Here is a 57671-nt window from a genome sequence, read left to right as displayed (position 1 = left end):
TCGGGTTCATGACCACCGTGCCGCCGGACATCCGGACGTGCACCTCGGGGCTCGCGCCGACCAGCGTCCGGTCCCCGGTGTGCACGACGAACGTCCAGTACGCGCCCCGCTCGCCCTCCAGGAGCCGCCGGAACAGGGCCAGCGCGTCGGCGCGCCCGAAGCCCGGGATCTCGCCCTCGTACGTCCGCCGGATCACGAAGTTCGCGCCCTCGCCGCGGCCGATCTCCTCACGCAGCACGCGGCCGACGATCTGCGCGTACGCGTCGTCTTCGACGTCGAAGGCGCCGGACTCGACGCGGACTTCGTGGGAGGGGAGGGTCGCGAGGGCCTCGTCCAGTGGAATGTGACATACCACTGTCGGGGTGAGCACCAGCAGCGGCGTCCCGTCGTCCCGGACGTCGAACCCCCGCTCCCGGATCTGCCGGTACGGAACGAGGGCGAGCCCCTCCTCGGGCAGGTCGGCGAGCCGGTCGTGGGCGGTGACCGGGCCGAGCAGGAGCTCCACCGTGCTCTCGTCGTGGCCGGGGGTGCGGCGGCGGAGCAGGGCGAAGGGGCGGTCGTCGTGGAGCAGCCGGTTCAGGTCCATGGTTCCTCTGCGGTCCTTTGTCAGGTGAGACAGGTGAGAGAGGAACGACCCCGGGAACGCCGAAGGCCGCCCCTCCGGGCGGCCTTCGCGAAGTCTTGCGTACGCGCAGTCAGTGGGCCGCCGGAGAAGCGGTCCACCACCAGTTCTGGATCGAATGCGCGAACATGCGGAAAACACTACCGCACCCCGCCCTCTGTCCACAGGACAATCGCTCTGTCTCACCAGTCGAGCCGGAGGAAAACATGGCGACACGACCCCGTAATGTTTACGAGGTGACCGTGAACGCTAAGACCAGCCTTGGCGCTGGCAACACCTGGCGAAACCTGCCCGCGGCGCAGCAGCCCGAGTACCCCGACCCCGAGGCTCTGCGCGCAGTCGTTGCGGAGCTGGAGTCGTATCCGCCGCTCGTCTTCGCGGGCGAGTGCGACCAGCTGCGCGCCCGGATGGCGGCCGTCGCCAAGGGAGAGGCGTTCCTCCTCCAGGGCGGAGACTGCGCCGAGGCCTTCGACGCGGTGTCGGCCGACCATATCCGCAACAAGCTCAAGACCCTCCTCCAGATGGGTGCCGTACTGACGTACGCGGCGTCGGTGCCCGTGGTGAAGGTGGGCCGGATCGCCGGCCAGTACAGCAAGCCGCGCTCCAAGGGGACCGAGACCCGTGACGGCGTGACCCTGCCGACGTACCGCGGCGACTCGGTCAACGGCTTCGACTTCGACGAGAAGGCCCGCATCCCGGACCCCGAGCGGCTGAAGCGGATGTACAACGCGTCCGCTTCGACGCTGAACCTGGTGCGTGCCTTCACCACCGGCGGTTACGCGGACCTGCGCCAGGTGCACGCCTGGAACCAGGACTTCGTGAAGTCCTCCCCGTCGGGCCAGCGCTACGAGCAGCTCGCCCGCGAGATCGACAACGCGCTGAACTTCATGCGGGCCTGCGGCGCGGAGCCGGAGGAGTTCAAGACGGTCGAGTTCTTCTCCTCGCACGAGGCGCTGCTGCTGGACTACGAGTCCGCCCTGACCAGGGTCGACTCGCGCACCGGCAAGCTGTACGACGTCTCGGCGCACATGGTGTGGATCGGTGAGCGCACCCGGCAGCTGGACGGGGCGCACATCGAGTTCGCCTCGAAGATCCGCAACCCGATCGGTCTCAAGCTCGGCCCGACGACGACGGCCGAGGAGGCGCTGAGGTACATCGACCGCCTCGACCCGGACCGCGAGCCGGGCCGGCTGACCTTCGTCGTCCGGATGGGCGCGGACAAGGTCCGCGACAAGCTCCCCGAGCTCGTCGAGAAGGTCACCGCCTCGGGCGCCACCGTGGCCTGGGTCACCGACCCGATGCACGGCAACACCTTCGAGGCGGCCTCGGGCCACAAGACCCGCCGCTTCGACGACGTGCTCGACGAGGTCAAGGGCTTCTTCGAGGTGCACAAGACGCTCGGCACCCACCCGGGCGGCATCCATGTGGAGCTCACCGGTGACGACGTCACCGAGTGCGTGGGCGGCGGCGACGAGATCTTCGTCGACGACCTGCACCAGCGTTACGAGACGGCCTGCGACCCGCGGCTGAACCGCAGCCAGTCCCTGGACCTGGCGTTCCTCGTCGCGGAGATGTACCGCGACCAGTAGGCGGCCTCGCGGGGAGTCCCGCGGGAAGTGGGGCGCGGATCACATGCGATCCGCGCCCCACTCCACTTTTGCGCTCCCCGGGTGACGGGTAAGGTTAGGTAAGCCTCACCGATCAATCGGGGCGGCACCACTGATCGATCCCGGCGGGAGGTGAATCCGCGTGTACGTCTGCAGCTGTTTCGGGGTGACCGAGGCGCAGGTCAAGCAGCACGCGGAGAACGGTGCCTGCACCCCTCGCCAGATAGCGTCCGCCTGCAAGGCGGGCACGGACTGCGGTTCGTGCGTCCGTCGCATCCAGGCGATTCTCGGCCGGGGCGCCTGCCCCCGCCGCGAGCTGGCCGACCAGGGTAAGCCTGTCCTGACAGCGCTGCCCGGTGAGCGCCCCGAAGGGGCGCGGGGAACTGCGCGATCGGCCGCGACGGGCCGGCAGGCGACCGACGGCCTGCCTCGGCCCTTCCCGCGGAGCGCCTAGCTGCTCTCGGGCTGCTCGATGATCTGCGAGATGTAGAGCGCCTCGCCGAGCTTCTCCACCAGCTCCAGCTGGGTGTCGAGGTAGTCGATGTGGTGCTCCTCGTCCTCCAGGATCTCCTCGAAGATGTTCGCGGACGTGATGTCGCCCTTCTCGCGCATCACCTTGATCCCGCGCTTGAGGCGGTCGATCGCCTCCACCTCGATCTGCCGGTCGGCCTCGAACATCTCCTTCACGGTCTGCCCCACGCGGACGTGGAACAGCCGCTGGTAGTTGGGCAGCCCGTCCAGGAACAGGATCCGGTCGGTGAGCACCTCGGCGTGCTTCATCTCGTCGAACGACTCGTGCCGGGTGTACTTCGCGAGCTTGTACCAGCCGAAGTTCTCCTGCATCTTCGCGTGCAGGAAGTACTGGTTGATCGCGGTGAGCTCACCGGTGAGCTGTTCGTTGAGGAATTCGATGACCTCGGGGTCGCCCTGCATCGCAGAGGCTCCTTCCGCATGGGTTCCGTACCGGACAGATGGGACGTTTGCGGCGCATGATTGCACCGGCGCGGAAGATCGTCCAGTAAGTGCGTACTTAGTAAGTAAGTCCATGCCTGGTGCTAGTTGAGCGATTTGCTGATCTTTGAGTGGTCTGCCTGGTCAGGTGCACCGCCCGTGGTCTGTCAGGATGGAAGGTATGGGTCATCCGGTGGAGCACGCGTCTCGGGAAGCCGCGGGAGCCGAGCTTCCGCCGGGGCAGCGACTGCAGCGCGGCTGGCCGGTCACGCACTACGGCCCGGTGCCCAAGTTCCGGCCCGAGCGCTGGGAGTTCCGGGTCTTCGGCGCCACCGCCGACTCGGGCGCGCACGTCTGGAACCACGAGCAGTTCACGGCCCTGCCGTACGCCACCGTGGTCGCCGATCTGCACTGCGTGACGAAGTTCAGCATGCTCGGCGCGGAGTGGGGCGGGGTCCCGGCGCGGACCGTCCTGGAGCTCGCGCCGCCCGCCCCCGATGTCACCCATGTGATGGTCTGGGCGGAGTACGGCTTCAGCTCCAACCTGCGCCTCGCGGACTTCGCCGCCGAGCACACCCTCTTCGCCACCCACAAGGACGGCGAACTCCTCACCGCCGAGCACGGTTTCCCGGTCCGCCTGGTCGTCCCGCACCTGTATGCCTGGAAGGGCCCCAAGTGGGTCCGCGGCATCGAGTACATGACCGCCGACCGCCGCGGCTTCTGGGAGGAGCGCGGCTACCACAACATCGGCGACCCCTGGAAGGAGCAGCGCTACTCCTACCAGGAGGGGCCGGGAGACGGTCCGGAGCTCTGAGGTCCCGCCGCTCAGTGGTGGTACCGGTGCACCACCGCGTGCCCCCGGCCCCGCCCGATCGTCCACTTGTTGACCGGCGTGGTCACCACGAACGCGAGCACGAGCGAGAGGGCCAGCGAGATCCAGAACAGGGCGTCGCCCAGCTGGGCGTCCATCGCGGCCGGCCAGACCAGGATCGTGCCGTTGTCGATCAGCTCCATCACGGCGATGGAGAGGGTGTCCGCGGCCAGCGCCACCCGCAGGGCGGTGCGGAGGTCGACGCCCGCCTTCAGGACCCCGCGCATGGTGAGCGCGTAGCCGAAGAAGAACGCCAGCACGATCGCCAGCAGTGTGGTCGGCAGGTTCCCCCAGCCGAACGCCGTGCCGACGACCATGCCGAGCACCTCGCCGATGGCGCAGCCGGTGAGGCAGTGCAGGGTGGCCTGGGCGGCCATGGCCCAGGAGGCGCCGGTGCCGCCGTGTGCCTCGTGGGATGTGTGCGGTGCGTGAGTGTGTTCGGTGTGCTCGTGGACGGCGTGCTCGTGGTCCATGGCTGACCCCCGGTGTCAGGTGCGGATCCTTCTGTGACGCCAACATGTATACCCCCCTGGGGTATTCCGGGGAAGGGTCCGGGCTCGTTCCGGTAACGGCACGCACATTCCGTGCCCAGAGCGCTACGCTGAGATTCTTGCCTGGCGGGAGACGCGCCGGGCGGAGACGGATCCGGGGGGCCCTTGGGGTTCCGCTTGCGATCCGGTTCGGGGGCGAGCGGTCGGGGGACGACGGTGGGGCTGTTCGGAGAGCGGCATACCTTCATGGGGAGCCTCGGTCCGGGGGACCGGGAGGCACTGGCGGGACTCGGCACCCGGCACGAGTACCCGCCGTACGACACGGTCGTCGCGGAAGGCGACCGCACCACCTTCGCGGTGGTCCTGCTCAGCGGCTGGTGCACGGTGTGGACGCCGACCGAGCGCGGCGGCCGGCTGATCCTGGCGCTGCGCCGGGCCGGCGAGGTCGTCGGCGACATGGCGGCGCTCGACGGCCGCCCGCGCAGCGCCTCGGTGAGCACCCTCGGCCAGGTGACCGGGCTGGTCGTACCCGGGGAGCGGTTCCGGCGGTTCCTGGCCTCCCGGCCGCACGCCAACGCGCTGATGATGAACCAGCTCACCGAGCGGCTGCGCAGCGCGGACCACGAGCGCCGGGCCCTGGCCTCCATGACCGTGCTGCAACGGCTCGCCCAGCGCCTGGTCGAACTCGCCGACCGCACCGGCCGGCCGGAGAACGAGGCCGTGACCATACGGCTGCCCCTCGCGCAGCACGAACTGGCCGCGTCCGTGGGCTCCACCCGCGAGGCCGTCGCCAAGGCCCTGCGCCTGTTACGGGAACAGGGCCTGGTCCGCACCGGCCCCGGCACCCTGGCCGTGGCCGACCTGGACCCGCTCCGCCTGCTCGCCGCCGGACAACCACACAGCACGGAGACCTGACAAGCACACGTCCCGCGCTGTGTAAACGGCTACAGCGGCGACCGTCCGGCTCCGCGACCATCAGCCGAGGGGCCGACGGTCCGGCGGGACGGCAGGAAGGGGAGAACGATGGAGGGGGAAGCCGCGTACGGCTTCATCGTCAACGTGGACGCGCAGGGCTCGGGCCTGCTGTCCGACACCGAGAAACCCGAGATGCGGCGCAGACTCTACGACGTCACGGGCACCGCCTTCGAACAGGCCGGCATCCGCCCGCCGCGCCTCTACCAGGAGGACCGCGGCGACGGCATCCTCAGCGTGCTGGCGCCCGACGTGCCGCCCGCCCGGGTCGTGGGGGAGTGGGTTCAGCAGCTCCACCAGAACCTCCGGGAGAGCAACCGGGACCTCAGGAAACCGCTGCGGCTGCGCGTGGGACTGCACATCGGCCGGGTCACGGCCGACGCCTACGGCCGCTCCGGGCGCGCCGTCGACCTGGCCTGCCGGCTGTGCGACTGCGGCACCGCGAAGGCGATCCTCAAGGCCGCGGACGGCGCGCCCCTGGTGGTGATCGCCTCCGACCGCGTGCACGAGGACTTCGTCCTGCCCGGCGGACGCTGGGTGGACCCCGAGCACTACCGCCGGCACGACGTGGAGCTCAAGGAGGGCCGCACCACCGCCTGGTTCATGGTCCCCGGCCGGTCCGAACCGCCGGAGCCGCCCGAGCCGCGCGAGGCGACCGTGCCGTCCGCGGAGCCGGTGCCCGACTCCGCCGCCGGACCGGACGGGACGCCGGGGCCGACCGGTACGAACGGCACGAAGGCGAGCACCCCGCCGCGACCGCCCGCCGCCACGGACACCGGGGACCGCTTCGTCCAGAACATCCACCAGCACGGCGACGGAGAGATCATCGCCGCCAAACGGATCGAGACCCTCAACAGCGACCGCCGCGGCGGTGGCCGGTGAACGCCCAGAACCCTCCGCCGCCCCAGGGCGGCCCGAAACCGTCGCCGCAGCCGCAGCCGCAGCAGAAGGCCGAGCCGGACAAGCCGCAGGGCGGCGAGTCCGGCGGCGCCCCCGAGCCGGAGAAAGCCGACGTCATCGGCGGCTCCGCCGCCGACCCGCTCGGCGAGGAGGCGCTGCCCGGCGCGGCGGCCGCCGCCTCCCGGATCTACCGCTCGACCGTGAGCCAGCACGGCACCGGCACCCTCATCAGCTCCGGATCCGTCGGCACCATGAACTTCTACAGCCGGCAGGCGGCCGAACGCGTCCTCGCCGGCCCGCTCCCGGAGGACCAGCTGCGCAGACTGCGCCAGGTCTTCCAGGAACCGGCGGACTACGCCGAACACCGCGAGCAACTGCGCGACGGACGCCTCCTGGTGCTGTACGGCCAGCCCGGCACCGGCCGCGCCTACACCGCCCTGTCCCTGCTGGACGGCCTGACCGGCGGCCGGGTCTCCCGGCTCGACCCGCGCACCGACCTGGACAGACTCGACGACGACCAGATCAGCGACGGCCACGGCTACGCCCTGGAGCCGAGCGCCACCGGGCTACCGGACGAGACCGGCCTCGACCGGCTCTGCCAACTACTCGGCGAGAAGGACGCGTACGCGGTCCTGCTGGCCACCCCCGAACCCGGTGACGTGCTCTCCCGCAGCGGCCGCTACTACCGCGCCCACACCCCGGCCGCCCAGACCGCCGTGCTCGAAGGCCACCTCGCCCTCGAACTGGCGGACAAGGCGCCCGAGCTGTACGAGCGGGCCCGGGCGACCGCCCTGGACCCCGACGTCCTGGAGGCACGCGGACTCGACGAACTGCGGCCCGCGGAGGCCGCCCACTACGCGCGGCTCCTCGCCCGGCACACCAGGGACGAGCTCACCCACGACGAACTCCTCGCCGAATGCCGGAAGTTCGCCGAGAACCAGGCCGCCGAATGGTTCGCCGGCGGGGTCCGCTCCGAGACCCCGGAGCGGCTGCGGGACGCGGCCTACCGGATCGCCGTCGCCGTCCTCGACGGGGCCTCGCTCAGCGCCGTCGCCGAGGCCGCCGAGGTGCTCGCCTGGGAACTGGCCGTCACCGTCGACCCCGAGGCCACGCCCGGCCGCCCGCTGTTCAGCGACGGCGTCGACGCCCGGCTGGTCTCCGCCCGCGCGGTCGCCGAACTCGGTACCGAGGAGGTCGGCACCGAGGAAGTCCCGGTGCGCACCGTGCGGTTCGGCGGCGAGGCCCTCGCCCCGGCCGTCCTCGGCCACCTCTGGCAGCACCGGCACAACGCGCGCGGACCCGTGCTGCGCTGGCTGGCCGGGCTCTGCGAGGACGACCGGCCCCAGGTCTGGGTGCGGGCCGCCGTGGCGGCGGGTCAGCTGTGCCGCCTCGACCTCTCGCACACCGTGCACGAACTGGTCCAGCCCATGGCCCAGGCCGAGCGGGCCCGCCGCCGGCTGTTCGCCGCGACCGTCCTCGACGTGGCCGTCCGCTCCCCGGAGGTCGGCGGCGCGATCCGCGCCCTGGTCGGCTCCTGGGCCCGCTACGGCGACGAACACCTGCGCTGGACGGCAGGGGCCGTGCTCGGCCGGGGCCGGGCCACCGACACCGTCCGCGAGAGCCTCGACCTGCTCGGCGGGATCGGCGTCTGGGACGAGGGCAGGCTGCGGTCCGGCGCGGCCGTCCAGGTCGCCCACTTCGCCGGCGCCCACCCCGAGCCCCAGACCCTGCGCCGGATCCGTGCCTGGCTCTCCGACGAGCGCCGGCCCCAGCAGGACCTCGGCCTGCAGTCCACGGTCTACCTGGCCTCCGTCCCCGTCACCGACCTCTGGAACCAGCACGAGGACCTGGAGGGCTACGGCGACTGGCCGCTGATGCTGGCCCTGGCCGCCGTCCGGCCCGCCCTCGCCCCGGAACTCGCCGGGCTCCTGTGGACCGCGCTGCAGACCCCACGGTCCTACGAGGCGGCGATCGAGACCCTGTCCGACTGGCTGCGCGGCTCGGCCGACCAGCCCTGGGCCGACCGCCTGGAGCGGTTCCTGCCGCTGCTCGTGCACAGCCACGACGACCGCAACCGGCTGCTGAACCTCATCAAGGAACTCACCGAAGACCCCGACCAACCACTGAACGAACAGCAGGTCCGCCGCCTGTGGGGGGCGGTCCAGGGAGCGAGTACACCATGACGCACAACCAGTGGCAGCCTTGGCCGCCCCAGGACGAGGAGTTCGTCCTGCCGCACGACCTCAGAGGCCCCTTCGTCCGCGAGTTCGCCCCGCAGGCCGCCTACCGGCACCGCAACAGCCAGGTGGCGTCGGTGCTCTACTACAAGAACGGCGGGCACAGCATCCTCACCGTCCGCGGCGCGGAGCACTTCAACAAGCCGCTGATGGGCAGGCCCACCTCGGTGTGCTGGATCGCCCGCGGCAGGCACCAGGTCTCCTTCCAGCTGGCACTGCCCACCCTCGGCGACCGGGCCCAGTTCAGGGCGGGAGCGGACGTCAACTGGGAGGTCCGCGACTTCTACACCGCCGCCGAGAAGCGCGTGGTCGACGTGGAGCGGATGCTCCGCCCGTCGCTGGAGGCCCGGTTACGCGGACTCAGCCGCCGCTACAGCCTGGATTCGGCCCAGCAGGTAGACGAGGCGATCCAGGACGAGCTGGCCAGCGGCCGGTGGGGCGACTTCGGTGCCGAACTGGGCCTCGCCACCCAGGTGTTCGTCCGCATCGACCTCGGGCAGGCCGCCGCCGACCACCAGGCCCAGATGGTCGCGGTGGAGAAGGGCGGCGTGGTCCAGGAGGCCATCGACAACGTCACCAAGGCGCGTATCGCGGCCAACATGGACGACGCCCAGAAGCTGATCACGGCCGGCGAGACCGTCCAGTACGCCCACCTGCTCGCCTCGGATCCGGGCCGGGCGGCCGAGATCCTCGGCGTGCTCCAGCAGCAGGCCCGTGACCAGCGCCAGGGCGCCCTGGACTACCTGACCAACCTGATCAACCAGGGCGTGGTCCAGCGCCACCAGATCGACGACCAGGTCCAGGCCCTCATCGACTACAGCCGCACGGTCTCCAACGGCGTCTTCCCGCACGGCCTGCCGCAGGCCCCGACCTCGCTGCCGGTGCCGCCCATGCCCCCGATGCCGCCCGCACCCCCGCTGCTCCCGGCCGACGCGCCCCCGCCGGTTCCGCCGGCGCCACCGGCGGACGCCATCCCCGGGCAGGGGACGGGGGTGGAGGACGACTCCAGCCCCGAGGCGCGCCGATGACCCCGGGCGAGCCCGACGCCGCCGCGTACTACGTCGCCGAACGGCTGCTGGCGACCGTGCGCGAGGACCTGGGCAGGGCGGACGTGAAGGCGTCCGTCCTGCTCTCGGGCGCCGTCGCGGTACCGGCGCTGGTGCTCGGCAGGGGGGCGCCGTCCGGCGCGTCGGGTGTCGCCCTGGCCTTCCTCACGGCGGGCGGGGCGCTCTGGGCGGCCGGCACCCTGCTGCTGCTCGCGGTGATCGTGCCCCGCACCCGCACGGTCCGCTCGGCACCCGGCCCGACCTTCTACGCCGACGCCCTGCACGGCATCGACCCGGAGGCGCTGCGCCGCGCCGCCGTCGACGCCGGGGCGGACCAGGTGGGCTGGCTGCTCACCCAGCTCCAGGACGTCAGCGTGATCCTGTCGGCGAAGTACTGCTGGCTGCGCCGGTCGATGGCACTGCTCGGCGCGGGGCTGCTGCTGGCGGCGGTGCCGCTGGCGATGGGGTGAGCCGTCCGGCGAGGGGTGTCAGCCGTCCCGGAGCCGCTTGAGGCGCTCGACGTCGGCGGCGTGCCCCTCCTTGCCACCGGGCGTCTCGATGATCAGCGGTACGCCCGCGGTCGCCGGGTGGGTCATCAGCGCCCGGAACGGGTCCTCGCCGATGTGACCGGAGCCGATGTTCTCGTGCCGGTCCTTGTGCGCGCCGACGACGTCCTTGGAGTCGTTGGCGTGGATCAGCTTCAGCCGCCCCTCGCCGACGGTGTCCACCAGCAGGTCCAGCGTCTGGTGCATCCCGCTCGGCCCGGTCAGGTCGTGCCCGGCGGCGAAGATGTGACAGGTGTCCAGGCAGACGCCCAGCTTCGGATGGGCGTCCAGCGCCTCGAAGTACGGCCCGAAGTCCCAGGTCCGCGAGCAGAGCGAGGCGCCCTGCCCGGCGGTGGACTCCAGGAGCAGGAACGGATCGTCGTCGTGGGTCAGCTCGTCGAGGAGCGGCAGCAGATGCGTGCGTACCTGCTTCAGCGCCACGTCCCGGGCCCGCCCGCCGGTCGCGCTCCCGGTGTGCACGACCACCCCGAGCGCCCCGATCTCCCGGCCGCGGCGCAGCGAGTGCCGCAGCGACTCCACCGACTTCTCCACGGTGGCCTCGGTGTGCGAGCCGAAGTTGATCAGGTAGGGGGCGTGCACATACGCCGGGACGGATCCCTCCGCGCAGGCCGCGCGGAACGCCTCGTCCTGCTTCGGGCTGCCCGCCGGGGTGGCCCAGCCGCGCGGGTTGGCGACGAAGACCTGCACGGTCTCGGCCTTCAGCTCACGGGCGTACGACAGCCCGACGGAGTGCAGGCCGCCGGCCACCGGGACATGGCCGCCGACGGGGTTGCGGGCGGGACCTGACTGCTGACTCTTCACCCGTCCAGGGTGTCACGGCGCGGCCCGCACCCGGTCAGCGGATGGTGATGGTGATCGTCGACCCCTTGGGCGCCTGTTCCCCGGCGTCCACCGACTGCTTCTTCACGGTGTCGCCGAACAGGCCGAGCAGCCCGCGGTTCTCCTTGACCTGGAAACCGGACTGCTCCAGCAGCTTGGTCGCGTCGTCCACGGTGGCCCCGACCACGTTCGGCACCTCGACCAGCTCCGGTCCCTTGGACAGCGTCAGCGTCACGGTGTCGCCCTCGGCGGCCTGCGCGTCGCCCGCCGGGGTCTGCTGGGCGACCTGCCCCTGGTCGTACTCGGAGTTGATCTCGGTGGCGGACACCGTCACCTTCAGCCCGGCCTCCTGCAGCTCCTGCCGGGCGTCGTCCAGGTCGTCGCCGGTGACGTCCGGGACGTCGACCGGGGCGCCCTTGCTGACGACGAGCGCGATCGCGGTCCCCGCGTGCCGCTTGGTCCCGGTCCCCGGATCCGTCGAGATGACCGAACCCTTGGGGACGTCCTCGCTGAACTCCCGGGTCACCATGCCCGGTGCGAGCCCGTCGGCGGTCAGCAGCAGCTTGGCTTTGGCCAGCGTCCGCCCCTGCACGTCCGGCACGTTCACCGTCTCGGGGCCGTCCGAGACGGTGAGCTTCACCGAGTCGTTGCTGCGGATCCGCCGGCCGGCCGCCGGGTCGGTGCTGATCACCGTGCCCCGCTTCACCGTGTCGCTGTAGGCGTGCTCGACCGACCCGACGTCGAGCCCGGCCTCCTTCAGCCGCGCGGTGGCCTGGGCCTCGGTCTTCGACAGCAGGGGCGGGACCTTGGTGAACTGCCCGGAGTTGATGTACCAGACGCCGGCGCCCGCGCCGAAGACGATCAGTACGGCGACCACCAGCGTCAGCAGCCCGCGCCGGGACCGACGGCCCCCGCGCCGCCGGTCCGGGACAGGCGGCGCCTCGAACCGGCTGGTCCGCAGCACCCCCTCGTCCTCCTCGTTGACGGGCAGGGGGCGGGATGGGGGTCCCCCCGCGCGAGCGAAGCCGAGCGTGGGGGAGGTCAGCGACCGGGGTATGACACTGGTCCGGTCCTCGGCGATGTCATGCGCCTCCGTCAGCGCCTGCGGCGGCACGGCGTCCAGCTGCTCGGCGCCGAGCACGCTCCGCGTCTGCCGCAGCAGGGCGAGCAGCGCGACGGCGTCGTACGGCCGGACCTCGGGATTGCGGGCGGTGCCGAGGGCGACCAGCTCGTCCAGCTCGTAGGCGAGCCCCGGCACGACGGCGGAGGGTGCCGGCACGTTCTCGTGCAGATGCTTGTACAGGATGACCGCGGGCGAGTCCCCGTCGTGCGGCTTCTCCCCGGTGAGCATCTCGTACAGCACGACACCGCATGCGTACACGTCGACGCGTGGATCGGCGGCACCGCTCTCGACCTGCTCGGGCGCGAGATAGGCCACGGTCCCGAGCACGGCCCCCGTCGTACTGGTGACGGTGTCCACGGACCGCACCAGCCCGAAGTCCGCGACCTTGACCCGCCCGTCGTCCCCTATCAACACGTTCTCGGGCTTCATGTCCCGGTGCACGAACCCGGCGCGGTGCGCGGCGCCCAGCGCGGCCAGCACCGGCTCCAGGATGTCCAGCGCGGCCCGCGGCTGCAGCGCGCCGCGCTCGCGCAGCACGTCACGCAGGGTGCAGCCGGCGATGTACTCCATGGCCAGATACACGTACGACCGGTCGGCCCCCTGGTCGTAGACCTGGACGACGTTCGGGTGGGCCAGCCGGGCGACCGACTTGGCCTCCCGGATGAACCTCTCCACGAAGGACCCGTCGGCGGCGAGCGCCGGGTGCATCACCTTCAGCGCGAGCACGCGGTCCAGCCGGATGTCCAGGGCCCGGTACACCGTGGCCATCCCGCCGACGGCGATCCGCGCGTCGACGCGATAACGGCCGTCTAGCACCTGCCCGACGAGGGGGTCCTGAAGGGTCGTATCCACCCAGCGAGTGTACGAGCACCGACTGACAGCCCCACAGGTGAGACCGCTTTCCCCGGGGGACTGCAGCGCACCTGTGACGCTTCGCACCTGGCTGGAATATGCCGCAGCCGCCGACGGTGATCGGCCCCCACGGGAGAGTCCCGCTTCTCAGCAGACAGTTTCGGGTGGTGCGCGGGTGGGAGACGAGGCGGGAGCGGGCCGGCGCTCAGAACGCAGGGCGCTCGGGGTCCAGCACGGCCCGGCCCTCCGCAGGAGACGACGCCTCCGCGAGGTACCGACGGGGAATCCGCCCCGCCAGCCGGGCCAGCCGCCCCGCCTCCACCCCGGCCCGCATGGCGGACGCCATCCGCTCGGGATCCCGCGCCCGCGTCACCGCCGACGCCAGCATCACCCCCGCACACCCCAGCTCCATCGCCAGCGCCACGTCCGACGCCGTACCGGCTCCCGCGTCCAGGATCACCGGCACGCGCGCGTGCTCGACGATCAGCTGGAAGTTGTGCGGGTTGCGGATCCCGAGCCCGGACCCGATCGGCGACCCGAGCGGCATCACCGCGGCGCACCCCACGTCCTCCAGCTTCCGGGCCAGCACCGGATCGTCGTTCGTGTACGGCAGCACCGTGAACCCGTCGTCCACCAGCGTCTCCGCCGCGTCAAGGAGCTCGACCGGGTCGGGGAGCAAGGTCCGCTCGTCGGCGATGACCTCCAGCTTGACCAGCGAGGTCCCCAGCGCCTCCCGCGCCAGCCGGGCCGTCAGCACGGCCTCCCCGGCGGTGTAGCACCCCGCCGTGTTCGGCAGCACCCGGATCCCCAGCCGGTCGAGGACCGACAGCACGGATCCCCGTACCCCCGGGTCCACCCGCCGCATCGCGACCGTCGTCAGCTCGGTCCCGGACGCGACGAGCGCCCGCTCCAGCACCTCCAGGCTGGGCGCACCCCCGGTCCCCATGATCAGCCGGGAGGAGAAGGTGGTACCCCCGAGGACGAACGGGTCGTCGGCCATGGCTCAGCCTCCCTGTACGGCGGTGAGGACTTCCACGCGGTCGCCTTCGGCGAGCCCGGTCGACGCCCACTGCCCGCGCGGTACGACGGTCTCGTTGACGGCCGCGGCCACCCCGGCGGGTGCGGCGGTGAGAGACCGCACGAGCGTGTCGAGAGCGGTGCCCGGGGCGATCTCCCGGCGCTCCCCGTTGACGGAGATGGTGACGGGGATGTTCGTGACGGGGGTGTTCATGCGGTCTGCTCCACGAGTACGTCGCCGAATCGCCTCGGCGTGAACGGACGGGCCTCCGCCGGCAGCTCGCCGCCGGCCAGCAGCTCCGCCATCACGTCCCCCGTGACCGGCGTGAGCAGCACCCCGTTGCGGTAGTGCCCGGTGGCCAGCAGCAGCCCGTCGAGGCGGGTCGGCCCGAGCAGCGGCGCGTTGTCGGGGGAGCCGGGGCGCAGTCCGGCCCGGGTCTCGGTCAGGGGCAGTTCGGTGATCCCGGGCACCAGTTCGTGCGCGTCGCGCAGCAGCTCGTACACGCCGCCCGCCGTGACCGTCGTGTCCCAGCCGAGCTCCTCGCTGGTCGCTCCGACGACCAGTTCGCCGTTCTCCCGGGGCACCAGGTAGACGTTCCCGCCACGCACCACGGCCCGTACGGTCCGGCTGAGGAACGGCGCGTACCGCGCGGGCACGGCCAGCCGCAGCACCTGCCCCTTCACCGGCCGTACCGGCGGCAGCACGTCGTCAGGAACGCCCGCCAGCCGCCCGCTCAGGCTCCCGCCGGCGAGCACCACCTGCCCGGCGCCCAACGTGTCACCCGCGCGGGTGACGACACCGGCGGCCCGCCCCCGCACCACCTCCAGGCGCTCGGCCCAGTCGCGGTGGAAGACCACCCCGGCTCGCTCGCACGCGGCCACCAGCGCGGCCGCCAGCCGGCGTGGGTCGATCTGGTGGTCGCCGTCGACCCGCAGCCCGCCGCGCACACCCGGCGCGAGCATCGGCTCCAGGCGCCGGCACTCCCGCCCGGACAGCCACTCGGACTCCAGGCCCGACTGCTGCTGGAGCGTGTGCAGCTCGCGCAGATGGGCGCGGTCGTCGGCGTCCAGCGCGACCGCGAGCGTGCCGCAGCGCCGGTAGCCGAGGTCGTGGCCGGTGAGCTCGGTCAGCTCGGTGACGAAGCCGGGATAGCGGCGCGCGGAGGCCAGGTTGAGCCCCAGCAGGGTCTGCTCGCCGTAGTGCAGTTCGGTGACCGCGGCCAGCATCCCGGCCGCGACCTGCGCGGCCCCGCCGCCGGGCGCGGGGTCCACCACGGCGGTGGCGAGCCCGCGCTGCGCGGCGCGCCAGGCCGTGACCAGGCCGATGATTCCGCCCCCGATGACGAGGACGTCGGACGTACGTGAGGACATGGGCGTCCAGCCCCTCCCTTCGCCGGCATGACCCGGATCAGGTTCGTACGGTCGGAGGCCGCCAGCCTCCCTCTCAGCCCGGTGCGTCCGGGCTCCCGCGTGTGCTTCCCCGCCACCCTAGCCCGCGGAGCTCCGCCCTTGTAAGACGGCCTCGGACGGCGCTGTGGAACAGGTCACTCGCCACGCCCCCTGACTGACTCTTTGTCAGTTGTCTATCGTTCTTGTCTATGGTGATCAGGTGAGCGAGCAGACGCAGCGACGGAGCACGTCACAGATGCGGCGCGTGGTCGTCGTGGGCGCGGGCATGGCCGGGGTGCAGACCGCCGTCGCCCTGCGCGAGCGCGGGTTCACCGGCACCGTCACGCTGATCGGCGCCGAGCCGCACCAGCCGTACGACCGGCCGCCGCTCTCCAAGGCCGTGCTGCTCGGCAAGGCCGAGGGCTCCGCCTTCGAGGTCGACTTCGAGGCGCTCGGCATCGAGCTGGCACTCGGCCGCGACGCGCTGGGCGTACGCACCGCCGACCACGAGCTGGACACCGAGACCGGACCGGTGGCGTACGACGTCCTGGTCCTCGCCACCGGCGCCGAGCCGATCACGCTGCCCGGCACCGAGGGCGTGCCCGGCGTCCATCTGCTGCGCACCCTGGACGACGCCGAGCGGCTGCGGCCCGTGCTCGCCCGGCAGCACGACATCGTGGTCGTCGGCGCGGGCTGGATCGGCGCCGAGTTCGCCACCGCGGCCCGTGAGGCCGGCTGCGCGGTGACGGTCGTGGAGGCCGCCGACCGGCCGCTCGCGGGAGCGCTCCCGGCCGAGGTCGCCGCGCCGATGACCGCCTGGTACGCGGACAGCGGCACCGAACTGCGCACCCACGCGCGCGTGGCCGGCGTCGAGCCCGGCGCGGTGGTGCTCGACGACGGCTCGCGGCTGCCCGCGGGCGCCGTCGTGGTCGGCATCGGAGCCCGCCCCGCCACCGCCTGGCTGACCGGCTCCGGCATCGAGCTGGGCACCCACGGCGACGTGCTGGCCGACGACCGTCTGCGCACCAGCGTCCCGGACGTCTACGCGGTCGGCGACTGCGCCTCCTTCCCGTCCGGCCGCTACGGCGAGCGCCTGCTGGTCCACCACTGGGACAACGCCCTCCAGGGCCCGCGCACGGTCGCCGCCAACATCCTCGGCGAGTCCGACGCGGTCTACGACCCGGTGCCGTACTTCTGGTCGGAACAGTTCGGCCGCTTCGTCCAGTACGCCGGCCACCACGCCGCCGCCGACCGCATGGTCTGGCGCGGCGACCCGACGGGCCCGTCCTGGAGCGTCTGCTGGCTCCGCGAGACCCGCCTGGTCGCCCTGTTGGCGGTAGGCCGCCCACGAGACCTGGCCCAGGGCCGCCGCCTGATCGAGGCGGGCCGTCAGATGGACCCGGAGGCTCTGTCCGACCCCGCCCGCCCCTTGAAAAACGCGACTGCAACCCCCTGAAGGGGCGCGGGGAACTGCGCGACCAGCCCCCACGGCGCCGCACCCGACCACCGACACGTACCCGGCACCACCCATCGCGGCCCACCCGGCGGAACGCCTACCCTTGTCCCGTGACCGAGATTGACACAAACATCGACGCTCTCGTCCCCGCCTGGCTCACCCTCCCCGACATCGCAGAGATGATGGACGTCGAGGTGACGCGCGTGCGGCAGCTGGTCAAGGAGGGCCAGCTCATCGCCGTCCGCCGTGGTGAGAACAAGGCACTGCACGTCCCCGCCGCCTTCATCGACGGGGACAAGGTCGTCAAGGGCCTGACCGGCACCCTGACGCTCCTTCGGGACGACGGCTTCACGGACGAAGAGATGCTGGAGTGGCTCTTCACTCCCGACGAGACCCTGCCCGGCACCCCCGCGCAGGCGCTCAGCGAGAATCGCGGCACGGAGGTGAAGCGCCGCGCCCAGGCGCTCGCCGTCTGAGGCAACCAGTACCGAACCGACGGGGGACACCGATGACCGACACCGCCCGCGCCCAGCTGGCCGACGCCCGGCTCTACCTGTGCACGGACGCCCGTAAGGAGCAGGGCGACCTCGCCGAGTTCCTGGACGTGGTCCTGGCGGGCGGTGTCGACATCGTGCAGCTGCGCGACAAGGGTATGGAGGCCGCCGAGGAGCTGGAGCACCTCGCGGTGTTCGCCGACGCCTGCGCCCGGCACGGCAAGCTGCTCGCGGTCAACGACCGCGCGGACGTGGCCCACGCGGCCGGCGCCGACGTGCTCCACCTCGGCCAGGGCGACCTGCCGGTCCCGGCCGCCCGCGCGATCCTCGGCCCGGACGTCCTGATCGGCCGCTCCACGCACGCCGAGTCCGAGGCCGCCGCGGCCGCCGTGCAGGACGGCGTGGACTACTTCTGCACCGGCCCCTGCTGGCCCACCCCCACCAAGCCCGGCCGCCCCGCCCCCGGCCTCGGCCTGGTGCGGTACACCGCCGCGCTGGGCACCGACCGTCCCTGGTTCGCCATCGGCGGCATCGACCTCGGCAACCTCGACCAGGTGCTGGACGCGGGCGCCCGCCGGGTGGTCGTGGTCCGCGGGCTCACCGCGGCCGACGACCCGGGCGCGGCGGCGGCCGAGTTCGCCAAGCGGCTGCGGTCGCAGTAGCGCGGGGTACGGCCGTGCAGCGCGGGGTACGGCTGTCCGGCTGTCCGGAAACTTGTCCAGTATCCGGACGCGAGCTCGACAATTCGGGCAAATATCCCGAGTTCGGTTGGGTGGCCGTCCGCCCCTGGCTAACCTGCGGGTATGGCCCTAGGAACCGCATCGACCAGGACTGACCGCGCACGCACCGTGCGCGACATGCTCGCCAACGGCAAGACCACGTACTCGTTCGAGTTCTCGGCGCCGAAGACCCCCAAGGGCGAGCGGAACCTGTGGAGCGCGCTCCGGCGGGTCGAGGCGGTCGCCCCCGACTTCGTCTCCGTCACCTACGGCGCCGGCGGCTCCACCCGCGCGGGCACGGTCAAGGAGACCCAGCAGATCGTCGCCGACACCACGCTCACCCCGGTCGCCCACCTCACCGCGGTCGACCACTCGCTGGCCGAGCTGCGCAACATCATCGGCCAGTACGCGGACGCCGGGATCCGCAACATGCTCGCGGTGCGCGGCGACCCGCCCGGCGACCCGATGGGGGAGTGGGTGGCGCACCCGCAGGGTCTGACCTACGCGGCCGAACTCGTGCGGCTCATCAAGGAGTCGGGCGACTTCTGCGTGGGCGTCGCCGCCTTCCCGGAGATGCACCCGCGCTCCAGCGACTGGGACACCGACGTCCGGCACTTCGTCGACAAGTGCCGTGCGGGCGCCGACTACGCCATCACGCAGATGTTCTTCCAGGACGAGTCGTACCTTCGCCTTCGTGACCGGGTCGTCGCGGCCGGCTGCGAGACCCCGGTCATTCCGGAAATCCTGCCCGTCACCAGTGTGAAGATGCTGGAACGGCTGCCCAAACTCAGCAACGCAGCCTTCCCGGACGCCCTGAAAGAGCGGATCCTCACAGCGAAAGACGATCCGACGGCGGTACGCTCCATTGGCATCGAGTACGCCACGGAGTTCTGCGCCCGGCTGCTGGCCGAGGGAGTGCCAGGACTGCACTTCATCACGCTCAACAACTCCACGGCGACGCTGGAAATCTACGAGAACCTGGGCCTGCACCATCCCCCGCGGGCCTAGACCGGCCGCACCGGAGTAGGACACACTGCGTAGCGGTCACAGGAGGAGGGGCGTACATGGGCTGGACGGTCCTCTACGTAGCGTTCGGCATCGTCGCGTTGTGGTTGCTCGGCGAGGTACTGCTGCAGTACAAGGCGCGGCTGCGCTGGCGGCTGCTCGCCTTCGTCGGCTTCGTCGGTGTCGTCTTCGGTGTCCTGATCCCGTCGGTCATCGTGATCGGCGTGGGCGCGATCGCCTTCGCGGTCGGCCAGACCTACGTCACGCTGTCGTTCCGCCGTGGCTTCGAGGCCGGCTGGGCGGTCAAGCGCCCCGGTGCGGACGGTGAGGGCGGCCTGACCAAGCGCCGCCGCGGCGAGCCGGACGAGGACCCGGGCCTGGAGGCCACCGACCCGGACGCGGCCGACACCGCCTACGCCGAGCAGCAGGGCGCCTACGCCACGGGCAGCATGCCGGCCTACGGCGGCGGTGACGAGTACGACCGTGACGACGTCTTCACCCCGGCGGCCCGCACCATGGAGCCCGGCGCGGCCGAGTCCAGCACGGTGTACGAGCCGCAGCCGATGCCCGAGGACACCGGCTCCTACGGCGTCTACCGCGACTCCGGCTACGCGGCCACCGGCGACCAGCAGGCCGCCTACGCGACCGCCGGCCAGGACCAGGCGTACGCCGCCCAGGGCACCGACCAGAACTACGCCTACGACTACTCCGGTTACGGCCAGCAGCAGTACGGCTACGACACGGGCGCCCAGCAGCAGTACGCCAACTACTCCGACCCGTACATCGGCAACAACCAGACCTACGGCGGCGCCGGGTACGACCAGTCGTCGTACGGCACCCAGCAGTACGACCAGCAGGGGTACGCCCAGGGCCAGTACGGCACCGGCGGCTACGGCGAGACCCCGGCGGGCGGTGTCTGGGTCCCGCAGCAGCGCGCCGACGAGACCTACGGCGGCGAACTCCCGCAGGAGCAGCCGTACCCCTACCAGGGCCAGGGCGGCGACGGGCAGGGGCAGCAGCAGGGCCAGCAGCAGGGCAACAACGGGTACGACGAGCAGCAGTACCGTTTCTGAAGCCTTCCCCGAAGGCCCGGCTCACTGCGAGCCGCGGAACTCCGGCCCCTCCACGATCAGCCCCGCCACCAGCGCCCCCGACATGCCCGCGTGCGGAAGCCCGCCACCGGGGTGTGACCGGCCGCCCACCCGGTACAGGCCCGGCAACCGGGTGGTGTTGGCCGGGTGCAGGAAGCGGCCCTGGCCGGCGGCGAGGGACGGAGCGGAGATCTCCCCGGACCCCGTGGTGTCCGTGACCCGTTCCGGCAGTCGCGTCTCGTGCCAGATCAGGCGCTCCCGCAGCCCCGGGACGGCCGCCTCGGCGGCTTCGAGGAGGAAATCCGTGTAAGCCCGAGCGGTGCTGTCCTTCTCCCAGCCGGCCTCGGTCGACAGCACCGCCGACAGCACCACGGACTCGTGGTCGCCGTCCGGTCTGAGCGCCGGGTCGTCGGGGCGCAGCACCGTCACGGTGGGGCGCACCGGCCGGTCGCCGCCGGGCGCGACCAGCAGGTCCAGCTCGGTCTCCTCGTCCGGGGGGTGCACGATCGTGCGGTGCGCGGCACCGGCCTCGGGCCCGCCACGCAGCGCGAGCAGCACGGTGAAGCGGCCCGGGCGCGCCGCCTTCCGGTCGGCCCGCACATCACCGTCGGCGTCGAGCGGACACCCCGTCCGCCGGGTCAGGGCGTCCAGCCGTACCGGATCCACTCCGGCCACCACATGGTCCGCGTCGACCACACCACCGTCGGCCAGCTCCACCCCCGCCGCGCGACCGTCCTTCGCCAGCACCGCCGTGACCTCGGCACCGAACACGAACTCGACTCTCCGGCGCACGCACCGCTCGTACACCGCGCGCGCCAACTCCCTCATGCCACCGCGCACATACCAGGTGCCGAAGGCATGCTCCAGGTACGGCAGGACGGCCGCGCTCGCCGGAGTGTCCCGGGGGTCGAGGCCGTGGGCGAGCGCATGGCTGTTCAGCAGGGCGGCGAGGCGCTCGTCGCGCAGCTCCCAGGCGCCGATCTCGGTGAGCGTGGCCGCCCGGCGGGTGCGCAGCAGCTTCTTGTGCGGCACCGACGGGTACGGCTCGCGCTCGGCCAGCACCTGCCAGTCCGGCCACAGCGGTTCTTCCAGGAGCGGGCGCCGGGTGCGGTCCCAGGCCTCCCGGGCCCGCACCAGGAAGTCGCCCCAGCGCTGCCCGGCGCCGGCCCCGAGGGCCTCGTCGAGGGCGGCGACGACGCCCGCGCGGGACGCGTTCGGCAGGGACACCTGCGTGCCGTCGGCGAAGACGTGCCGGGCCGACGGGTCCACCTGGACCAGCTCGACACAGTCCTCCAGCGGCTCCTTGCCGGTCTTGACGAACAGGTCGCGGTACACGGCGGGCAGCGGCAGCAGCCCCGGTCCGGTGTCGAAGGCGAACCCGTCGCGCTCGAACCGGCCCACCCCGCCGCCGTACGTGTCCGTCCGCTCGTACACCGTCACCCGGTGGCCCGCGACGGCCAGCCGGGCGGCCGCCGCCATGGCGCCCATCCCGGCGCCGATCACCGCAATCCGTCCCATGCCCGCGACTTTATCGACCGCCACTGACACTCCGGTCCGGCGGGCCGTCAGCCGGGAGGCCGTCCCACCTGCGCCGCGAGCCGCCGTTCCTCCCGGCGCTGGGCGCGGCGGCGCCAGAAGCGCCGGATCCGGGAGATCAGGAACACCAGCACGATCAGGCCGGTGGCCAGCAGTACACCCGCGATGATCGCCGCCGGCAGCGGATGGAACATCGCGAACGTCACGATGCCGGCGACCCCGAGATCCTCCGCCAGGCTCACCACGATGTTGCTGAACGGCTCCGGCGAGGTGTTGATCGCCATCCGGGTACCGGCCTTCACGGTGTGGCTGGCGAGGGCCGTGGAACCGCCGACCAGGCCGGCCGCCACGTCCGAGAGCGAGCCGCTGTGCCCGGCGAGCAGCGCCCCGACCCAGGCGCCCGCCACCGGCCGGATCACCGTGTGCACGGAGTCCCACACCGAGTCGACGTACGGGATCTTGTCGGCGACCGCCTCGCACAGGAACAGCACGCCCGCGACGATCAGCACCTCGGGGCGCTGCAGCGTCTCGGGGACGTCGTCGCTCAGGCCCGTCGCGCCGAAGAGACCGAGCAGCAGCACCACCGCATAGGCGTTGATTCCGCTGGCCCAGCCGCTGGTGAAGACCAAGGGGAGTACCGACACGGACGCGATCGTAACCAGTCGGCGGCCGCGCGTCCTGGGCCTGCGTGCGCACACCTGAGTACGCGTACCTAGGGAGCGAGTTGAGTACGCGCGCGGATGGGCCGCGACCTGCGTGAACGAGAGAGTGGAGACACGGAAAGGGGCGCGAGGTCCGGTACCGCCGACACGGGGCGGCGGAACGGCGCCGGCGCCCTCGACCGCTCCTTCCGCCGATTCGCGTCGGCGGAAGCGAGACACGGGGGAGAGGGGACCCGGGGGAACAGCGGGAAACCGGGGGAACACGGGGGAGTACGGAAGGCGCCGGTCCGACGGCGGCCCGCGGGGGACGCGGCCACCACGGACCGGCGCTTTCGTCTGTGCACGCGCGCGCGTGCGGCTTTCTCGCGGCCACGCGCGCTTGCCGGTCCCGGAAAGGCTCAGCCCTTGCCGCTCACCCGCCCCTGCAGCAGCCGGGACAGAGCCGCGTGGACGTCGTCCAGGGAGCGCTCCGGCTGGAAGGACTTCCAGTCCAGCGCGGCCACCAGCACCATCCCGACCAGTGCGGCCGCCGTCAGCTGCACATCGATCTCGTCGCTGAACTCGCCGTTGTCCACGCCCTCGCGCAGTACGCCCTCGACGACCGCGACGGCCTGCTGCCGGACCACCATCAGCGTCGACTGCCAGGCCCGGTTGGTGCGCCACAGCTCCGCCACGTAGAGCTGTGTGAAGGCCGGGTAGCGGTCGATGAAGACGAGACCCGCGCGGACCATCGCGTCCAGGGCGTCGACCCGGCTGCCGCCCTCGCGCGCGGTCTGCTCGGCGGCGTCCCGCAGGGACGCGGTGAGCAGACCCACGCCGTGCCGCAGCAACTCCTCGAAGAGGACCGACTTGCTCGCGAAGTTGTAGTAGACGGTGCCCTTCGCGACGCCGGCCCGTTCGGCGATCTCGTCCACCGTGGTGGCCGAGAAGCCCTGCTCGGCGATGAGCGTGACGGCGGCCTCGTAGAGCTTCTGCCGGGTGGCCTCACGGCGTGTGCTGCCGCCCGTGGTGCTGCTGCTTTCCATGGTCCCGATTCTCACAGGAACGGCGGCCTCCGCGGGCACGGAAGAGGAGGTCATCGAGGCCTCACAGGCTCAGCTCGGGATGCAGGCGGTCCAGCGTCCACACCTGGCGGCGCCGGGCGGACACCGCGGTGAGCGCCAGGGCACCCGCCGTGAACGCCACCAGGACGGCACAGGCCTGCCACACCGGCCCCAGGCCGCCGCCCGTGATCAGCCGCCGCAGCGCCGCTACGACATAGCTCATCGGCAGGAACGGGTGGATCGCGTCGAAGAAGCCCGGGCTGGTCTGCACGGGATACGTGCCGCCCGCCGACGTCAGCTGGAGCATCAGCAGGGCGAGGACCAGGATCCGCCCCGCCGCCCCGAAGCGCGCGTTCAGCCACTGCACGATCGCCGCGAAGCAGGCCGTCACCAGGAAGAGGAAGCCGACCGTCCCGGCCGCGCGGACCATCTGGAGCCCGATCGCCCAGTGCAGTACGGCCATCAGGGCGGCCGTCTGCAGCACGCCGACCGCGACCACCGGCAGCCAGCCCGCCAGCGCGATCCGCCAGGCCGCCGAACCGGCCGCCAGGGCACGCCGGTTGAGCGGCTGGATCAGCATGTAGGCCACCATCGCGCCGACCCACAGGGAGAGCGGGATGAAGTACGGGGCGAACCCGGTGCCGTAGTTGGGCGCCTTGTGCAGGTCCTGCGAGGCGAGCTGGACCGGGTCGGACATGACCCCGGTGCGCCGGTCGCGGTCCTGCCTGTCGTAGTCGGGGATCTTCGCCGCGCCGTCGTGCAGGCCGCCGGCGAGCGTGCTGGAGCCGTCGGCGAGCTTGTACATCCCGCCGCTGAGGTCGTAGGCGCCGGTCTTCAGCTTGCCGATGCCGCTGTCGAGGCCGGTGGCGCCGGTGGTGGCCGTGCCGAGTCCGGTGTGCAGCCTCGCGGCGCCCGCGGCCACCCGGGCCGCGCCGTCGTTCAGCTTGTCGATCTTCTTGACGGCGTCGGCGACGTCCTCGGAGAGGTGCGGGGCGCGGTCGGCGAGGGCCTGCGCCTGGGTCTGGAGCGTGCCGAGGTTCGCGTCGAGCGTCTTCAGGTCGCCGTTCTGGTCGGCGATCAGCGTGTCGAGGTCGTCGGCGACGGCGGCCACGTCGTCGGCCGCGTCCCTGGCCTTCTTCAGGTCGGGGCAGACCGGGTCGGTCAGCAGCTTCGCCGAACAGCGCGCCGTGTAGACCTCGTCCAGCGTGCCGGCGGCCGCGTGGGCGGTCTTCGCGGCCGCCGGAGCGGTCTTCACCAGGACGCCCAGGTTGTCCCGGACGGTCCGCGCCGAGTCGGCCACCAACTGCGCCGTGTCACCGATGGTCTTCTCGTTCTTCGCCAGGTACGGGCCGACCTTGCCGTAGACCCCGTCGACCTGGTCCGCCAGGACCTGGGTGCCGTCCGCGACCTGCTGCGAGCCGTCCTCCAGCGTCGCCGCGCCCGCGTCCAGCTTCCTGATCCCCTTGGCGAGCTTCCCGCTGCCGGTCTTGGCGTCCTTCAGGCCGTCCGCGAGGTCCTTGGATCCCTTCTCGGCCTTCCCGATGCCACCGGTGAGCGTGTCGGCGCCCTCGGCGGCCTTCACGGTCTGCCCGTGGATGTCGGCGAACGAGATGAAGATCCGGTCCAGGAAGGACCGGGAGGCCTTGGTCGAGGCGGCCGAGCGCACCTCGTTGAAGACCGTGCGGGAGATTTGCCCGACGATGTAGTTGTTCGCGTCGTTCGTGCGCACCTGGAGCGCGCCGGTCTCCGGGGAGTCGCCCGCGCTGGAGGCGATGCGCGCGCTGAAGTCGGCGGGCATGGTCAGCGACAGGTAGTACGTGCCGTCCTCGACGCCCCGGCGCGCCTCGGCGGCGCTCACCTCGTGCCATTCGAAGGTCCTGCTGTCCTTCAGCCCGGCGACGATGTCGTCGCCCGCGGTGAGCCTCTTGCCGCTCGCCGTCGCTCCCCTGTCGTCGTTCACGAGCGCCACGGGCACGCGGTCGAGGCGGCCGTACGGATCCCAGAACGACCACAGGTACAGCGCGCCGTACAGCAGCGGCAGCACCAGCAGGGCCACCAGGGCGGCGCGTGGCAGCCTGCCCCGTCCGAAGCGCCTGAGCTCAAGCGCGGCCAGTCGCGGCGAGCGCATCGTCGGCCTCCTCCTCTTCCGAAGTCTCCGTTGCCCCGGTGCTCCCGGTGTGTACGACGACGGCCCCCGCCAGGGCCTCTCCGCACACCGCCACCACCGTCGTCCCGGACGCGGCGATCGACGCCAACAGCGCCTGTACGTCGGCACGTTCGGCCTGCGACAGCTTCAGGTCCGCGTCGTCCACGGCGAGCAGCCGGGGCTTCCCGACCATGGCCAGTGCCACGGACAGCCGCAGCGCCTCGATCCGCTCCAGGTCCCGTACGGCGGTGCGGGCGCCCTTGGGCAGCGACTCCAGGTCGAGCCCGACGGCGGCCAGGGCGTCGTCGATGCGCTGCTGTGCCCGCGCCCCGCGGTCCGCGCGGGGCCGCAGCAGCGCGCGCAGGGAGTCGCCGAACCGGCGTTGCAGCAGGGCCCGTTCGCGCAGGTGCTCGGCGACGGTCAGGGCGGGTTCGAGGTCGGTGACCCCGGCCACGTTGGCCACCGCGCTGAACCGCCGTACGGCCGCGAGCTGCCCCGGCAGCCGGGCCCCGCCGACGGTCGCGGTGCCCTCGGTGGTCTTCATCCGGCCGGTGAGCGCGAGCAGCAGACAGGTGCGGCCGGAGCCGGACGGCCCTTCCACCGCAATCAGCGCGCCGGGCCCGGCGTCCAGGGAGATCCCCTGGAACGCCCAGCCGCGCGGCCCCTTGAGCCCGAGGCTCTCGGCCGTGACAGGTACGCCGTGCACAGGTTCCCCCCTGTGGCGTTGTTTTTGAACTGACTGGTCAGTGCAAAAACTAACCCGAACTTTCGATCGAAGCAAAAGCCCAGGTCAGAACGGATTGTCAGTGCCATACCGCACGATGGGCACATACGGCACCCCGTGTGAGGGCGCCGTCACTCAGACGACAGGAGGTTCGTCATGGCCAACTCCTCAGCGGCCGCCGCCCACCGGCGCCGCGCCACCGGCCCTGCCCCCTCACTGACCGGCCCGGCGAGCGATGTGCACCCCGTGCTCCGCCGGGCCACGGCCCCGCCCGCCGCCCTCGACCTGCTCACCCAGGCCCGCGCCGCCCTCGACGAGGCCGAACTGCTCGACACCCCCAACGAGCGCTATGCGACCGCCCACCTGGCCGCCCTGCGCACCGCGGCCGCCGTGCTCGCCGCCCGCGCCCGCCCCGAGACCTCGCCCCGGCGCCGGGCCCGGATCCGCAGCGCCTGGGAGGTGCTCCCCGAGGTCGCGCCCGAGCTCACCGAGTGGAGCGCCCTCTTCGCCTCCGGCGCCGGCCGCCGGGCCCGCGCCGAGGCCGGCATCCAGGGCGCGGCGAACCGCCGGGACGCCGACGACCTGATACGCGACGTGGCGATGTTCCTCCGCATCGTCGAGCGGATGCTCGTCCTGCAGCCGGTGCTGCCACAGGCGCGCCGGGAGGACGGGGAGCGGCCGGCCGGCGCCCCGGGGAGGGAACTGCCCGACGCGGGATGACCGGGACGGAGGCCGCCGGCGCGAGATGACCGGGAAGGAAACCGCCCGGCGCGAGATGACCGGGCGCGGCGGCGGAGGCGATAGGGGGCGAGGCGGCGGAGGCAATAGGGTGGAGAGCGCCTGAAGCCTTCCCTCCTCCCGCACTCCGGGCCGGGGAGGCACCGAGTTCGCGCCGCCGGGCAACAGGCGGTGCCGCGCCGAGGAGTCAACTGCCGTGCCGGACCCCACTCGACCCCGCGCCTCTCTCCGTACCGCCGTGGTCTGGGAGGTCCTCCAGGACGCCCTCGACCGCCGGGTCAAGGCCACCGGCCGGGACGCGCTGGACGTCCTGGACACCGGTGGCGGCAGCGGCAACTTCGCCGTCCCCCTGGCCCGTCTCGGCCACCGCGTCACCGTCGTCGACCCCAGCCCGAACGCGCTGTTCGCGCTGGAGCGCCGCGCCGCCGAGGCCGGCGTGGCCGACCGGGTCAAGGGCGTCCAGGGCGACGTCCTCGGCCTGTTCGACGTGGTCGAGCGCGGCGGCCACGACGTGGTGCTGTGCCACGGCGTCCTGGAGTACGTCGACGACCCGGCCGAGGGCGTGCGCAACACGGTGGCCGCGCTGCGCTCCGAGGGTGTCCTCAGCCTGCTCGCCGCCGGGGTCGGCGGGGCCGTGGTCGCCCGCGCCCTCGCCGGTCACTTCAAGGAGGCCAAGCAGGCCCTGGAGGACCCCGACGGCCGCTGGGGCGGCGGCGACCCGATGCCCCGCCGCTTCACCGCCGACCAGCTCACCGCCCTGGTCGAGGGCGCGGGCCTGGCCGTCGCCGCGGTGCACGGCGTGCGGGTCTTCGCCGACCTGGTCCCCGGAGTCCTGGTGGACACCGAGCCCGGCGCCCTCGACGCCCTGCTCAAGCTGGAGGCCGCCGCGGCCGAACTCCCCGCCTTCCACGCCGTCGCCACCCAACTGCATGTGCTCGGCGAGACACCGGGTGCCGCCGAGGTCTGAGAGCCTCCTGAGACGAGCCCGCTGATCAGGGGCTCGGCAGCGGATGGAGTACGCCACAGGCCCCCCGATCGAGGGGTTTGCGCCGTATGATCGAGGGAGATCGCCCGGCATGACGGGTCGGCTGCTGGGGAATGGAAGCCTCAGCGAGCCAGAACCGTCATGGCGGTTTCCGGTTGGCCAATTGGCCTAGAGGGGCGGGTTTCACGGGGGCGATTCCCTGCCTATCCTGAAGGGACCCCCCGGGTCGCCCCGGCGACTGCACGATGAGGAGGACGCCGTGCCGCTCTCGGAGCACGAGCAGCGAATGCTTGAGCAGATGGAGCGAGCGCTGTACGCCGAAGACCCCAAGTTCGCGACAGCGCTTGAGGGAAACGGGCTGCGGACGTTCACCCGGCGACGGGTCTACCAGGCGGTCGCAGGCTTCCTCGTGGGTATCGCGCTCCTCATCGCCGGAATGGTCACCCTGCAGATCTGGGTCAGCGTGGTGGGCTTCCTCGTCATGCTGGGCTGCGCGGTCCTCGCCGTCACCGGCTGGCGCAAGGCCCCCAAGCCCGGCGAGCAGCCCGCGGGAGGCCCGCAGGCCCGCCGCCAGGGCCGGCCGAAGCGCTCCATGATGGACCGCATCGAGGAGCGCTGGCAGCGCCGACGCGACGAACAGGGCCACTGACGGCTTCGCCGGAGAGGCCGACAGGCCGAACAGAGCGTGACTGAGGGGTGACCGTCACTGGATGGTCACCCCTCAGGCGTTGCCGGGCGCTGCGCAGTCGGCCGGAGCCGTGACCTTGCTGCGGGCCGTGCGTCACTGCGGGTGCGTGGGGGCTGGTCGCGCAGTTCCCCGCGCCCCTTTCGGGGCGCTTCCCAGCCGTGCCTCATATAGCCGCGGGCAGTCGTGCCGCTGGGGCGGCACGGGTGGGCGCGGGCGGCACCCGGCAAGCGCCGGTAAGCGCCCCCCCGCGCCCGCCCCCGTCAGCTCTGCTGCTCCGTCGGCTTCCGCAGGGTCGGCCGGGCCGCCGCCATCCGCTCCCGCAGCCGGGCCCGCCCCGCCGACGCCGCCCACACCAGGCGCACGGCCGACCGCGGAGCGAACAGCGCCCGCAGCCGCGAGGGGACACCGACCGTGCCGTTGAACGCGGCCGTCACCCTGCGGACGTCGTCCGCGAGGCCCGCCGTCGGCCGCGGCTGCGGCGCGTACAGCACCTGTTCGACCGCGTCCGCCACCCGGTGCACCGAGGCCCCGGCGACCGGATCCAGACCGCCGAGCCGGACGATCCGGGCGGCCGCGTTGCGCGGGGTCTGCGAGTCGTCCGGCAGGATGCCGAAGTCCCAGGCGGTGTCGGTCAGTTCCAGCCAGACCGCCAGCGTGTGCGCCGCCACGCCGGCGGGCGTGCGGTCGTAGGCCCCGAGCCGGCGGGCACGTACCTGCTGCCGGTACAGCATCGGCGACAGCGGCAGCGCCACCACGACGAGGCCGCCGAGCGCCCCCAGGGCCAGCTGCCACCACGGCGGCCCGCCGTCGCCGCTCTGCACCGCGGCCGCCGCGGACGGGCTGGCGCAGGCGTCCTGCCTGCGCAGCTGCGGCGGGCAGCTCTCGCTCTGCGAGGCCGACGCCGACGGCGCCGTCGAGGCGCCCTTGGAGGGCAGGGTCTCGTCCGGCACGGAGGAGCCGGGCGTGTCCGACACCGTGTACGAGGGCGTCGTGCCCCGGGTCGGGGTCGGCTCGAAGCGGGTCCAGCCCACGCCCTCGAAGTACAGCTCCGGCCAGGCGTGCGCGTCCTTCAGGCCCACCGACACGGTGCCGTCGGCCTGCGGGGTGCCCGGCGCGAAGCCCACCGCGACCCGGGCCGGGATGCCCAACGTCCGGGCCATCGCGGCCATCGCGAAGGAGAAGTGCACGCAGAAACCGCGCTTCTGCTTCAGGAAGTTCGCGATCGCGCCCTCGCCCCGGCCGACCTCCACCTGGGTGTCGTACTGGAAGCCGCCCGTCACCGCGAAGTAGTCCTGGAGCTTGACCGCCTCCTCGTAGTGGTTCGTCGAGCCGGCGGTGACCTCCTTCGCCGTCTGCGCCACCACCGACGGCAGCGAGGAGGGCACCTTGGTGTAGTCCTTCTTCATGGCCGCCGTCGGGTCCGGCGCCGCGGCCAGCTGCTCCGCCGTCGGCTGCACGTCCAGGCTGGTGACCTGGTAGGTCTCACCGCGCGTGTTCTGCCCGTGGTCGCCGACGAGGGTCATCCCGACGGGCTCGTAGCGCCAGGTGCCGGCCACCTTCACCCCGCTCGGCGGGTACGGCATCGGCAGCCAGTCCTGGGCGTACCAGTCGGCGGCCGAGATCGTCGACTTCACCGTCGTCCGCCGGACGTCGCCGCTCAGTCCGGCCGGGGTCGGGAACGTGCTCGGCACGGAGGTGATGTGCCGCTGGGCCGGCTTCCAGGTGGTGCCGTCGAAGTCGTCCAGGGAGACGATCCGCAGATACAGGTCCGAGACGTCGTCGCTGCTGGTCCGCACGGACAGCACCTGGCGGTCCTCGTCCACGTTGAGGCTGTCCCGCAGCGACACCAGCGGGTTGACCGCGGAGATCGTGCCGCCGTTCCCGTTGCCCACGCCGACACCGGCCCCGGCGCCGTCCAGCAGACCGCCCTGGATCGAGGGCATCACGAAGGGCACGAACAGCGCGACGCTCAGCACGGCGAAGCCGATCCGGCGCCCGGTGCGCACCGGGGCCACCGCGCCGCTCTCCTGGGCGCCCGGCGTGCGCGCGGCCCCGCCGAACACCCGGCCCCACTGCGACAGCCGGTCCCGGCCCTCGGCGAGCAGCAGCATCAGATAGCCGGCCGCCGCCACCAGGAACCACAGCCAGTCGCTCGGCCCGTCGGACAGGCCCGCCGCCACCGAGTACAGCGCGAGCAGCGGCAGTCCGGCCGGGGCCGCGCTGCGGAAGGTCACCGCGAGGGTGTCCACGACCAGCCCGACGACCAGCACCCCGCCGATGACCATCAGCCGGATGCCGGGCGTCAGCGGCGCGGGTATCGCATACCGGCTGACGTCGTCCGAGCCCTGCTGGAGCAGGTCGCCGAAGTACCGGAAGGTGTCCGGGCCGGGGACCAGCCCGGCGATCGCGTGCCCCCGGGCGAAGACCACGGTCAGCATCAGCAGCGTGGCCAGGGCCTGCGCGGCCACGGTCAGCGGCCGGGCCAGCGGCACCCGCCGGGCGGCCGCGCCCACGCCCGTCTGGACCGCCACCAGGAACGCGGCCTGGAACAGCCAGGTCATCGGGGAGACCAGCGGCAGCAGGGCACAGGACGCCATCAGCGTCGCCGCCGCCGCGGTGAGGGCCAGCCGGGCCCGTCCGCTCATCACCGGGCCTCCCCGCTCAGCGCGGCCAGCCCGGTGCGCTCCCGGTCGGCCTGCCGCCACAGCTCGGCCAGTGGGGCGGCACGCGGCACGCTGACGGCCGTCCAGCCGGCCTCGCGCAGCATCCGCAGCCGCTCCTCGTGCGCGTTGCCGGGGGCGGGCACGTCGCTCGGCTCCCGGACCCAGGTGTCCGGGTCCAGCACGAAGGCGACGGCGCCGCCGCTGCGCTGGCGCATCTTCGCGACCACCGTCGCCTGCTCCTCGTCGAGGTCGCCGAGGAAGGCCACCAGCAGCCCCTCGTTCCCGCCGCGCAGTACGTCGTAGGCCCGGGACAGGCCCGTGCCGTCCGAGTGGTCGATCACGGCCAGGGTGTCCATCATCAGCCCGGCCGCCTCCGCCGACTCGTGGCCGGAGCCCGCGAAGCCGTCGGCGCCCTCGCCCGGCACCGAGCTGCCGGTGTCCGTCAACAGCCGGACCGAGAAGCCGCGTTCGAGCATGTGGACCAGGACCGAGGCGGCACCGGACACCGCCCACTCGAACGCCGAGTCGGGGCCCGCGCCTTCGTAGGCGCCGCCCCGGGTGTCCAGCAGGACCGTGCAGCGGGCGCGCTGCGGCTGCTCCTCGCGGCGCACCATCAGCTCGCCGTAGCGGGCGGTGGAGCGCCAGTGCACCCGGCGCAGGTCGTCGCCGTAGCGGTAGCCGCGCGGGATCACGTCGTCCTCGCCGGCCAGGGCCAGTGAGCGTTGCCGCCCGTCGCCGTACCCCTTCGCCTCGCCGCTGAGCCGGATCGGCGGCAGCGGCTCCACCTTCGGGATGACGGTGAGGGTGTCGAACGTCGAGAAGGAACGGGTCAGTTCGCACATGCCGAACGGGTCGGTCAGGCGCAGCTGGAGCGGGCCCAGCGGATAGCGGCCGCGCAGGTCCGAGCGGACGCGGTAGGACACCTCGCGGCGGCCGCCCGGCTCCACCCGGTCCAGGACGAAGCGCGGGCGCGGCCCGAGGACGTAGGGCACCCGGTCCTGGAGCATCAGCAGACCGGTGGGCAGCCGCGAGACGTTGTCCATCCGCAGATGGACCCGGGCCTCGCTGCCGGCCGGCACCCGCGCGGGGGAGAGCCGGCGGCTGCCGGCCACCCGGTAGCGGGTGCGGTAGAGCACGGCGGCGCAGATCAGCGGCAGCACGGCGAGGAGCAGCCCGACCCGGCGCAGATCGGCCTGGCCGAGTATGTACGCGCAGATCACCGCCGCGATGCCGGCCGCGAGGAAGGAGCGGCCACGGGTGGTCAGCCCGCCCAGGGCCGTGCGGATCCCGCCCGTCTCCTCGCGGTCGGCCTCCGCCGGGGCGCCCATCACAGACTCCGCGGGGGCTGCTGGGGATACGCCGGCACACCCCGGCCCAGACCGCCGAAGCCCGCCTGCTGCTGGGGCGCCGAGGGCACCGGGGTCGACTGCAGGATCTCCTGGACGACCTGCTCCGCGGTGCGCCGGTTGAGCTGGGCCTGGGCGGTGGGCAGCAGCCGGTGGGCCAGCACCGCGACGGCGAGCGCCTGTACGTCGTCCGGCAGCGCGTACTCCCGGCCGCTCAGGGCCGCGGACGCCTTCGCCGCGCGCAGCAGGTGCAGCGTGGCGCGCGGGGAGGCGCCGAGTCTGAGGTCGGGGTGGCTGCGGGTCGCGGACACCAGGTCGACCGCGTACCGCCGGACCGGCTCGGCGACGTGGACCCCGCGCACGGCCTCGATCAGCTTCACGACGTCATGGGCGTGCGCCACCGGCTGGAGGTCGTCCAGCGGGTTGACCGAGCCGTGGATGTCGAGCATCTGCAACTCGGCCTCCACGCTGGGGTAGCCGACCGAGACGCGGGCCATGAAGCGGTCGCGCTGGGCCTCGGGCAGCGGGTAGGTGCCCTCCATCTCGACCGGGTTCTGGGTGGCCACCACCATGAACGGGCTGGGCAGTTCGTAGGTCTGCCCGTCGATGGTGACCTGGCGCTCCTCCATCGACTCCAGCAGTGCGGACTGGGTCTTCGGCGACGCGCGGTTGATCTCGTCGCCGATCACGATCTGGGCGAAGATGGCGCCCGGTTTGAACTCGAAGTCCCGGCGCTGCTGGTCCCAGATGGACACGCCGGTGATGTCCGACGGCAGCAGGTCGGGCGTGAACTGGATACGCCGCACCGTGCAGTCGATGGACCGTGCCAAAGCCTTCGCCAGCATCGTCTTGCCCACGCCCGGGACATCCTCGATCAGAAGATGTCCCTCGGCGAGCAGCACGGTCAGCGAAAGCCGTACGACCTCGGGCTTGCCCTCGATCACACCCTCCACCGAACTGCGGACCCGCTCCACAGTGGCGGTCAGATCAGTGAGGCTCGCTCGATCGTCATAGGTCGTCACCCGGCCCTCCTCGGCCCGTTATTGCTCGGGCCGGCGCTCCGTCTGGCAAAACCGGCCCACCCCGAATCACGGACACCACGCGTGAATGGTTCCGCGCGACGTCTCACACCGCATTCTTGCTGCCGTTACCGATTCGTGTCACTCGCCTGTGGACAACTGCCCGCACTATGTCGGTCTTACGGGCTTTCGGCCGCCTATTCGACAGCGGGCTGACAGCTTACGGCGGCCGTGTTCCGGGGCGCGCGGTCTGCTCGGCGGGCCGAGGGGACCGGATCGGCGCGCGGCGACGCGGTCCGCCGGACGCGTGGCGAGGCGGCCGGGCCCGGGGACGGCGGCCGGTGTGCCCGGCTGCCGGCGGTGTCGAATCCGCGGCGGGCAGCCGGGCCGGGAGCCGGTCAGGCCGGGTCGACCTCGCGGAGGAGGCCGGTGCGGACGTCGAAGACGAAGCCGCGTACGTCATCGGTGTGCAGCAGGAACGGCGAGGTGCGCACCCGCTGCATGGACTGCCGTACGTCCTGGTCGACGTCCCGGAAGGACTCCACCGCCCAGGCCGGGCGCTGGCCGACCTCCATCTCCAGCTCGGTGCGGAAGTCCTCCGTGAGGGCCTCCAGACCGCAGCCGGTGTGGTGGATCAGCACGATGCTGCGGGTGCCGAGCTTGCGCTGGCTGATGGTGAGCGAGCGGATCACGTCGTCGGTGACCACGCCGCCGGCGTTGCGGATGGTGTGGCAGTCACCGAGCTCCAGGCCGAGCGCGGCGTGCAGGTCGAGGCGGGCGTCCATGCAGGCCACCACGGCCACGTGCAGTACGGGCCGGGCGTCCATGCCGGGGTCGGTGAAGGCACCCGCGTAGGTCCGGTTGGCGTCGACCAGGCGATCCGTCACGGTGCCGCCGGTGGTTATGGCGCCTTCAGATCCAGTGGGAGCTGCTGCGGAAGTCGTCATAGTCATGACGGTACTGGTCACCCCTGGTCACGGCCTGCTGTGAGAGGGGACAAAGAACGTCATCGTGGCTTGTTGTGAGCTAACCCACACGGAGGGCAAACCGGGGCCGCCCGGGTGATTCCCGATGAATCCCACCCCGGCCGGGACGCCGTACGCGCCGCGCAGGCCGGTTGATTGACCGCGCGACACGGTGGACTAAAGTGACGCGAAGCGGGAGGCGAGGCTCTCCCCGCTGGTGAAATCCCCTGGAGACCCCGGCACGGCGCCCGGGCCGTCTCCCCACGTGCGCGGCGCGCGTACCGAGCGGGCGGGGACCCGGCGGTGCGTCCCCCGTGCCGGACCTGAGAGGCCCCCTTGAGCCAGAGTCGACACGTTCCGGTGATGCTCCAGCGGTGCCTGGATCTGCTGGCACCCGCCCTGGAGCGGCCGGGCAGCGTGGTCGTCGACTGCACCCTCGGCCTCGGCGGCCACAGCGAGGCACTGCTGACCCGCTTCCCCGAGGCCCGCCTGGTAGCCCTGGACCGCGACAAGGAGGCCCTGCGCCTGTCCGGCGAGCGGCTCGCCCCCTTCGGCGAGCGCGCCACCCTGGTGCACGCCGTCTACGACGAACTGCCCGACGTACTCGAACGCCTCGGCATCGCGCGCGTGCAGGGCGTGCTGTTCGACCTCGGCGTCTCCTCCATGCAACTCGACGAGGCCGGCCGCGGCTTCGCCTACGCCCAGGACGCCCCCCTGGACATGCGCATGGACCAGACGACCGGCATCAGCGCCGCCGAGGTCCTCAACACCTACCCGGCCGGCGACCTCGTCCGGATCCTCTTCGCGTACGGCGAGGAGAAGCAGGCCAAGCGGATCGTCTCGGCGATCGTCCGGGAGCGCGAGAAGGAGCCGTTCAGCAACAGCGCCCGGCTCGTCGAGCTGATCCGGGACTCGCTGCCACAGGCCGCCAAGCGCACCGGCGGCAACCCGGCCAAGCGCACCTTCCAGGCGCTGCGCATCGAGGTCAACGGCGAACTGGCCGTCCTGGAAAGGGCGATCCCGGCCGCCGTGAAGGCCCTCGCGGTCGGCGGCCGGATCGCCGTACTGTCGTACCACTCGCTCGAAGACCGCCTCGTCAAGCAGGTGTTCGCGGCCGGCGCCGCCACCACCGCGCCGCCCGGGCTGCCGGTCGTGCCCGAGCAGTACCAGCCCCGGCTCAAGCTGCTCACGCGCGGTGCCGAACTTCCCACCGAGGAAGAGGTCGCCGAGAACCGCCGGGCCGCGCCGGCGCGTCTTCGGGGAGCCCAGCGCATCAGGGAGGAAGCCGAGTGAGCGAGCGGGGTTTCCGGACCCACCGGAGGACACGTGAGTAGGAAACCCGAGCTGCGAGGGCGGGCGGCCCGGCTCGCCCGGCTCTTTCCGGCCGGCCGTGCCAACCAGGCCGCCCGCACCCCGTTCGTCCTGCTCGTCGTCCTGCTCCTCAGCGGCGGCCTGATCGGCCTGCTGGTGCTGAACTCGGCGCTCAGCGAGGGCTCGTTCAAACTCGACGACCTGCAGAAGCGGACCAAGAACCTCACGGACGAGGAACAGGCCCTGCAACGGGACATCGACGCCTACTCCGCCCCCGACGCCCTCCAGCGCCGCGCCCGCGAGCTCGGCATGGTCCCCGGCGGCGACCCGGCCTTCCTCGACCCGGACGGCACCGTCAGGGGCGTCCCCGGCCCGGCCGCCCTCCGGCAGACCACCGTGCCCCTCGCCCCCGAGGCCATCGGCACGCCGTCCGCCGCCGTGCCCACCCCGACGCCCACCGGCTCCGTGCCGGTGACGGCACCCGCGCCGACGCCCACCCCGACGCCGACCCCGAGCCTCACGCCCGTGACATCCCCGACCACGACCCCCGGCAGGTGACGGAAGTGCCAGACACTTCTGGAGAAAGGCAACCGCCGCGCCGCCGTGTGCCCGGCCCCGCCAAGCCGCCCCGCCCCCGGGACCCCAGGGGTACCGTCCGGAGCCGGTCCGGCCCCGGTCCCGGCGCCCGCCCGGTCCGCCGCCCGAGCGGCCCGCGCCCCCCGGCCGCACCCCCCCTGCGCCTCGGCAGCCCCCGTCCCCGGCTGCGCATGGTCGGCCTCGCCCTGACCCTGGTGCTGATGGTCTTCGTCGGACGCCTGCTCCAGGTCCAGGCCGTCGACGCCAGCGCGTACGCGGCGAAGGCCGAGCAGAACCGGTATGTCGTGCACACCCTGGCCGCCGAGCGCGGCGGGATCACCGACCGCAACGGCGTGGCGCTGGCGATCAGCGAGGACGCGTACGACATCACCGCCGACCCCACGATGTTCACCAGCAAGCAGCTCAGGGTGGACGACGGGCCCGAGCAGGCCGCCGCGCTGCTCGCCCCGATACTCGGCAAGAACCAGGCCGACCTGCTCAAGCTGCTGCGGCCGAAGAACAAGGAGCTGCGCTACGTCCGGCTCGCGACCCGGCAGACCCCGCAGGTCTGGAAGCAGATCAAGGACCTGAAGGCCGCGCTCACCGCCAAGGCCGGGACCGACACCAACACCGTCAACGTGCTGGCCGGCGTCTTCGCCGACCCGAGCAGCCAGCGCGTGTACCCGAACGGCGACCTGGCCGCCGGGATACTGGGTTGGGTCAACGCCGAGGGCAAGGGCGGCGGCGGCATCGAGCAGCAGCTCGACAAGGAGCTGACCGGCAAGGACGGCAAGATCCGCTACGCCCAGTCCGGCGGCCGCGAGGTGCCCACCGCGGGTTCCACCGAGACCCCGGCCGTGGCCGGCTCCGACGTCGAGCTGACCATCGACCGCGACATCCAGTGGGCCGCGCAGAACGCCATCACCGAGCAGGTCAAGAAGTCCAAGGCGGACCGCGGCTATGTGGTCGTCCAGGACACCAGGACCGGTCAGATCCTGGCCATGGCCAACTCGCCCGGCTTCGACCCGAACGACCTGTCGACGGCCGACTCGGCCGACATGGGCAACGCGGCCCTCCAGGACGCCTACGAGCCCGGCTCCACGGCCAAGGTGATGTCGATGGCGGCCGTCCTGGAGCAGAACGCCGCCACCCCGCTCACGCACGTGGTGGTGCCCAACCGGCTGCACCGCGGCGACCGGCTCTTCAAGGACGACGTCGACCACGCGACCTGGTACCTCACGCTCAACGGCGTGCTCGCCAAGTCCAGCAACATCGGCACCATCCTCGCCGCCGGCCAGCTCGGCAAGACCCAGGAACAGGCCAACCAGGTCCTCTACTCGTACCTGCGCAAGTTCGGCATCGGCAGCTACTCCGGGCTCGGCTTCCCCGGCGAGACCAAGGGCATCCTGGCCTCGCCGGACAAGTGGTCGACGTCGCAGCAGTACACGATTCCTTTCGGCCAGGGCTTCTCCATCAACGCCATGCAGGCGGCCTCCGTCTACTCGACCATCGCCAACGGCGGGGTCCGCGTCGACCCGACCCTGGTACGCGGCACCAAGGGCGCCGACGGCCGCTACACCCCGGCCGCCCAGCCCGAGAAGACCCGCGTGATCAGTGCGCAGACGGCCGGGACGCTCGCCGAGATGCTGGAGTCCGTCGTGGACGACGAGCAGGGCACCGGCGCCAAGGCGGCCATCCCCGGCTACAACGTCGCCGGCAAGACCGGTACCGCCAACCGAGTGGATCCGGCCACCGGCAGGTACCGCGGCTACACCTCGTCGTTCGCCGGGTTCGCTCCCGCCGACAAGCCCCGCATCACCGTCTACTGCGCCATCCAGAACGCCACCGCCGGAAGCTACTTCGGCGGCCAGATCTGCGGCCCGATCTACAAGCAGGTGATGGAGTTCGCCCTCAAGACCCTCCAGGTCCCGCCGACCGGCGCCAAGGCGGCCGACCTGCCCGTCGACTACAAGCCCTGATCAGCACCTCAGCACTTCGCACAGACCACCAGGAACGAGCTCGTGACAACGATCACCCCCGATCCCGGGAACCACGGGACCCCGCGCCCCTCGCTTCGCTCCGGAGCGGGTGCGCCCGGTACGCTCACCGCCGTGCCACACGCTGATCACTCCCAAACCACCCAGAAGGGCGCTTCCGTGACACATCCGGGGCCGCCCAGGCCGGTTCGGACCTCCGCCACACCCCTCGCGGAACTCGCCGGCCAGCTGGGTGCCGCCGAACCGGACAGCAGCGCCGAGGTCACGGGCATCACCCATGACTCGCGCGCGGTCCGCCCCGGCGACCTGTACGCCGCCCTGCCGGGCGCCCGGCTGCACGGTGCCGACTTCGTCGCCCAGGCCGCCGGCCTCGGCGCGGTCGCCGTACTGACCGACCCGACGGGCGCCGAGCGCGCCGCCGCCACCGGCCTGCCGGTCCTGGTCGTCGACGACCCCCGCGCGCGGATGGGCGAACTCGCGGCCACCATCTACGGCCGTCCCGGCGGCGACCTGCTCCAGATCGGCATCACCGGCACATCCGGGAAGACCACCACGGCGTACCTGGTCGAGGGCGGTCTGAAGACCACGCGCAGCACCGGCCTGATCGGCACGGTCGAGACGCGCATCGGCGACGAGCGCATCAAGTCCGAGCGCACCACCCCCGAGGCCACCGACCTCCAGGCCCTCTTCGCCGTGATGCGCGAGCGCGGGGTCGAGGCGGTCGCCATGGAGGTCTCCAGCCACGCCCTGGTCCTCGGCCGGGTCGACGGCTGCGTCTTCGACATCGCCGTCTTCACCAACCTCAGCCCGGAACACATGGAGTTCCACTCCGACATGGAGGACTACTACCGGGCCAAGGCACAGCTGTTCACCCCGGAACGCAGCAGACGGGGAGTGGTCAACGTCGACGACGAGTACGGCCGCCGGCTCGCGGGGGAGGCCTCCGTCCCGGTCGTCACCTACTCCGCCGAGGGCCACCCGGACGCCGACTGGCGGGCCACCGACGTCCACATCGGCCCGATGGACTCGACGTTCACCGTCACCGGGCCCGAGGGCGTCCGGATCGCCGCCAAGTCGCCGCTGCCGGGCCCCTTCAACGTGGCGAACACCCTCGCCGCGATCGTCTCCCTCGCCGCCGCCGGGCTCGACCCGCAGACCGCCGCCGACGGCATCGCCGCCGTGCCGGGCGTCCCGGGCCGCCTGGAGCGCGTGGACGCCGGACAGCCCTACCTCGCGGTCGTCGACTACGCCCACAAGACGGACGCCGTCGAGTCGGTCCTCAGGGCGCTTCGCAAGGTCACCAAGGGCCGGCTGCTCGTCGTCCTCGGCTGCGGCGGCGACCGCGACCGGACCAAGCGCGCCCCGATGGGCGCCGCCGCGGCCCGGCTCGCCGACACGGCCGTACTGACCTCCGACAACCCCCGCTCCGAGGACCCCCTCGCGATCCTCGCGACCATGCTCGAAGGCGCGGCGTCGGTGCCCGCCCACGAGCGCGGCGAGGTGCTCCTCTTCGAGGACCGGGCCGCCGCGATCGAAGCGGCCGTCGCCCGCGCGCACCCCGGCGACACCGTGCTGGTCGCCGGCAAGGGCCACGAGCAGGGCCAGGACATCGCCGGCGTGATCCGTCCCTTCGACGACCGTCAGGTCCTCCGCGAAGCCATCCAGAAAACCCAGGGATGAAAATCCAGAAGACCCAGGGGATGAACTTGTGATCGCCCTCTCTCTCGCCGAGATCGCAGAAGTCGTCGGCGGGCAGACGCACGACATACCGGATCCGTCCGTCCTGGTCACCGGCGAGGTCGTCCGGGACTCCCGCGAGGTGGGGCCGGGCAGTCTGTTCGCCGCCTTCGTGGGCGAGCGCGTGGACGGCCACGACTTCGCCGCCCAGGTCGTCGAGCAGGGCGCGGTCGCCGTACTGGCGTCGCGCCCCGTCGGCGTGCCCGCGATCGTCGTGGACGACGTCCAGACCGCCCTCGGCGCCCTCGCCCGCCATGTCGTACGACGGCTCGGCGCGACCCTCGTGGCGCTGACCGGCTCGGCCGGCAAGACCAGCACCAAGGACCTCATCGCCCAGGTGCTGCGCACCAAGGCGCCGACCGTGTTCACACCAGGCTCCCTCAACAACGAGATCGGGCTGCCGCTGACCGCCCTGTCCGCCACCGAGGAGACGAAGTTCCTGGTGCTGGAGATGGGCGCCCGCGGCATCGGCCACATCCGCTACCTCACCGATCTGACGCCCCCGAAGATCGGCCTGGTCCTCAACGTCGGCACCGCCCACATCGGCGAGTTCGGCGGCCGGGAGCAGATCGCCCAGGCGAAGGGCGAGTTGGTGGAGGCCCTGCCGGCGGCCGAGGAGGGCGGCGCCGCGATCCTCAACGCGGACGACCCGTTGGTGCGGGCCATGGCCTCCCGTACCAAGGCGAAGGTGGTCCTTTTCGGAGAGTCGGCCGAAGCGGACGTACGGGCCGAGAACGTACGACTCACGGACACGGGACAGCCCGCGTTCAGCCTTCACACACCCTCCGGTGCAAGCGATGTGACCATGCGCCTGTACGGTGAGCACCACGTGTCGAACGCGCTCGCCGCGGCCGCCGTCGCCCATGAGCTGGGCATGTCCGCGGAAGAGATCGCGCTCGCGCTCTCCGAGGCGGGCTCCCTCTCCCGCTGGCGTATGGAGGTCACCGAGCGCCCGGACGGCGTGACCATCGTCAACGACGCCTACAACGCCAACCCCGAGTCCATGCGAGCCGCGCTGCGCGCGCTCGCGGCCATGGGCCAGGGGCGCCGCACGTGGGCGGTGCTCGGCAAGATGGCCGAGCTCGGGGACGAGGCGCTCGCCGAGCACGACGCGGTCGGACGGCTCGCCGTCCGGCTCAATGTCGGCAAGCTCGTCGCCGTCGGGGGAGTGGAAGCCTCCTGGCTGCAACTGGGCGCATATAACGAGGGTTCGTGGGGTGAGGAGTCGGTGCACGTGTCCGACGCACAGGCGGCGGTCGACCTGTTGCGCAGCGAGTTGCGCCCGGGGGACGTCGTACTCGTGAAGGCGTCACGGTCGGTGGGCCTGGAGAGCGTTGCGCAGGCGCTTGTGGAGTCCGGTGCAGAGGGTGTTGATGCCCGATGATGAAGCAGATCCTCTTCTCGGGCGTCATCGGTCTCTTCCTGACCCTGGTCGGCACTCCGCTGCTGATCAAGCTCCTCGCCCGCAAGGGCTACGGCCAGTACATCCGTGACGACGGCCCGCGCGAGCACGCCAGCAAGCGCGGTACGCCGACGATGGGCGGCATCGCCTTCATCTTCGCGACGGTCGCCGCCTACTTCCTGTCCAAGGTGATCACCGGCTACACCCCGACCTACTCGGGCCTGCTGGTGCTCGGCCTGATGTGCGGGATGGGCCTGGTCGGCTTCCTGGACGACTACATCAAGATCGTCAAGCGGCGTTCGCTGGGCCTGCGGGCCAAGGCGAAGATGGCCGGCCAGCTGATCGTCGGTATTTCCTTCGCGGTGCTGTCGCTGATGTTCGCCGACGCCCGCGGCAACACCCCGGCCTCCACCAAGCTGTCCTTCATCACGGACTTCGGCTGGTCGATCGGCCCGGTGCTGTTCGTGGTCTGGGCGCTGTTCATGATCCTCGCGATGTCCAACGGCGTGAACCTGACCGACGGTCTGGACGGCCTCGCCACCGGCGCCTCCGTGCTCGTCTTCGGCGCCTACACGTTCATCGGCGTCTGGCAGTTCCAGGAGTCCTGCGCCAACGCGACGACCCTGACCAACCCGAACGCCTGCTACGAGGTGCGAGACCCGCTGGACCTCGCGGTCATCGCCTCCGCGCTGATGGGTTCCTGCCTCGGCTTCCTGTGGTGGAACACCTCGCCGGCCAAGATCTTCATGGGCGACACCGGTTCGCTCGCGCTCGGCGGTGTCCTCACGGGCCTGGCGATCCTGTCCCGCACCGAGCTCCTCGTCGCCATCATGGGCGGCCTGTTCGTCCTCATCACCATGTCGGTCGTCATCCAGGTCGGCTCCTTCCGGCTCACCGGCAGGCGCGTCTTCCGGATGGCACCGCTCCAGCACCACTTCGAACTCAAGGGCTGGTCCGAAGTCCTTGTGGTGGTCCGCTTCTGGATCATCCAGGGCATCTGTGTGATTGTCGGACTGGGCCTCTTCTACGCAGGATGGGCAGCGGACAAGTGACCGACTGGCAGGGCAAGCACGTCACCGTCGCCGGGCTCGGCGTCTCCGGTGTCCCGGCGGCCAAGGTGCTGCACGCGCGGGGCGCGATCGTCACGGTCGTCAACGACGGCGACGACGCACGCGCGCGTGAGCAGGCCGCCGGACTGGAGGCGCTGGGCGTCACGGTGCGGCTCGGCGACGGCGCCACCCTGCCCGAGGGCACCGAACTGATCGTCACCGCGCCCGGCTGGAAACCGGACAAGCCGCTGTTCCAGGCGGCCCGTGCGGCCGGTGTCGACATCTGGGGCGACGTCGAGCTCGCCTGGCGGCTCCGGGGCCCCGACGCGGCCCCCTGGCTGGCCGTCACCGGCACCAACGGCAAGACCACCACCGTCCAGATGCTGGCGTCCATCCTGAAGGCCGCCGGCCTGCGCACGGCCGCCGTCGGCAACATCGGCGTCTCGCTGCTCGACGCGGTCCTCGGGGACGAGGAGTACGACGTCCTGGCCGTGGAGCTGTCGAGCTACCAGCTGCACTGGGCGCCCTCGCTGCGCGCCCACTCGGCGGCCGTCCTGAACCTCGCCCCCGACCACCTCGACTGGCACGGCTCCATGGAGGCGTACGCGAGGGACAAGGGCCGTATCTACGAGGGCAACCGGGTCGCCTGCGTCTACAACGTCGCCGACAAGCTCACCGAGGAGCTGGTGCGCGAGGCCGACGTCGAGGAGGGCTGCCGGGCCATCGGCTTCACCCTCGGCACCCCGGGGCCCTCCCAACTCGGCGTCGTGGACGGCATCCTCGTGGACCGCGCCTTCGTCGAGAACCGGCAGAAGAACGCCCAGGAGCTGGCCGAGGTCTCCGACGTCAACCCGCCGGCCCCGCACAACATCGCCAACGCCCTCGCGGCGGCGGCCCTCGCCCGCGCCTTCGGGGTGCCTCCCGCGGCCGTACGGGACGGGCTGCGGAACTTCACCCCGGACGCCCACCGCATCGCGCACGTGGCCGATGTGGACGGCGTCGCCTACGTCGACGACTCCAAGGCCACCAACACGCACGCGGCGGAAGCCTCGTTGGCGTCATATGAGTCGATCGTATGGATTGCGGGCGGTCTGGCGAAGGGTGCGACCTTCGACGAGCTGGTCGCCAAGTCGGCAAAGCGACTTCGCGGTGTGGTGCTCATCGGCGCCGATCGCGCCCTCATCCGGGACGCCCTCGCGCGACACGCGCCGGAAGTACCCGTCGTCGACCTCGACCGGACCGACACTGGGGCGATGCTCGCGGCGGTCCAGGAGGCGCGGCGACTCGCCGTCGCCGGAGACACGGTGCTCCTCGCACCCGCCTGTGCCTCCATGGACATGTTCGCCAACTACAACAAGCGCGGTGACGCGTTCGCCCAGGCTGTTCGCGAACTCGGCGCCTGACCCGGCCGCCTGCCGGGCGACCTTGGGAGGGACGCGTGGGACGGTCGACGTTCAGCGGAGGCGTTGATGCCCGGTAGCCGCACCGGCCGGCCGCCCGTACAGCGAGCGGTCCGGCGGCCCGCCGCGCCCCGCGCGTCGCGCGAGAACCCGCTGCGGCGGCTCTACACGCGCGCCCAACGGGCCTGGGACCGGCCGCTGACCGCGTACTACCTGATCCTCGGCGGCAGCCTGCTCATCATCGTGCTGGGTCTTGTGATGGTCTACTCGGCCTCCCAGATCACCGCGCTGCAGATGTCGCTGCCGGGCTCGTTCTTCTTCCGCAAACAGTTCCTGGCCGCCTCCATCGGCGGCGTACTGCTGCTCGTCGCGTCCCGCATGCCGGTGAAACTGCACCGGGCGCTCGCCTACCCGATCCTCGCCGGAGCCGTCTTCATGATGGCGCTCGTACAGGTGCCGGGGATAGGCATGTCGGTCAACGGCAACCAGAACTGGATCTCCCTCGGCGGCTCCTTCCAGATCCAGCCCAGCGAGTTCGGCAAGCTCGCCCTGGTGCTGTGGGGCGCCGACCTGATGGCCCGCAAACAGGAGAGACGGCTGCTGACCCAGTGGAAGCACATGCTGGTGCCGCTCGTTCCGGTGAGCTTCCTGCTGCTCGGGCTGATCATGCTCGGCGGCGACATGGGTACCGCGATCATCCTGACCGCGATCCTGTTCGGCCTGCTGTGGCTGGCGGGGGCGCCGACCCGGCTGTTCGCCGGTGTGCTGTCCATCGCGGGCCTGCTCGGTGTGATCCTCATCAAGACCAGCCCCAACCGGATGGCCCGGCTCGCCTGCATCGGCGCCACCGAACCGAAGACCGGCGTCGCCGACTGCTGGCAGGCGGTTCATGGCATCTACGCCCTGGCCAGCGGCGGGCTCTTCGGATCCGGACTCGGTGCGAGTGTGGAAAAATGGGGCCAACTTCCCGAAGCCCACACCGACTTCATCTTCGCCGTCACCGGTGAGGAACTGGGTCTGGCGGGGACACTGTCGGTACTGGCCCTCTTCGCGGCTCTAGGCTATGCGGGTATCCGCGTGGCCGGACGCACGGAGGACCCCTTCGTGAGGTACGCCGCGGGAGGTGTGACCACCTGGATCACCGCCCAGGCGGTGATCAACATCGGTGCGGTGCTCGGCCTGCTGCCGATCGCCGGCGTCCCCCTCCCGCTGTTCTCCTACGGAGGCTCCGCCCTGCTGCCGACCATGTTCGCGATCGGGCTGCTGATCGCCTTCGCACGCGACGATCCCGCTGCGCGGGCGGCGCTTGCGATGCGGCAACCTCGCTTTGGTAGAAAGCGGGGAGCCGGGGGCCCTCAGGGGCCTCGGAGATGGAACACGATGCGACGGCGTGCCTCGGCGGCGCGCTCGTCCGGAGAGCGGTGAATTTCGGTGCATGTCGTACTCGCTGGTGGGGGGACCGCCGGCCACATCGAGCCCGCGCTCGCCCTCGCGGACGCCCTGCGCAGGCAGGACCCCACCGTGGGGATCACGGCCCTGGGCACGGAGCGCGGCCTGGAGACCAAGCTGGTCCCGGAACGCGGTTATGAGCTCGCACTGATCCCGGCGGTGCCGCTGCCCCGCAAGCCCACCCCCGAGCTCATCACCGTCCCGGGCCGGCTGCGCGGCACCATCAAGGCGGCCGAGCAGATCCTGGAGCGCACCAAGGCGGACTGCGTCGTCGGCTTCGGCGGCTATGTCGCCCTGCCCGGCTACCTCGCCGCCAAGCGCCTCGGCGTGCCGATCGTGATCCACGAGGCCAACGCCCGCCCCGGCCTCGCCAACAAGATCGGCTCCCGGTACGCCGCCAAGGTCGCCGTCTCCACCCCGGACAGCAAGCTGCGCGACGCCCGCTACATCGGCATCCCGCTGCGCCGCTCCATCTCCCTCCTGGACCGCGCCGCGGCCCGCCCCGAGGCGCGGCACCGCTTCGGCCTCGACCCCAACCTGCCCACGCTGCTGGTCTCCGGCGGTTCCCAGGGCGCCCGCCGCCTCAACGAGGTCATCCAGCAGGTCGCGCCCTGGCTCCAGCAGGCCGGCATCCAGATCCTGCACGCGGTCGGCCCGAAGAACGAACTGCCGCAGGTACACCAGATGCCGGGAATGCCCCCCTATATCCCGGTAAGTTACCTGGACCGGATGGACCTCGCGTACGCCGCGGCCGACATGATGCTCTGCCGCGCGGGCGCGATGACCGTCGCCGAACTCTCCGCCGTCGGGCTCCCGGCCGCCTACGTCCCGCTGCCCATCGGCAACGGCGAACAGCGGCTGAACGCCCAGCCGGTGGTCAAGGCCGGCGGCGGCCTGCTGGTCGACGACGCGGAACTCACCCCGGAGTGGGTGCAGCAGAACGTCCTGCCCGTGCTCGCCGACCCCCACCGGCTGTACGAGATGTCCCGCGCGGCAAGCGAGTTCGGCCGCCGGGACGCCGACGACCTGCTCGTCGGCATGGTGTACGAGGCGATCGCCTCAAGCCGGTAGGACCGTATGACGAAAGGCAAGTGAGCAGCGTGGCCGGACCGACCACCACCGCCGAACGCGGTGAACGCCAGCAGGGGTCGTCCGGCCTGCCGCTGGTCCGGCGGCTGCGGAACCGCCGCTTTCGCCGGACCGTCATCCTGGCGCTGTGCGTGCTGCTCCTCGGGTCCGGCTCGGTCTGGCTGCTGTACGGCTCCCCATGGCTGCGCGTGCGTCATGTCTCCGTGTCCGGTACGGCCGTTCTGACGCCCGAGCAGGTCCTCGAGGTCGCCGACGTCCCGGTCGGGGCGCCGATGGTGTCCGTCGACACCGACGGGATCGAGGCCCGGCTTCGCCGGAAGCTGCCCCGCATCGACGTGGTGGACGTCGTCCGTTCCTGGCCCCGTGGAATCGGGCTGAAAGTAATCGAGCGCACTCCGGTGCTGCTCATCGAAAAGGGCGGAAAGTTCACCGAAGTGGACAGGAAAGGCGTCCGGTTCGCCACGGTTTCGCAGGCACCGAAAGGCGTTCCAGCGCTGGAATTGAGTCTCCCCCGGTCGGGTTCGGCCACCGCGAGCCTGCGCCGGTTCGGCACCGAGCGGCTGGTGCGGGAAGCGGTCGAGATCGCGCGTGCCATTCCGGCCGCCGTCCGCCGGGACACCGGGACCATCAAGGTCCGTTCCTACGACGACATCTCGCTGGAGTTGGGCGGCGGCCGCATCGTCGAGTGGGGCAGTGCCGAGAACGGCGCGGCCAAGGCGCGCACGCTCACCGCGCTCCTGAAAGCCGCTTCCGGAGCCCGGCACTTCGACGTAAGCGTTCCCACCGCCCCTGCGTCATCAGCGAGTTGACGCACATCAGCGCAGGCCAGCACCCTGGTTGGGCACCGCTATGGCTGATCACATAGGGTGAAAAGAAAAACGGGAGGTTCGGCGTGTTCGTTGAACGCGCGCCACTTGTCGACTTAGTGTCCTGTTCAGAAGACTCCAGGGAACAGACACACTGGTAACCCTAAACTTCAACGTTAGGGTTCGGGTCGGCGCTACGGACCGTCCCAATCGGCATCTGCCGTCCCGCGCGGACCCCGCACGTGGACGGCAACGTAATTCGAGGCGAGAGGCCTTCGACGTGGCAGCACCGCAGAACTACCTCGCAGTCATCAAGGTCATCGGTGTCGGCGGCGGTGGTGTCAATGCCATCAACCGGATGATCGAGGTCGGTCTCAAGGGCGTCGAGTTCATCGCCATCAACACCGACGCACAGGCGCTGTTGATGAGCGACGCCGACGTCAAGCTCGACGTCGGCCGTGAACTCACCCGTGGACTCGGCGCCGGCGCCAACCCGGCCGTCGGCCGCAAGGCCGCCGAGGACCACCGTGAGGAGATCGAGGAGGTCCTCAAGGGGGCCGACATGGTCTTCGTGACGGCCGGCGAAGGCGGCGGCACCGGCACCGGCGGCGCGCCCGTCGTGGCCAACATCGCGCGCTCGCTGGGCGCCCTCACCATCGGCGTGGTCACCCGCCCCTTCACCTTCGAGGGCCGGCGCCGCGCCAACCAGGCCGAGGACGGCATCGCCGAACTGCGCGAAGAGGTCGACACCCTCATCGTCATCCCGAACGACCGGCTGCTGTCCATCTCGGACCGCCAGGTCTCGGTGCTCGACGCGTTCAAGTCGGCCGACCAGGTCCTGCTCTCCGGTGTCCAGGGCATCACCGACCTCATCACCACCCCCGGCCTGATCAACCTCGACTTCGCCGACGTCAAGTCGGTCATGTCCGAGGCCGGTTCGGCCCTCATGGGCATCGGCTCGGCCCGCGGCGACGACCGCGCGGTGGCCGCCGCCGAGATGGCGATCTCCTCGCCGCTCCTGGAGGCCTCCATCGACGGCGCCCGGGGCGTGCTGCTCTCCATCTCCGGCGGCTCCGACCTCGGCCTCTTCGAGATCAACGAGGCCGCCCAGCTGGTCAGCGAGGCCGCCCACCCCGAGGCCAACATCATCTTCGGCGCGGTCATCGACGACGCCCTCGGCGACGAGGTCCGCGTCACGGTCATCGCGGCCGGCTTCGACGGGGGCCAGCCCCCGGCCCGCCGGGACAACGTCCTCGGCTCGTCCTCGGCCGGCGCCCGCCGCGAGGAGCCCGCCCCGGCACGGCGGGAGCCCGAGCGCCCCTCCTTCGGCTCGCTCGGCAGCGTGACCCCCAAGGAGGAGCCGGAGCCGGCGCCCGAGCCGGTGGCCGACATCCCGGTCGCCCCGCCGGTCCCGCCGTCCCGTTCCTACACGGACAGCGCGGCCGAGGAACTGGACGTACCGGACTTCCTCAAGTGATCCTTACGACGTGATAGGACAGCGCGAGACCGTGAGCGGCGCGCACTTCGCCTTCACCGACAGGTGGGGCGGGGTGAGCGCCGCTCCGTACGAGGAGCTCAACCTGGGCGGGGCGGTCGGCGACGACCCCGGCGTGGTACGGACCAACCGGGAGATCGCCGCCAAGTCGCTCGGCCTGGACCCCGGCCGGGTGGTCTGGATGAACCAGGTCCACGGCAACGACGTGGCCGAGGTCGAAGGTCCGTGGACCACCCGGCTCACGCCCGAGGTGGACGGGCTGGTGACCGCGGCCCGGGGGCTTGCCCTCGCCGTTCTCACCGCCGACTGCGTGCCGGTCCTGCTGGCCGACCCGGTCGCCAAAGTGGTCGCGGCCGCCCATGCGGGCCGGCCGGGCATGGTGAAGGGGATCGTGCCCGCCGCGATCGACGCCATGGAGTCGCTCGGCGCCGACCCGGCCCGGATCGTCGCCCGCACCGGACCCGCCGTCTGCGGCCGGTGCTACGAGGTGCCGGAGGCGATGCGCGCCGAGGTGGCCGCCGTGGAGCCGGCGGCGCACGCAGAGACAAGCTGGGGCACTCCCGCGGTCGACGTCAGCGCCGGAGTGCACGCACAGCTCGCACGCGCCGGGGTGCACGACCGGGAGCAGTCGCCGGTGTGCACGCTGGAGTCGGACGATCACTTCTCGTACCGCCGGGAGCGCACCACCGGGCGGCTCGCCGGCTATGTGTGGCTGGACTGATGGGACATGACGGACCGTAACACCGAACTCGCCGCAAATCTGGCGAAAGTGGAGGAGCGCATCGCCGCCGCCTGTGCGGCGGCCGGGCGCAAGCGGGAGGAGGTGACCCTGATCGTGGTCACCAAGACCTATCCGGCGAGTGACGTGCGGATCCTGTCGGGGCTCGGAGTGCGCCATGTCGCCGAGAACCGAGACCAGGACGCGGCCCCCAAGGCTGCCGAATGTACGGATCTTCCCCTCAACTGGCACTTTGTTGGTCAATTGCAGACCAATAAAGTGCGATCCGTGGTGGGTTATGCGGATGTCGTGCAGTCGGTCGATCGCTCCAGGCTCGTGGACGCGCTGTCCAAGGAGGCGGTGCGGGCCGGGCGCGAGGTCGGGTGTCTCCTCCAGGTCGCGCTCGACGCGGGCGCGAGCGGAAGGGGGGAGCGCGGCGGCGTGGCGCCGGGCGGAATCGAAGGGTTGGCCGCCCTGGTCGCCGGATCGCCGGGACTGCGGCTCGACGGCCTCATGACCGTCGCTCCGCTCACCGGGGAGTACGCGGGGCGCCAACGCGAGGCGTTCGGGCGGTTGATGGATTTGTCGACTGACCTGCGCCGGGCCCATCCGGCTGCGAACATGGTCTCCGCAGGGATGAGTGCGGACCTTGAGGAAGCCGTGGCGGCCGGGGCGACACATGTACGCGTCGGCACTGCGGTACTCGGAGTCCGCCCCAGGCTCGGGTAACGTCGCCAGGAAGTCGGACCACAGCAGAAAATATGGTCAATGCCGCCCAGAGTGGGCACAACGACCGTGTGGATCGCGGGACTTGGCAGTCGTCACCGATCCACCACAGAGCGGAGGACTCAGAGCATGGCCGGCGCGATGCGCAAGATGGCGGTCTACCTCGGCCTCGTGGAGGACGATGGGTACGACGGCCGCGGATTCGACCCCGATGACGACTTCGAGCCCGAACTGGACCCGGAGCCCGAGCGGGACCATCGACGGCACGAGCCGTCACACCAGTCCCACGGCGCACACCAGTCCCAAAGGGACGATTCGGTACGAGTGGTACAGCCGTCGCCCCCGCGTGAGCCGATGTCGCATTCCGCTTCGCTCCCCGCGGAATCGGGGCGCCCGGCGCGCATCGCCCCCGTGGCGTCCATCACACAAGAACGCGCAAGCCTGGAGAAGAACGCACCGGTGATCATGCCCAAGGTCGTGTCGGAACGAGAGCCTTACCGGATCACCACGCTTCACCCCCGGACCTACAACGAGGCCCGTACCATCGGGGAACACTTCCGTGAGGGCACCCCGGTGATCATGAATCTGACTGAGATGGATGACACAGACGCGAAGCGACTTGTCGACTTTGCGGCTGGTTTGGTGTTTGGTCTTCACGGCAGCATCGAGCGGGTGACGCAGAAGGTGTTCCTGTTGTCGCCTGCTAACGTCGATGTCACGGCGGAGGACAAGGCCCGCATCGCAGAGGGCGGGTTCTTCAACCAGAGCTGAGACGCAAGACCGGTACAAGGCACGTAACAGGGGAGAGGGAAAGCACGGACCATGAGCGTGTTTCTGGATGTGATCTACATCGCGCTGATGTGCTTCCTCATCGTGCTCATCTTCCGGTTGGTCATGGACTACGTGTTCCAGTTCGCCCGCTCATGGCAACCCGGCAAGGCGATGGTGGTCGTACTTGAGGCCACCTACACTGTCACCGATCCACCGCTCAAGCTTCTGCGGCGGTTCATCCCGCCGCTGCGTCTCGGGGGCGTGGCGCTCGACCTGTCCTTCTTCGTGCTGATGATCATCGTCTACATCCTGATTGCGATCGTTGGTCGGCTGTGATGAGCGATGTGACCTACCGTCTTGCCGAACGCCGACGACTACGTTGAGGTGAAGAGATGCCGTTGACCCCCGAGGACGTGCGGAACAAGCAGTTCACGACCGTCCGCCTCCGAGAAGGCTATGACGAGGACGAGGTCGATGCCTTCCTCGATGAGGTCGAAGCCGAACTGACGCGCCTGCTCCGCGAGAACGAGGACCTGCGCGCCAAGCTGGCCGCGGCCACGCGCGCTGCTGCCCAGAACCAGCAGAACATGCGCAAGCCTCCGGAGCCGCAGGACCAGCAGCAGGGCGGTATGCCTCAGCAGGGCGGTATGCCTCAGGGCATGCCTCAGCAGGGCGGTATGCCTCAGGGCATGCCTCAGCAGGGCATGCCTCAGCAAGGTGGTATGCCCCAGCAGGGCATGCGAGGCCCCGGCGCTCCGGTGCCCGCCGGCATATCGGGCCCGCCGCAGCAGCAGATGGGTGGCCCCATGGGCGGTCCCCCGCAGCTGCCGAGCGGCGCCCCGCAGCTGCCGGCCGGTCCCAGTGGCCAGGGCGGTCCGCAGGGTCCCGGTCCGATGGGCCAGGGCCCGATGGGTCCCGGTCCGATGGGCCAGGGCTCGATGGGCCAGGGCCCGATGGGTCAGGGCATGGGTCAGGGCATGGGCCAGGGTCCCGGCCCGATGGGTCAGGGCATGGGCCCGATGGGCGGCCAGCCGCCCATGCAGCAGCAGATGGGTGGTCCGATGGGCGGCCCCATGGGCGGTCCGATGGGCGGCCCCGGTCAGGGCCCCGGTGGCGACAGCGCCGCCCGTGTCCTCTCGCTGGCCCAGCAGACCGCCGACCAGGCGATCGCCGAGGCCCGCTCCGAGGCCAACAAGATCGTCGGCGAGGCCCGCAGCCGCGCCGAGGGTCTGGAGCGTGACGCCCGTGCCAAGGCCGACGCGCTGGAGCGGGACGCGCAGGAGAAGCACCGCGTCGCCATGGGCTCCCTGGAGTCCGCGCGCGCCACGCTGGAGCGCAAGGTCGAGGACCTGCGCGGCTTCGAGCGCGAGTACCGCACGCGTCTGAAGTCGTACCTGGAGTCGCAGCTGCGTCAGCTGGAGACCCAGGCCGACGACTCCCTGGCGCCGCCGCGCACCCCGGCCGCGGCCTCCCTCCCGCCGTCCCCGGCGCCCTCCATGGCCCCGGCCGGCGCGAGCGCCCCGTCCTACGGCGGCAACCCGCCGATGGGCGGCGCCCCGTCCCCCGCTGGCCCGTCCTACGGCGGCCAGCAGCAGATGACGCCGGCGATGACCCAGCCGATGGCACCGGTACGCCCGCAGGGCCCGTCCCCGATGGGCCAGGCGCCGTCCCCGATGCGCGGCTTCCTCATCGACGAGGACGACAACTGACGGCGGGCGCGTAGTACGACGTCGGCGTCGGCAAGCGTTCACAAGGGCGGGGCCCCGGATTTCGATCCGGGGCCCCGCCCTTTTGCGCGGGTCCCACCCAGGGGCGCGGGGCTGTATCGATACGTGGCTGCCGCCGCGTGGGCGCACGCTCTGCAAGCCGACCCGCAGCTTGGGGAAGAGGCTCACGCATCAGGGGCGCGGGGAACCGCGCACGATGAGGACTCCGACCCGCACATACGAGAAGGGCCCGGTCCCCACCGCGGAGACCGGGCCCTTCTCGAACAGGCCGGCGCTTACGCCTTGCGCAGACGGAACGTCAGGGACAACCCTTCGTCGGTGAAGGGATCGCCGTAACCGTCATCCCCCTCGCCCTGCGAGAAGTCGGTCGCCAGAACTTCGTCGGCGATCAGCGAAGCGTGCTCCGCCAGCGCCGCGATCACCGCCGGGTCGGTCGACACCCACCTGAGCGCGATCCGGTCGGCCACGTCCAGCCCGCTGTTCTTGCGTGCCTCCTGGATCAGCCGGATCGCGTCCCGGGCCAGGCCGGCCTGGCGCAGCTCCTCGGTGATCTCCAGGTCGAGCGCGACGGTCGCACCGGAGTCCGACGCCACCGACCAGCCCTCACGAGGCGTCTCCGTGATGATCACCTCGTCCGGCGCCAGCGTCACCGTCTCGCCGTCGACCTCCACGGACGCCGTGCCCTCACGCAGCGCCAGCGACAGCGCGGCCGCGTCGGCCGCGGCGACCGCCTTGGCCACGTCCTGCACCCGCTTGCCGAACCGCTTGCCCAGCGCCCGGAAGTTGGCCTTGGCCGTGGTGTCCACCAGCGAACCGCCCACCTCGGACAGCGACGCCAGCGAGGACACGTTCAGCTCGTCGGTGATCTGCGTGTGCAGCTCCGGGTCGAGCGCGTCGAAGCCCACCGCCGCGACCAGCGCCCGGGACAGCGGCTGCCGCGTCTTCACGCCCGACTCCGCGCGCGTGGCCCGGCCCAGCTCCACGAGCCGTCGTACCAGAACCATCTGCTTGGACAGCTCCGGGTCGATCGCGGCCAGGTCGGCCTCCGGCCACGCCGCCAGGTGCACCGACTCCGGGGCGCCCGGGGTCACCGGCGCCACCAGGTCCTGCCACACCCGCTCGGTGATGAACGGGGTCAGCGGGGCCATCAGCTTGGTGACCGTCTCCACGACCTCGTGCAGCGTGCGCAGCGCGGCCTTCTCGCCCTGCCAGAAACGGCGCCGCGAACGGCGGACGTACCAGTTGGACAGGTCGTCGACGAACGCCGAGAGCAGCTTGCCGGCGCGCTGGGTGTCGTACGCCTCCAGCGCCTGGGTCACCTGGTCGGTGAGCGCGTGCAGTTCGGAGAGCAGCCAGCGGTCCAGGACCGGGCGGTCGGCCGGGGCCGGGTCGGCCGCGGACGGCGCCCAGTTCGACGTACGGGCGTACAGCGCCTGGAAGGCGACCGTGTTCCAGTACGTCAGCAGCGTCTTGCGGACGACCTCCTGGATGGTGCCGTGGCCCACCCGGCGGGCCGCCCACGGCGAACCGCCGGCCGCCATGAACCAGCGCACCGCGTCCGCCCCGTGCCGGTCCATCAGCGGGATCGGCTCCAGGGTGTTGCCCAGGTGCTTGGACATCTTGCGGCCGTCCTCGGCGAGGATGTGACCGAGGCAGACCACGTTCTCGTACGACGACTTGTCGAAGACCAGTGTGCCGACGGCCATGAGGGTGTAGAACCACCCTCGCGTCTGGTCGATCGCCTCGGAGATGAACTGCGCCGGGTAACGGCTCTCGAACAGCTCCTTGTTCTTGTGCGGGTAGCCCCACTGCGCGAACGGCATAGAACCCGAGTCGTACCAGGCGTCGATGACCTCCGGCACGCGCGTGGCCGTCTTCGCGCACTGCGGGCAGGCGAAGGTGACGTCGTCGATGAACGGGCGGTGCGGGTCCAGCTCCGACTGGTCGGTGCCGGTCAGCTCGGTCAGCTCCGCGCGGGAGCCGACGCAGGTGAGGTGGTCGTCCTCGCAGCGCCAGATCGGCAGCGGGGTGCCCCAGTAGCGGTTGCGGGACAGCGCCCAGTCGATGTTGTTGTTCAGCCAGTCGCCGTACCGGCCGTGCTTGACCGTGTCCGGGAACCAGTTGGTGTTCTCGTTCTCCGCGAGGAGACGGTCCTTGATCGCCGTCGTGCGGATGTACCAGGACGGCTGCGCGTAGTAGAGCAGCGCGGTGTGGCACCGCCAGCAGTGCGGGTAGCTGTGTTCGTACGGAAGGTGCTTGAAGAGGAGGCCGCGCTGCAACAGGTCCTCGGTGAGCCGTTCGTCGGCCTTCTTGAAGAAGACGCCGCCGACCAGCGGCACGTCCTCCTCGAAGGTGCCGTCCGGGCGGACCGGGTTCACCACCGGCAGGCCGTAGGCGCGGCAGACCTTGAGGTCGTCCTCGCCGAAGGCGGGGGACTGGTGGACCAGACCCGTACCGTCCTCGGTCGTGACGTACTCCGCGTTCACGACGTAGTGCGCCGGTTCCGGGAACTCCACGAGCTCGAACGGACGTTGATAGGTCCAGCGCTCCATTTCGGCGCCGGTGAAGGTCTGGCCCGTGGTCTCCCAGCCCTCGCCGAGCGCCTTGGCGACCAGCGGCTCGGCCACCACCAGCTGCTCTTCGCCATTGGTCGCGACGACGTAGGCGACCTCGGGGTGCGCGGCGACCGCCGTGTTGGACACCAGGGTCCACGGGGTCGTCGTCCACACCAGGAGCGCGGCCTGGCCGGCGAGCGGACCGGAGGTGAGCGGGAAACGGACGTACACGGAGGGGTCGACGACCGTCTCGTAGCCCTGCGCCAGCTCGTGGTCGGACAGGCCGGTGCCGCAGCGCGGGCACCAGGGGGCGACGCGGTGGTCCTGGACCAGCAGATCCTTGTCGAAGATCGTCTTCAGCGACCACCAGACCGACTCGATGTACTCGGGGTCCATCGTGCGGTAGGCGTCGTCCAGGTCGGTCCAGTACCCCATGCGGGTCGTCAGCGCCTCGAAGGCATCGGTGTGGCGGGTCACCGACTCACGGCACTTGGCGTTGAACTCGGCGATGCCGTACTTCTCGATGTCCGGCTTGCCGCTGAAGCCCAGCTCCTTCTCGACCGCGAGCTCCACGGGCAGGCCGTGGCAGTCCCAGCCGGCCTTGCGGGCCACGTGGTAGCCGCGCATGGTGCGGAAGCGGGGGAAGACGTCCTTGAAGACGCGCGCCTCGATGTGGTGGGCGCCGGGCATGCCGTTGGCGGTGGGCGGGCCCTCGTAGAACACCCACTCGGGGCGGCCCTCGGACTGCTCCAGGGTCTTGGCGAAGATCTTCTGCTCGCGCCAGAAGTCGAGCACGGCGTGCTCGAGGGCGGGCAGGTCGACCTGTGCGGGCACCTGGCGGTACGTCGGCGCTGTCATCTGCGAGCTTCCTCCAACGGACTTGCTGCCTTCCGTCGGAGGGACGAGAGCCTTGCCTTCCGTACGCCGTGTGCGGCGCGCTCCCGCGGTACCACCCTCCTTGGCCCTCCGGTCGCCGTACGCGCCGGTGAGCCCCCTCATTGGGGTCGCGAAGCCGGTTCTACTCGCCCCAGCCTCTCGGCTGCGGCTTTCCTCCGGCGGCTCCGGGGTGATCTTCACGTCGCGCTCGCCCCCGGGCTTCCACCGTCCCCGGGTCGCTCTGGGCTGCGTACGCCGCTACTCGTCCCCATCCACGCTTCTCGCTCCGCCCAGTGTACGGCGCCGCGCGGACAGCGGCCGACCCGTTTTCGGGGCGCCCGTCCCGGCGCGGTCGGCGCCCGGTGGCCGTCCGGCAGGGATGACCCGAATGGCGCGGTACGCGTGTTCGCATCCTGGGATGTCCGGCTCGGCGGATTACCGCGCGGGGAGCTGGGCACAACGCATGCATACCTGCTGCGTGGGGGGTGCGGGGCAGGCGGATCGGGCGGCGTGCCCCGTTGCCGCGGGACTCAAGTCGATTTATCGTCCCAGCACGATTCGCGTGCAAGATCACAATATGTGAAGGGGCCGCGGCCATGGTGGCGAAGAAGACCGCCGTTAAGCAGTCGGCGTCCGGCCGGTCCAGAGGCGCGGCTGCCTCCGACGGCGACACCAAGGGGGACGGCGAAGAGCAGGGCACGCGCGCGACAGCGGCGGATCCTTCCGGGAAGACCCCAGGTGAAAAGGGCTCCGCCAAGAACTCGGCCGCGAAGAGGGCACCGGTGAGGAAGGCGGCGGAGAAGAGGGCCGCGGCGAAGAAGGCCGACGGGGAGAAGGCGGCCGGGAAGGCGGCCGCGGTGGTGAAGCACACCGTGGACAGGTCGGAGATGCCGGAGAAGAGCGCGTCCAGGGCCGCGGCGACGAAGACCGCGGCGGAGAAGGGCACGGCCAAGAAGAGCACGGCCAAGAAAGCGGGCGCGGCGCGGGCCGCGAAGCAGACGGGAGCCACGACGGTGGTTGCGAAGAAGACTCCTGGCACGGCCGCAGCGGCGGAGAGCGCCGTCCCCAAGGCGCGGGTCGCCACGGCGGCTCCGGGCGAACTCGCGGTGCGTCCCGGCGAGGACCCGTGGACGCCACAGGAGGTCGAGGAGGCGCGCACCGAGCTGATGGCCGAGGCGATCCGGCTGCGGGCCGAGATCGAGGCGTCCGAGAGCGCCCTGGCCGGGCTGATGCGGGACTCCGGC

General features: G+C 71.7%; 52 protein-coding genes and 1 riboswitch (2 of these 53 only partly in view). Of the genes, 33 read left to right on the top strand and 19 right to left on the bottom strand.

Annotated features, from left to right (window positions below):
- Together KVT45_RS01945 and KVT45_RS58365 are read right to left on the bottom strand one after the other, a co-directional pair.
- Positions 1 to 586, bottom strand: partial view of an anthranilate synthase family protein gene (locus KVT45_RS01945; RefSeq protein ID WP_217544628.1) — the beginning only. The gene continues 1295 nt to the left of window position 1, outside the view; the window shows 586 of its 1881 coding nt (coding positions 1-586); its start codon is at positions 584 to 586; its stop codon lies off the left edge, out of view.
- Positions 587 to 695: 109 nt separating this feature from the next.
- A complete protein-coding gene (locus KVT45_RS58365; RefSeq protein ID WP_142195936.1) occupies positions 696 to 752 on the bottom strand; it encodes a trp operon leader peptide in 57 nt (18 codons plus the stop codon).
- Positions 753 to 858: 106 nt separating this feature from the next.
- On the opposite strand from KVT45_RS58365, the gene KVT45_RS01935 reads away from it, so the two are divergent.
- Complete coding sequence (locus KVT45_RS01935; protein WP_217544624.1) at positions 859 to 2211, top strand: class II 3-deoxy-7-phosphoheptulonate synthase; 1353 nt, start codon at positions 859 to 861, stop codon at positions 2209 to 2211.
- Positions 2212 to 2371: 160 nt separating this feature from the next.
- Positions 2372 to 2683 (top strand): (2Fe-2S)-binding protein, encoded by a 312-nt coding sequence (locus tag KVT45_RS56055; protein ID WP_308310615.1) that lies wholly within the window; start codon positions 2372 to 2374, stop codon positions 2681 to 2683.
- Here the strand turns inward: KVT45_RS56055 and bfr are convergent.
- Entirely contained in the window at positions 2680 to 3162 is a 483-nt protein-coding gene (gene bfr / locus KVT45_RS01925) for a bacterioferritin (protein WP_217544622.1), read from the bottom strand. The two genes, KVT45_RS56055 and bfr, sit on opposite strands and share 4 nt — an antisense overlap.
- Positions 3163 to 3361: 199 nt before the next feature.
- Here bfr and KVT45_RS01920 point away from each other — a divergent pair, with 199 nt between their 5' ends.
- A complete protein-coding gene (locus tag KVT45_RS01920; protein WP_217544620.1) occupies positions 3362 to 3994 on the top strand; it encodes a sulfite oxidase-like oxidoreductase in 633 nt (210 codons plus the stop codon).
- Between the two features lie 11 nt (positions 3995 to 4005).
- Here the strand turns inward: KVT45_RS01920 and KVT45_RS01915 are convergent, their stop codons facing one another.
- Positions 4006 to 4524 carry a DUF4396 domain-containing protein gene (locus KVT45_RS01915; protein ID WP_217544618.1) on the bottom strand — a complete coding sequence of 173 codons (519 nt, stop codon included), beginning with the start codon at positions 4522 to 4524 and terminating at the stop codon, positions 4006 to 4008.
- Positions 4525 to 4788: 264 nt separating this feature from the next.
- Here KVT45_RS01915 and KVT45_RS01910 point away from each other — a divergent pair, with 264 nt between their 5' ends.
- The 5 genes from KVT45_RS01910 (at position 4789) to KVT45_RS01890 (ending at position 10167) form a co-directional block, all read left to right on the top strand.
- The gene (locus KVT45_RS01910) at positions 4789 to 5457 is read left to right on the top strand and encodes a Crp/Fnr family transcriptional regulator (protein WP_254646134.1); all 669 of its coding nucleotides are present in this window, start codon (positions 4789 to 4791) and stop codon (positions 5455 to 5457) included.
- 108 nt (positions 5458 to 5565) lie between these two features.
- Positions 5566 to 6396 (top strand): hypothetical protein, encoded by an 831-nt coding sequence (locus tag KVT45_RS01905; RefSeq protein WP_217544614.1) that lies wholly within the window; start codon positions 5566 to 5568, stop codon positions 6394 to 6396.
- Positions 6393 to 8597 (top strand): hypothetical protein, encoded by a 2205-nt coding sequence (locus KVT45_RS01900; protein WP_217544612.1) that lies wholly within the window; start codon positions 6393 to 6395, stop codon positions 8595 to 8597. Before KVT45_RS01905 ends, KVT45_RS01900 begins: the two co-directional genes overlap by 4 nt.
- Complete coding sequence (locus KVT45_RS01895) at positions 8594 to 9679, top strand: hypothetical protein (protein WP_217544611.1); 1086 nt, start codon at positions 8594 to 8596, stop codon at positions 9677 to 9679. Before KVT45_RS01900 ends, KVT45_RS01895 begins: the two co-directional genes overlap by 4 nt.
- Positions 9676 to 10167, top strand: a complete 492-nt coding sequence (locus KVT45_RS01890; RefSeq protein ID WP_217544609.1) for a Pycsar system effector family protein — start codon at positions 9676 to 9678, stop codon at positions 10165 to 10167. Before KVT45_RS01895 ends, KVT45_RS01890 begins: the two co-directional genes overlap by 4 nt.
- 18 nt (positions 10168 to 10185) lie before the next feature.
- Here KVT45_RS01890 and KVT45_RS01885 read toward each other — a convergent pair whose 3' ends face one another.
- From KVT45_RS01885 to thiO, 5 genes are all read right to left on the bottom strand, one after another.
- Positions 10186 to 11064, bottom strand: a complete 879-nt coding sequence (locus KVT45_RS01885; protein ID WP_089101110.1) for a deoxyribonuclease IV — start codon at positions 11062 to 11064, stop codon at positions 10186 to 10188.
- 34 nt (positions 11065 to 11098) lie between these two features.
- The gene (gene pknB / locus KVT45_RS01880; protein WP_217544607.1) at positions 11099 to 13057 is read right to left on the bottom strand and encodes a Stk1 family PASTA domain-containing Ser/Thr kinase; all 1959 of its coding nucleotides are present in this window, start codon (positions 13055 to 13057) and stop codon (positions 11099 to 11101) included.
- A gap of 205 nt (positions 13058 to 13262) precedes the next feature.
- Positions 13263 to 14057 carry a thiazole synthase gene (locus KVT45_RS01875; protein ID WP_217544606.1) on the bottom strand — a complete coding sequence of 265 codons (795 nt, stop codon included), beginning with the start codon at positions 14055 to 14057 and terminating at the stop codon, positions 13263 to 13265.
- 3 nt (positions 14058 to 14060) lie between these two features.
- A complete protein-coding gene (gene thiS, locus KVT45_RS01870; RefSeq protein WP_217544604.1) occupies positions 14061 to 14288 on the bottom strand; it encodes a sulfur carrier protein ThiS in 228 nt (75 codons plus the stop codon).
- Positions 14285 to 15445 carry a glycine oxidase ThiO gene (gene thiO, locus KVT45_RS01865; RefSeq protein WP_217544602.1) on the bottom strand — a complete coding sequence of 387 codons (1161 nt, stop codon included), beginning with the start codon at positions 15443 to 15445 and terminating at the stop codon, positions 14285 to 14287. Before thiO ends, thiS begins: the two co-directional genes overlap by 4 nt.
- A riboswitch (TPP riboswitch) is annotated at positions 15443 to 15554 on the bottom strand. It overlaps the preceding gene by 3 nt.
- 129 nt (positions 15555 to 15683) lie before the next feature.
- Between thiO and KVT45_RS01860 the strand changes: the two genes are divergently transcribed.
- The 5 genes from KVT45_RS01860 (at position 15684) to KVT45_RS01840 (ending at position 20210) form a co-directional block, all read left to right on the top strand.
- Entirely contained in the window at positions 15684 to 16919 is a 1236-nt protein-coding gene (locus KVT45_RS01860; protein WP_217544600.1) for an NAD(P)/FAD-dependent oxidoreductase, read from the top strand.
- A gap of 110 nt (positions 16920 to 17029) precedes the next feature.
- Positions 17030 to 17395: an Rv2175c family DNA-binding protein gene (locus KVT45_RS01855; RefSeq protein WP_217544598.1), complete on the top strand. Its 366-nt coding sequence runs from the start codon at positions 17030 to 17032 to the stop codon at positions 17393 to 17395.
- 32 nt (positions 17396 to 17427) lie between these two features.
- Entirely contained in the window at positions 17428 to 18075 is a 648-nt protein-coding gene (gene thiE / locus KVT45_RS01850) for a thiamine phosphate synthase (protein ID WP_217544596.1), read from the top strand.
- A gap of 141 nt (positions 18076 to 18216) precedes the next feature.
- On the top strand, positions 18217 to 19140 hold the full coding sequence (gene metF, locus KVT45_RS01845; RefSeq protein ID WP_217544594.1) for a methylenetetrahydrofolate reductase [NAD(P)H]: 924 nt from the start codon (positions 18217 to 18219) through the stop codon (positions 19138 to 19140).
- Between the two features lie 56 nt (positions 19141 to 19196).
- On the top strand, positions 19197 to 20210 hold the full coding sequence (locus tag KVT45_RS01840) for a hypothetical protein (protein ID WP_217544593.1): 1014 nt from the start codon (positions 19197 to 19199) through the stop codon (positions 20208 to 20210).
- Positions 20211 to 20231: 21 nt separating this feature from the next.
- Here the strand turns inward: KVT45_RS01840 and KVT45_RS01835 are convergent, their stop codons facing one another.
- The 5 genes from KVT45_RS01835 to KVT45_RS01815 form a co-directional block, all read right to left on the bottom strand.
- Positions 20232 to 21746: an NAD(P)/FAD-dependent oxidoreductase gene (locus tag KVT45_RS01835; protein ID WP_217544591.1), complete on the bottom strand. Its 1515-nt coding sequence runs from the start codon at positions 21744 to 21746 to the stop codon at positions 20232 to 20234.
- Positions 21747 to 21793: 47 nt separating this feature from the next.
- Positions 21794 to 22408 carry a DUF4126 domain-containing protein gene (locus tag KVT45_RS01830; protein ID WP_217544589.1) on the bottom strand — a complete coding sequence of 205 codons (615 nt, stop codon included), beginning with the start codon at positions 22406 to 22408 and terminating at the stop codon, positions 21794 to 21796.
- A 416-nt stretch (positions 22409 to 22824) separates the two neighbouring features.
- A complete protein-coding gene (locus KVT45_RS01825; RefSeq protein WP_217544588.1) occupies positions 22825 to 23451 on the bottom strand; it encodes a TetR/AcrR family transcriptional regulator in 627 nt (208 codons plus the stop codon).
- 61 nt (positions 23452 to 23512) lie between these two features.
- Positions 23513 to 25597, bottom strand: coding sequence for a YhgE/Pip domain-containing protein (locus KVT45_RS01820; protein ID WP_217544586.1), 2085 nt, complete (start codon positions 25595 to 25597; stop codon positions 23513 to 23515).
- A complete protein-coding gene (locus tag KVT45_RS01815) occupies positions 25569 to 26321 on the bottom strand; it encodes an ATP-binding cassette domain-containing protein (RefSeq protein ID WP_217544584.1) in 753 nt (250 codons plus the stop codon). Before KVT45_RS01815 ends, KVT45_RS01820 begins: the two co-directional genes overlap by 29 nt.
- A 174-nt stretch (positions 26322 to 26495) precedes the next feature.
- Here KVT45_RS01815 and KVT45_RS01810 point away from each other — a divergent pair, with 174 nt between their 5' ends.
- The 3 genes from KVT45_RS01810 to KVT45_RS01800 all read left to right on the top strand — a co-directional run bounded on the left by KVT45_RS01810 (position 26496) and on the right by KVT45_RS01800 (position 28711).
- Positions 26496 to 27059 (top strand): SAV_6107 family HEPN domain-containing protein, encoded by a 564-nt coding sequence (locus tag KVT45_RS01810; protein ID WP_217544582.1) that lies wholly within the window; start codon positions 26496 to 26498, stop codon positions 27057 to 27059.
- 214 nt (positions 27060 to 27273) lie between these two features.
- The gene (locus tag KVT45_RS01805) at positions 27274 to 28044 is read left to right on the top strand and encodes a bifunctional 2-polyprenyl-6-hydroxyphenol methylase/3-demethylubiquinol 3-O-methyltransferase UbiG (protein ID WP_217544580.1); all 771 of its coding nucleotides are present in this window, start codon (positions 27274 to 27276) and stop codon (positions 28042 to 28044) included.
- Between the two features lie 277 nt (positions 28045 to 28321).
- The gene (locus KVT45_RS01800) at positions 28322 to 28711 is read left to right on the top strand and encodes a DUF3040 domain-containing protein (RefSeq protein ID WP_217544579.1); all 390 of its coding nucleotides are present in this window, start codon (positions 28322 to 28324) and stop codon (positions 28709 to 28711) included.
- A 299-nt stretch (positions 28712 to 29010) separates the two neighbouring features.
- Here KVT45_RS01800 and KVT45_RS01795 read toward each other — a convergent pair whose 3' ends face one another.
- The 4 genes from KVT45_RS01795 to KVT45_RS01780 form a co-directional block, all read right to left on the bottom strand.
- Positions 29011 to 31395 carry a DUF3488 and transglutaminase-like domain-containing protein gene (locus KVT45_RS01795; RefSeq protein ID WP_217544577.1) on the bottom strand — a complete coding sequence of 795 codons (2385 nt, stop codon included), beginning with the start codon at positions 31393 to 31395 and terminating at the stop codon, positions 29011 to 29013.
- Positions 31395 to 32741 (bottom strand): DUF58 domain-containing protein, encoded by a 1347-nt coding sequence (locus KVT45_RS01790; protein WP_217544575.1) that lies wholly within the window; start codon positions 32739 to 32741, stop codon positions 31395 to 31397. Before KVT45_RS01790 ends, KVT45_RS01795 begins: the two co-directional genes overlap by 1 nt.
- Positions 32741 to 33781, bottom strand: a complete 1041-nt coding sequence (locus KVT45_RS01785) for a MoxR family ATPase (RefSeq protein ID WP_217544574.1) — start codon at positions 33779 to 33781, stop codon at positions 32741 to 32743. Before KVT45_RS01785 ends, KVT45_RS01790 begins: the two co-directional genes overlap by 1 nt.
- Before the next feature lie 395 nt (positions 33782 to 34176).
- Positions 34177 to 34725 carry a carbonic anhydrase gene (locus KVT45_RS01780; RefSeq protein ID WP_217544572.1) on the bottom strand — a complete coding sequence of 183 codons (549 nt, stop codon included), beginning with the start codon at positions 34723 to 34725 and terminating at the stop codon, positions 34177 to 34179.
- Positions 34726 to 35079: 354 nt separating this feature from the next.
- Here KVT45_RS01780 and rsmH point away from each other — a divergent pair, with 354 nt between their 5' ends.
- From rsmH to KVT45_RS01700, 16 genes are all read left to right on the top strand, one after another.
- On the top strand, positions 35080 to 36036 hold the full coding sequence (gene rsmH / locus KVT45_RS01775; protein ID WP_089101089.1) for a 16S rRNA (cytosine(1402)-N(4))-methyltransferase RsmH: 957 nt from the start codon (positions 35080 to 35082) through the stop codon (positions 36034 to 36036).
- A 33-nt stretch (positions 36037 to 36069) separates the two neighbouring features.
- A complete protein-coding gene (locus KVT45_RS01770) occupies positions 36070 to 36612 on the top strand; it encodes a septum formation initiator family protein (RefSeq protein ID WP_217544570.1) in 543 nt (180 codons plus the stop codon).
- A 5-nt stretch (positions 36613 to 36617) separates the two neighbouring features.
- The gene (locus KVT45_RS01765; protein ID WP_308310614.1) at positions 36618 to 38609 is read left to right on the top strand and encodes a penicillin-binding protein 2; all 1992 of its coding nucleotides are present in this window, start codon (positions 36618 to 36620) and stop codon (positions 38607 to 38609) included.
- 177 nt (positions 38610 to 38786) lie between these two features.
- Entirely contained in the window at positions 38787 to 40307 is a 1521-nt protein-coding gene (locus tag KVT45_RS01760; RefSeq protein ID WP_217544566.1) for a UDP-N-acetylmuramoyl-L-alanyl-D-glutamate--2,6-diaminopimelate ligase, read from the top strand.
- Between the two features lie 28 nt (positions 40308 to 40335).
- Positions 40336 to 41748, top strand: coding sequence for a UDP-N-acetylmuramoyl-tripeptide--D-alanyl-D-alanine ligase (gene murF, locus KVT45_RS01755; RefSeq protein ID WP_217544564.1), 1413 nt, complete (start codon positions 40336 to 40338; stop codon positions 41746 to 41748).
- Positions 41748 to 42818, top strand: coding sequence for a phospho-N-acetylmuramoyl-pentapeptide-transferase (gene mraY / locus KVT45_RS01750; protein ID WP_217544868.1), 1071 nt, complete (start codon positions 41748 to 41750; stop codon positions 42816 to 42818). The genes murF and mraY overlap by 1 nt, the downstream gene beginning before the upstream one ends.
- A complete protein-coding gene (murD, locus tag KVT45_RS01745) occupies positions 42800 to 44218 on the top strand; it encodes a UDP-N-acetylmuramoyl-L-alanine--D-glutamate ligase (RefSeq protein WP_217544562.1) in 1419 nt (472 codons plus the stop codon). Before mraY ends, murD begins: the two co-directional genes overlap by 19 nt.
- Positions 44219 to 44284: 66 nt before the next feature.
- On the top strand, positions 44285 to 45640 hold the full coding sequence (gene ftsW, locus KVT45_RS01740) for a putative lipid II flippase FtsW (RefSeq protein ID WP_217544560.1): 1356 nt from the start codon (positions 44285 to 44287) through the stop codon (positions 45638 to 45640).
- Positions 45641 to 45646: 6 nt separating this feature from the next.
- A complete protein-coding gene (gene murG / locus KVT45_RS01735) occupies positions 45647 to 46735 on the top strand; it encodes an undecaprenyldiphospho-muramoylpentapeptide beta-N-acetylglucosaminyltransferase (RefSeq protein WP_217544558.1) in 1089 nt (362 codons plus the stop codon).
- Positions 46736 to 46764: 29 nt separating this feature from the next.
- Positions 46765 to 47562, top strand: a complete 798-nt coding sequence (locus tag KVT45_RS01730; protein WP_217544867.1) for an FtsQ-type POTRA domain-containing protein — start codon at positions 46765 to 46767, stop codon at positions 47560 to 47562.
- A gap of 277 nt (positions 47563 to 47839) precedes the next feature.
- Positions 47840 to 49036, top strand: a complete 1197-nt coding sequence (gene ftsZ, locus KVT45_RS01725) for a cell division protein FtsZ (RefSeq protein ID WP_217544556.1) — start codon at positions 47840 to 47842, stop codon at positions 49034 to 49036.
- Positions 49037 to 49046: 10 nt separating this feature from the next.
- The gene (gene pgeF, locus KVT45_RS01720; protein WP_217544555.1) at positions 49047 to 49775 is read left to right on the top strand and encodes a peptidoglycan editing factor PgeF; all 729 of its coding nucleotides are present in this window, start codon (positions 49047 to 49049) and stop codon (positions 49773 to 49775) included.
- Positions 49776 to 49781: 6 nt separating this feature from the next.
- A complete protein-coding gene (locus KVT45_RS01715; protein WP_217544553.1) occupies positions 49782 to 50501 on the top strand; it encodes a YggS family pyridoxal phosphate-dependent enzyme in 720 nt (239 codons plus the stop codon).
- A 126-nt stretch (positions 50502 to 50627) separates the two neighbouring features.
- Entirely contained in the window at positions 50628 to 51269 is a 642-nt protein-coding gene (locus tag KVT45_RS01710) for a cell division protein SepF (protein ID WP_089101077.1), read from the top strand.
- 51 nt (positions 51270 to 51320) lie between these two features.
- Positions 51321 to 51605: a YggT family protein gene (locus tag KVT45_RS01705; RefSeq protein WP_046729537.1), complete on the top strand. Its 285-nt coding sequence runs from the start codon at positions 51321 to 51323 to the stop codon at positions 51603 to 51605.
- A 56-nt stretch (positions 51606 to 51661) separates the two neighbouring features.
- A complete protein-coding gene (locus KVT45_RS01700; protein WP_217544552.1) occupies positions 51662 to 52978 on the top strand; it encodes a DivIVA domain-containing protein in 1317 nt (438 codons plus the stop codon).
- A gap of 293 nt (positions 52979 to 53271) precedes the next feature.
- Here the strand turns inward: KVT45_RS01700 and ileS are convergent, their stop codons facing one another.
- Positions 53272 to 56409: an isoleucine--tRNA ligase gene (gene ileS, locus KVT45_RS01695; RefSeq protein ID WP_217544550.1), complete on the bottom strand. Its 3138-nt coding sequence runs from the start codon at positions 56407 to 56409 to the stop codon at positions 53272 to 53274.
- 614 nt (positions 56410 to 57023) lie between these two features.
- Between ileS and KVT45_RS01690 the strand changes: the two genes are divergently transcribed.
- Positions 57024 to 57671, top strand: partial view of a TraR/DksA family transcriptional regulator gene (locus KVT45_RS01690; RefSeq protein ID WP_217544548.1) — the 5' portion only. Its footprint extends 246 nt past the window's final position; 648 of the gene's 894 nt are visible here — the first part of the coding sequence; it begins with the start codon at positions 57024 to 57026; the stop codon falls past the right edge of the window.

Origin of the sequence: Streptomyces sp. GbtcB6, assembly GCF_019091475.1 — a bacterium.
In the GTDB taxonomy this organism is placed as follows: Bacteria; Actinomycetota; Actinomycetes; order Streptomycetales; family Streptomycetaceae; genus Streptomyces; species Streptomyces hyaluromycini.
The sequence above is the reverse complement of the archived record's forward strand: the minus strand, read 5'-3'. Positions and strand labels throughout refer to the sequence as shown.

Coding starts and splice junctions, on each gene's coding strand:
- thiO (WP_217544602.1), bottom strand. CDS start 15,445: ATGTCCTCACGTACGTCCGACGTCCTCGTCATCGGGGGCGGAATCATC.
- KVT45_RS01875 (WP_217544606.1), bottom strand. CDS start 14,057: ATGGCCGACGACCCGTTCGTCCTCGGGGGTACCACCTTCTCCTCCCGG.
- KVT45_RS01810 (WP_217544582.1), top strand. CDS start 26,496: ATGGCCAACTCCTCAGCGGCCGCCGCCCACCGGCGCCGCGCCACCGGC.
- KVT45_RS01795 (WP_217544577.1), bottom strand. CDS start 31,395: ATGAGCGGACGGGCCCGGCTGGCCCTCACCGCGGCGGCGGCGACGCTG.
- KVT45_RS01825 (WP_217544588.1), bottom strand. CDS start 23,451: ATGGAAAGCAGCAGCACCACGGGCGGCAGCACACGCCGTGAGGCCACC.
- KVT45_RS01780 (WP_217544572.1), bottom strand. CDS start 34,725: ATGACGACTTCCGCAGCAGCTCCCACTGGATCTGAAGGCGCCATAACC.
- mraY (WP_217544868.1), top strand. CDS start 41,748: ATGAAGCAGATCCTCTTCTCGGGCGTCATCGGTCTCTTCCTGACCCTG.
- thiE (WP_217544596.1), top strand. CDS start 17,428: ATGACCGACACCGCCCGCGCCCAGCTGGCCGACGCCCGGCTCTACCTG.
- KVT45_RS01715 (WP_217544553.1), top strand. CDS start 49,782: ATGACGGACCGTAACACCGAACTCGCCGCAAATCTGGCGAAAGTGGAG.
- KVT45_RS01710 (WP_089101077.1), top strand. CDS start 50,628: ATGGCCGGCGCGATGCGCAAGATGGCGGTCTACCTCGGCCTCGTGGAG.
- KVT45_RS01705 (WP_046729537.1), top strand. CDS start 51,321: ATGAGCGTGTTTCTGGATGTGATCTACATCGCGCTGATGTGCTTCCTC.
- KVT45_RS01905 (WP_217544614.1), top strand. CDS start 5,566: ATGGAGGGGGAAGCCGCGTACGGCTTCATCGTCAACGTGGACGCGCAG.
- metF (WP_217544594.1), top strand. CDS start 18,217: ATGGCCCTAGGAACCGCATCGACCAGGACTGACCGCGCACGCACCGTG.
- KVT45_RS01890 (WP_217544609.1), top strand. CDS start 9,676: ATGACCCCGGGCGAGCCCGACGCCGCCGCGTACTACGTCGCCGAACGG.
- KVT45_RS01920 (WP_217544620.1), top strand. CDS start 3,362: ATGGGTCATCCGGTGGAGCACGCGTCTCGGGAAGCCGCGGGAGCCGAG.
- murD (WP_217544562.1), top strand. CDS start 42,800: ATGGGCAGCGGACAAGTGACCGACTGGCAGGGCAAGCACGTCACCGTC.
- KVT45_RS01915 (WP_217544618.1), bottom strand. CDS start 4,524: ATGGACCACGAGCACGCCGTCCACGAGCACACCGAACACACTCACGCA.
- thiS (WP_217544604.1), bottom strand. CDS start 14,288: ATGAACACCCCCGTCACGAACATCCCCGTCACCATCTCCGTCAACGGG.
- KVT45_RS01895 (WP_217544611.1), top strand. CDS start 8,594: ATGACGCACAACCAGTGGCAGCCTTGGCCGCCCCAGGACGAGGAGTTC.
- ileS (WP_217544550.1), bottom strand. CDS start 56,409: ATGACAGCGCCGACGTACCGCCAGGTGCCCGCACAGGTCGACCTGCCC.
- KVT45_RS01820 (WP_217544586.1), bottom strand. CDS start 25,597: ATGCGCTCGCCGCGACTGGCCGCGCTTGAGCTCAGGCGCTTCGGACGG.
- KVT45_RS01700 (WP_217544552.1), top strand. CDS start 51,662: ATGCCGTTGACCCCCGAGGACGTGCGGAACAAGCAGTTCACGACCGTC.
- bfr (WP_217544622.1), bottom strand. CDS start 3,162: ATGCAGGGCGACCCCGAGGTCATCGAATTCCTCAACGAACAGCTCACC.
- KVT45_RS01840 (WP_217544593.1), top strand. CDS start 19,197: ATGGGCTGGACGGTCCTCTACGTAGCGTTCGGCATCGTCGCGTTGTGG.
- KVT45_RS01790 (WP_217544575.1), bottom strand. CDS start 32,741: ATGGGCGCCCCGGCGGAGGCCGACCGCGAGGAGACGGGCGGGATCCGC.
- KVT45_RS01910 (WP_254646134.1), top strand. CDS start 4,789: ATGGGGAGCCTCGGTCCGGGGGACCGGGAGGCACTGGCGGGACTCGGC.
- ftsW (WP_217544560.1), top strand. CDS start 44,285: ATGCCCGGTAGCCGCACCGGCCGGCCGCCCGTACAGCGAGCGGTCCGG.
- KVT45_RS01835 (WP_217544591.1), bottom strand. CDS start 21,746: ATGGGACGGATTGCGGTGATCGGCGCCGGGATGGGCGCCATGGCGGCG.